We start from the raw sequence: 55,388 nt of genomic DNA on the forward strand, positions 1-55,388 counted from the left end.
CGAGGCGGGCGCGGAGCGTCGTGGTGTCGATCGGTGCTCCGGTGCGGGTGTGGTGCTCGGCGGCGACTTTGCGGGCGTGTTCGACGAGGGCGGCCGGGACGGGTACGGCGGGCCGCTCGGGCGGCGGTGGCTCGATGGCCGGTGGTGTCGGCGGCGGTTCCTCGGGGTCGAGTTCGGGCGCGTGCTCCTGGTCCCCGGTGTCGTCCTTGTCCTCGGGGCCCTTGTGGTCTTCGTCGGTTGTTGCGGGGGTGGTGTGGGCGAGGAGGGTTCCGCCGAGGAAGGCGACGGCGGGCCAGCCCGCGACGAGGATGCGCAGCCAGGCCGGGACGTTGTCGAGGTCGAGGAGGCCGGCGGTGGCGACGTTCGCTCCGAGGGAGGCGGCGAGGGCGATGACGAACCAGCACCACCCGGCCGCTTTCGCCTCACCGGAGCGCAGTCGGCGCCAGGCGGCGACGAGCAGCAGATCGACCGAGACCGGGTAGGCCCACGCCTTCCACCCGTCCTGTCCGGCCGCCGAGGCGATGTCGTGCAGGTGGGCGAAGGACAGCGCGGCGGCGATGAGCGCCTGGACGAGCACCGCGTCGACACGGGCCAGTTGGGCGCGCATGGTGCGGCTCCTTCCGGATGCAGGCATGGCAGGGGTAGGGAGTTGGCGCGAGACGGTCACGCCGACCGGAATGGGAGTGAGGCTCAGTCGGTCACCGGGCGCGGCTGTACCGCCGGGGCCGGGGACTCGACGGGCCGTACAGGCACGTAAGGCTGGAACGGCTTGAGCGCGGGCAGGTCGGGGACCAGGTGGGCCGCCTCCCGGCAGATCCCCGCAGCGTCGCCGAGGGACAGGTACGGGGTGCGGATGCGGGACCAGCCGCCGGAGGTGTCACCGGCCACGGCCAGGCCCGGCAGCTCGGGAGCGATGGCGCAGGCGGCGAAGACCGCTTCGGGGGCGATGTCGCCGAGCGCCATCTTCGCGGAGGCTTCGTCGTTGACGCGGTGGCAGACCCGCCCGGTGAGCTGGGCCCGGAGCATGGTGGCGCCCTTGCCCAGCTCGGCGCCGAAGCGCTGCCCGCAGACCTCCAGGTAGATCCCGGCGGCGCGGCCGAGCTGGGCGAGCCGGATGAGCTGAGTGACCATCTCGTCCCGCCGTTCCTCGTCCTTCTTCGTGGCGACGAGGAAGAGTTCGGCCACCTCGTCGACGAACAGCACGACCGGTACCGGGCGTTCGCTCTCGGGCAGGCCCCAGATGTCGGAGGTGATCTCCTCGTCGGGGGTGTCCGGGGCGATGCCCTGCCGGGCCTTGATCAGGTCGTAGCGGTCCTCCATTTCCTTGACGAGCACGGGCAGCAGCTCGGCTGCCTGCTCGGGGTCGGTGGCGAGGGCGGAGAGCCGGGAGGCGAACGGCGCCAGCTCCACACCCCGCTTGCAGTCGATGCCGACGAGCGCGACGGCTTGCCGGGCGAGGCCGGTGATCAGGTGGCGCAGGTACATGGACTTCCCCGACAGCGTTGCGCCGAGGGTGAGCTGATGGGGAATGGTGCGGTAGTCGCGGACGAACGGGGTCGCGTCCTCCCGCAGTGCCACGGGCACCTTGAGGAACTCGGCGGCGGTCTTGCGGGGCATCCGCACGTTGCGCAGCACGTCGAAGCCGACGAGCCGCAGTTCGACCACGCCCGGCTTGACCGTCGTCACGTACACGGCGTGCACGCCCCACGCGTGCCGCAGCCGCTCGGCCGAGGCCGCGACGTCGGCCGGTTCCTGGCCGGGAGCGAGCCGGAGGCGAAGCCGCAGCCCGGTCGAGCTGGGCCGGATGATGCCCCGGCGCGGCGGTACCGGCCGGACCTCCCGGCGGGTCGTGGCCTTGACGGCGAGGACCCGCAGCCGGGACGGCGCCACGGTCAGCCCGCATGCCTCCATGACCGAGCCGTACGTCCCGAGGAGTCGGGCGGTGGATATCGGCAGGCCGACTGTGGGCCAGTACACACGGGGGTGCTTGGCTCGGGCGTAGGCGGCCCCGCCGCCGAGTGCGGCGACAGGACCACCCACCTCCAGAAGTGTCACCAGGTCGCTCATCAGGCGGTGGCCCCCATGGCGGCCGGGAAGGCGGCCGGGGTCACGGCGGCGGCGCGGAAGGCGATGCCGTGACGCTGCTGCCCGTTGAACACCGACTCCCACGGCCGGGCGACCAGCCCCGGCAGCGAGACCGGCGCCCCCAGCGTCAGCCCTTCGGCCACACCGCCCTCAGGCACGGTGACCTTGATCAGGGACGACTCGCCGTCCTCGATGTAGACGACGCCGATCGTCATCAGCGCCTCACCGCTGACGGCGTCCTTGGCGATCTCGCCCGTCTGCCGGTCCCGGACCTTGGGCTCGGGAGCCTCCGTCAGCAGGATCGTCGCGGCCGAGGTCTCAACACGGATGGTACGCAAGGGATCTTCCCCTATCTACTCGTCTATACATGTAGCGTCCGGCGAACCCGATCTCCGGGCTCACGCGAACGACTCTGCCACACCACTTGCCCACTCGTCTATACGAGTATGCCTGTTGGGGTGTACGAGTCGGAGAAGCGGCCCCCGCGCACCACCGCAAACCACCTCATCACGTCGCCGGAAGCTGGTACGACAGCACGTACGCATCGGCCGCCATGACCGTGTCGCAGACCTCAACGGCCCGCCCCTCGGTGTCGAAGGCAGTGCGGATCAGATGAATGACCGGCACACCGGAGGCCAACCGAAGCGTCTTCACCTCGGCAGGCGAGGGCATCCGGGCCCGGATCTCCTCCTCGAAGTGGTCGAGGCGATGGCCCAGCTCCTCCAGCCGTGCGTAGATGCCGCCAGGGCCGGGGTTAGGTTCGGCGATCGGCGTACCGCGCGCGATGTCGAGCGGCAGATACGAGGTGGCGAACTCGACCGGCCGCCCGTCGAGGAGATACCGGCGCCGACGAGCCAGAACCCGCCGCACGGAGCCAAGCCGTGTGGAGACGTCCTGACTGGCCTTTTCCTCCTTCACCTCAAGGCTGTCGACCTGGGGGTGACTGCCGGCGGCGTTCGCTTCGACGATGAAGGCCGCCTTGCCCTGCTCCCGGTGGCGCCGGGCGAACCGGTCGGAGGCGAGCCGCCGCACGGGCGGCCGGGGCCGGACGAAGACACCCTTGCCGTGCTCGGCGTGCACGAGCCCTTCGCCCTGAAGGACGGAGAAGGAGTTTCGGACCGTCATCCGGGATACCCCGTAGTGGTCAACAAGCTCGGCTTCCGAGGGCAGTTTTTCACCCTCCTTGAACCGCCCACGGTCGATGGCCTCGCGCAACTGGTCGGCGATCTGCCGAAAGACCGCACGATCACTCGTGGGATCGAGATCACCGAGGAAGCCGGAAGGAAGAGAGGGCACGTGTACTCCTTTAGATATCTAGACGAGTGGGCGATTGTTGTTGCTACGGTGGAGAGCCTAGCCAGCCGAGAGGGCCGAGGAACGTGAGCACCGACCGTCCACACTCCGTGAGCGTCGCCGGAGTCATCGTCGACGACCAGGGCCGGGCCCTCTTGATCAAGCGCCGCGACAACGGCCACTGGGAACCGCCGGGCGGAGTCCTCGAACGCGAGGAAACCCTTCCCGAGGCCCTCCAGCGCGAAGTGCTCGAAGAGACCGGAATCAAGATCGCGCTTCCCGCGACCCTGACCGGTGTCTACAAGAACATGACGGGCCTGATCGTCTCGCTGGTCTTCCGTTGCGAGGCTGCCGACGGCACGCCGACCACCGGCGACGAGACCCGCGCACTGCGCTGGGCCACCCGCGAAGAAGTCACCGAGCTTGCCGACGAGGCATACGCGATCCGCGTCCTGGACGCATTGGACGCCGCATCCCCGCCGGCCATCCGCGCCCACGACGGCGTGAAACTCGTCTAGCCCGAACCCGCTGCACATGGCGGCCTACCAGCACGAAGGAACTTGTATGCACGAGTATACGAGCACCGCCCGGGTCTGGGGACTCACTTGCCCAGGATTTCCGGAAGAGGTGAGCCGGGCCCGCCGCTGGACCCGCGACATCCTGCGCGGATCACCCCTGGCTGAGGACGCCGAGCTGATCGTGAGCGAGCTCAGCGCGAACGCGATCCTCCACACGGCCAGCGGCCTGGAGACGGGCAGCTTCCACCTGGCCCTCGCCGTATCCCGGCACGTGATCGCCCTGTCAGTGACGGACGGCGGAAGGACCGCCACGGCCCCGAAGGTCGAGCACCAGGACGACGAGGCCGAACACGGCCGGGGCCTGGGCATGGTCACCGCACTCGCCCACCGAGTCGCCATCCACGGCAGCAGGGTCGGCTACACGGTCACCGCGGAGCTCTTCACCGGCACCCGACCGGGAGACCGCCTGTGCTGAAGGACGAGGCCCACCGCGGCTACTGGTGCGAGTGTTGGACCGAGGACCTCAATGGCGAGGGCGGGATGGAGCTGAGGGGGTCGTTCGATGCCTACTCGGCGCCCCAGGCCGACAGATGGGTAGCCGTCGCGCTCCGCACCATCTCACCGGCATTCGACCCAGACGCATCCACCCAGGCATGGGACTGGCTGTACGACGGCCGCATAGAGACCCGCCGAGCCCTGTTGCGCCACGAGCCTTGCACGGTGTCCGTCACCCACAAAAAGACCCGCATCACCTGGACCATCCGACCGGTGATCTTCCTACCGCTCGCGCACCGCGAAGGCAGGCAACTGCCGTCTTGCGCATACGACTTCAAGCCCCGACCGGAACAGCAGACCGACTGAGTTACAACTTTCTCTACGGGTTCAAGGCGGCTCGCTCCGCTCACCGTGCGCGGCCCGGCCCCCGGCCGGGCCTGCGCTCCTGTCTCCGCCCCGCTCCAGCCCGGCCGGCGCCCGTGCCGCGCACACAGCAATCAGCCGCTTAATGCCAGAGAAGAGGTACATCGTGGCTGGGGCGGTCGGCTCCACGGCTTTACGGAGCCACTTTGGCGCGAGCCTCGAAGATCATGGCCCCAACGTCGTGCTTCACCGGGCAGGTCCACAGACTGCCCGACGCGCCGCAAGCTTACGGGGCCATGATCACTCGCGCCAAAGCAGCGCCACCCCAAAGCCGCTCCACCGACCCTCGGCAACCCGGGAGGGCCTGAGACGGCCGTAGGGAACTTCGAGGCACAGCACCTACCGTCCAGGGCAACGAAAGAGAGGCCCTGGCGATGGCCAAGACCTCTCCCGCTCCGTCCGCGACTCCTACGGGGTCACCGTGGCAGCGCGTCCTGTTGTCGGTGCCCCCACGGCATAGAGGGGACTACCGGAAGGTGAGTCGCTAGACCCGGGTCAGTTCTGGTTCCGGATGTAGCGGATGATCATGATGATGAAGCCGGGAAGCCCGACTCCCACCACAACCCCCGTAGTGATCGCCTCGAACATCGAGGCGTTGTCCATGGTCCGACTGCCGATCCCGGCGAGGATTCCAGCGATCATCCCCAAGAGCACGATGATCACCGCCTCGAACTTGCGGATCTTGGACCCGTCGTCCCCATTTCCACCACCGGAGCCGGAACCAGCACCCGAGACCTGGGGGTTGTTGTGCGTCGCACTCATGTGCAACCTTCACCTTCGCTAGCCGCCTGCGAGGTGAGCTGTCGGGTTCGGACTGGCGAAGTGGTCCGGCCGCGTCCCTCACGGGGATGCGACTTCACCCCAAGCCGTACGCAATCTGGCGCTTCATCAGAGTCAGCCACGCAACGGCGCTTACCTTGGGTCCCCCGCTCCTGCCGATCTTGATGTGAGATGTGTGGTCATCCAGTCGGCGGCAGGGCTCGGCGTCCGGCTGGACCGCCTCACCAGGGACGGTGAGGGCTTAGAGAAGACGTTCACTCGGGATCGCCGGAATTTCAAATCTGATCACCACTTTTGTGAACTTACTCACCACCCGCCAATTCAGGCTTGCGGGACAACTGCCCAGTTCAGACCGGCGTGTTGCGCAGCGCCGCGGGTTGACATGCACCCAACACGAGCTGTTGACGGCCTATCAGTGTGACCTACGCCATTGACAGAAATTGATCTTGATGTGGGGGTCGTCCTGACGGTGCGATCGGCTCGGATGCGAGGGAGCGGCTACGGGCGCTGAAGGCGCCCCTGCGGCGGCGCCTGACGGCGCGTGAGCCCGCCTTGGCGGGATGCTCATCCCGGAGCCACAGATGGTGCCCTAAGGGCGTCCAGGAGACCGTGTGGCTTTAAGAGGCCACCAGGGCGACACGTCCGGCACGTCTCGGCGGGAGGCTCGTCAGAGAGTGGCCGGCTGAGCAGACTCGGGACATGACCCAGAACCCAGGCCTAGCGGTCGCTGCTCTGTGGGTAGCCGGTGCCAGCGCAGTAGGCGCCGTGTGCAACATGGTTATCGCGTGGCTCACCTACAGGCGAGTCCGCCCCGAGGTGGACGTCATCGTGGAACGGCACCTGATGAGTCCGGTGAACCCTAAGCCACGGTATGAGCGCGGGTATCTCATCCGTCTCCGGTTGGCGAACCGTGGCGTGACTCCTATGGGTGTCGAGCGTATTGACTTCATCCCCGTCCACGGCCGTTGGTGGGAACGGAAAACCACGCAAAGGAAGGGCCCTGGGGGAGAGTGGTTCACCGAGCCGAAGGTGATCCCGGCTCTCGGTGGTCTGCCCTATCAGCGGGAGCTTCGGCCCAGCGCGCTGATGCACGACGGGGAGAACCCCAGGCGTCTCGTAATCCGGGCCCGGCTCACCAACGGCAAGCATCGGACGGCACGGATCAAGGATCTGTCCGGCCTGGTGATGGAGCTTGGGCCGGAACCCGAACTGGAGCCTGAGCCGTTCGTCCCTCGGTGGCGCAGGGTGCTGGGCCAGCTCAGATCCAGACGTTGAGTCGTCGCCGGTAGGGGGCCGCCGGTCTGGCCGCCCTCACGCGCGTGTGAAGCAGCTTGGGGAGCTGTCGCGGGGGCTGTGCCCAAGGCACTCGAACAACGCCAACAACCAGAGCACGCAGCGCAACGCGGGAGGCCTCTGCCAGGAACCTCGGAACTCCGAACCAAACCGCAGACACGGTTACTGGATTCGGCTTTCCATTTGCGCGCGACTCGGAGGGTAATTGAGCAAGGCCCTTCGAACTTTCCCTATAGGCAACTCGAAGAAAGGTGAATCACCCACGATCCTGAACCGATGCGGCGGTATCACGCCACCCTTCTTCAAAAGTTCACCGAAATCCACCACCTTGCCATCCCGGTGACGCAAGGGATTGGGGGCCAGCTCAATTAGTCCGAACCTAGAAAGCATCAGGTGCGCCTCATAGACATCGCGTGAAATTCCGTAAAGCCATTCTCTGTCTCTCTCACTCAAGTAGACACCTTGCAGGATGTGCGCTTCAGGGAAGCGGGCTGCAAGATGCCTTAAGATCAAGTACATCCTGATTTCGGCATCAGTGAGCACGTAAACCCAACCATTGGTGAAGAACTGTACAGGAAGGTTGACTACAGTTCGCGCACCTTCGTAGAGCTCGGGGATGATATACCCGCGCTTCTCTGGCTCAGCAAGACCGGACTCGTGCAATAGCATGAGAGGAAGCGCATTACCCGGCTCCCCAACGTTTCTCAAAACGAGATTCTCGTCAGCAAGCCTCTTGATAGCGGACTTCACTTGGCGAATCCGATTCTGATTCGCGGTAACCGGAACCTTCGCCTGCATGTTCTGCTTGGCCGACGAGACAATCAAATCAGTCCACGAAACCTCCCCTCCTGAAATCGGGAGTGGGCAAGCCCCCGCTATTCCTCCTCGCTTCCTACTCTGTGCTTCAAATACCGCAAGAAGGTATACCTGCAGATTTAAGCCGCGCGGCGCAGATATTCGGGCGATGGGGGGTGGAGTCATCGGCGGTCCGGTGAACAGCGGCGCCCGAAAGCGCACCTGGGCAGGCCAGTTGCCGCCGCGCGCATGCAGCCCCCGCACCACACGCGTCGCGTGCTCGATCCGTTCTGACACGGCTTCAAGGGCCTGCACACGACGAGCCCGGCGCTCAGCATTCCTCGGCACGTCAAACCCTCTCCGACCCTTTAGCCCGCGAAGCACCTGGTGCCCGACCTGCGGAGACTTCGGAGACCGCGACAAACTACATGCGGGCCAAAGGGTTTCGATCACGGAGCCGATCCCCTCTGACCCTTTGGCCCGAAAGGCAACCTGCCCCTCACCTGCGAAGTCCTCATTCACCGCGACAAACTACATGCGGGCCAAGGGGTTTGGGGGCGGTACCCGCAATTTGGCGCCGGATGCAGCAAAGTGGCAGCACCGAACGACGAGCGGCCCCCCGGCGCAACGAGGGGCCGCTCTCAACACCCAAGTCCGCTAACGCATGTCACGAAGAAGGTGTCTCCATGAATGTACGCCTCGGGGGTAACACTTCCCAGGCCCCCGGCCGTCCGCCCTGGATCGTCCCGGCTGGACTCCTGGCGATCGGTGTCGTCCTCGGTGTCTGGGTGGTCCCTGATCTGGCGACTCCGCTCAGCACGGGAGCGGCCGTGCTCGGTGGCATCGTCACCGCGTACACGGCTGGACGAAATAAGGAGCCGCGCAGCAGTCACTCGGGCGGTCTGAACGAATCAGAGCCACACCACAGAGGTTCCGAGGCGCGGGCTGGCGGACGCGATCACACCCGTCAGTGAGTGTCTAACTGCGTGACAACGCCAACGCACACCAGCAGACAGCCACGCACACATACGGACCATCGCAGCAGGTGAGGGGCGCACCAGTCCAAGGTCGAGAACACACCCAAGTTGCTTCGGGACGAAGAGGTCGCTCCGTTAGGGTGCGCCGCCTGATCAACGAGGCCCCGACCTGTCCTGCATGCAGCCAACCCATGAAGTCTGGTGGCCTGGTGCTCACCGAACGGGAGGACGATGGCCGGCGGACCTGCCGGTCGCTGTGGCGGTGTGCCGATCGGCATATCTGGTGGAGCTGGGCAGACCGGCCGGACGAACCAATGGAGGTCTGCCCGCTCCCGGGGCTGTTCCGCTGACATCCAACGTTGACATCAACGAGCACGGACTGCGGCCGACAACCAGCGGCCATGTACGGCGCCAGTGCGCGAGGCGAGTCCCCACCGCACCGGGCCCGGATCGAACTTCTAAAGCGGGTGTCGCAGGTTCGAAGCCTGCCGGGGGCACAGCAAAATGGCCAGCTCAGGAGGGTTTCCTCCCAGGCTGACCCTCCGTCGTGTTCGGGGGCCTGCCACCGCGTGCCACTACGTCCACTCAGCAGCTCGTAGGGGCGGAAGGGATGCCCGCTATTTCGTGGAAAGGGACGCGTAGTCGTCCGGCACCTCGCTGATCTGCAGGTCCGAGAAGAGCAGGGTGAGGCGGTGCGCGTTGGTCTCGATGCGAACCTCATGGAAGTCGATCCCCAAGGCTTGCGCCCAACGACGGGTCGCTTCCGACTCCGGGAGGACCTTCGCACCTGGGTACAGGGAGTGCCACTTCACGCCCCAGACGTATCCGTCAAGGTCGACGCCCGTCTCATGATCGATGAGGCGATCGTCCAAAGAGACACGCCAGGTCTCTGGCAGGACGGACGATTCGCACCGGGCCTCAATGCAGTACCGGAAGAGGTACCGCAGATACGCTGGCTCGACGTCTGTGCGGGGAAACGTCACAGCCACGTCACGCCCCTTCACACCGTCCACACCGGTCGGGACGATGGATCTTTCATCTCAACATTCCTGGGGGGAGCCATGGGGTTCATCAACAACGCCAAGGCGTTCGGTGCCGAGTTCGTCGAGTCCATCAAAAACGCCAAGGTGCACGGTGCCACTGACGAAGCGCGTACGGCCTACGCCGAAGGACGCGCCGTCCTTGTTTACAAGATCATCGAGGCGAGCGGGGGCAGCATCGATTACACCGGACCGATGACCGGCGTAGGCGAGCAGATCGAAGCCATCGAAGCCGAAGGGTGGGTGTTGGCCAACATGGCGACAGCTGAGAGCAAGACCCTCAGCGGCGATGAACGCGCCGGCCTCATCTGCGTGTTCCGCCGCCGCTGACGCCTCATCAACCGGCCCGGCCTGCGCCAGGCCCCGCCGCGCCGATCCCCCGTCACGGCGGGATCTTCCCGACCTCTCCAACGAAGGAGCTGGCATGAGTGACGTATACGTGCCTGAGCGAGGAGACCGCTACCACCTCTACGAGAACTGCGCGGACATCAGCTCCGGGCAACTGGGGAACACCACCCAGGGAGTCGGGACGCACAGCGTCACGCCGATGCCTCTCGACCAGGCGGAAGCGCTGAGAAAGACCCTCTGCCGAACCTGCCGCAAGACCGCACTGCTCCCGTAGTTGCAATCTCGTTGATCACACCGCGCCATGGGGCACCGGCCCCGGAGGCGACCCCGGCGGACAAGCGTGCACTCATGGGTCATCGACGCAACCGCCATCGATCGGTCCCTGAAGCTGGCACCGGCCGAGCAGGGCGCCGGGGGCCTGGCCTCGTGGACGTGCCAGATGCGTGCCAGATCTCGCGGAGAACCACGGGGAACAGCGGGGAACAAGTCGGCAACCACCCGGACCGCCGTTCTAGGCCCACCGCAGGTCAGAAGAGTTACCGCCTCCAGAAGACCCAAGCTTCCCAAGCTGAGAGCGTCACCCGCAGGTGCCGTTCTTGCTTCGGCAGCCCCCTCGTGGAGTCAATACAGTGCCTCTCATGGACTGGACTGCACCTCTGAGTGCCATAGCCGGTGCACTGGCCGGCATCGTCGCAACGTTCGTCGTGGACCGAGACCGCTGGAAACGCGCCCAACAGGCCGACGCGCAGACCGTTTTGCGTGAGACCTTCGTGACCTACCTCGCCCACTTGGCCCGTGCGACCGAAGGCATGCGTTTTGCCGCCGAGGCAACCTACGACATGCCGGAAGAGCGCAGGCGTGCGGTCCGCGCGGCCTTCTCCGAGTCTGGTCTGTTCGAGCAGCGCTTCGGCCTGACGATGCTCGCTCCGCCGCGTGTAGTGGAGTTGGGTGTCGACGCGTTCCGCACCGTCCGTACGCTACGTGACCTCCTCGCAGAGGGTGCGCAAGTCACTGACGGGGCCTTCCAGACCGCACAGCACACGTACTACAAGGCCGCCCAGGCCGCAGCAGCGGCCATGCGCCAAGAACTTGGCATCCCCGAACTCCCGTTCGTCCCCCTGGCATCCAGCCACGATGAACACAGGCAGACACAGGCCTGAGCACCAGAGTCTGCGTGCCCTCATAGCCTGCCGGGGCCGTCTCAGTTTCCGTCTCATTCAGCCCCGTTCACGGCCGTTCAGACGAGACCAGGCGTCGGGGGCAAGCCCACGAGCGGGCCGCCTATGAACGCAGGTGAACGCCCCTGCACACAGCCCACCGTCCCACCACCACAGTTGGAAAGCGTGTTGGGGGCAACCCCTCACGAGTTCGAATCTCGTATCCTCCGCAGCCGCTGACCAGCGGATATGAGGGCCCCGACCAGATCATGGTCGGGGCCCTTGTCGTGCCGTGGTCTCAGTTTTGGTCTCAGTTGCCATGATCGGATCGACGCGGACCTGGGCGAACGGCCTGCATCCGCCAGTGGCCCTGAGGTGTCCCGGTGCTGGGCACCGACCGTGAATTTCATCCACCTGCCGCCACAACGGCGCGTACCCCCACTCCGCGCGTGGACCGCTGGAGGAGAACAACCATGACTGCCGTAGTCCCCGAGACGCCAACGACGACGCCACCCCCTGACGGACAATGCGTCTCCACCACGTCCACAGCCCTCGTCTCCGAGCCCGCCCCAATCTCCTGGCAGCAACTCCGAGCCATGTCCGATTCGTACTGCGGCGTCACGACCCTGTTGGTCGAGGCCGGAATCGGCTTGCACAAACTCATGAAGCGCGATGGCGGCTCAGAGCTCAGCCGCGCTTACACGCTTCTCCAGAAGTTCGTGATCCCTCCCGTGGACGAGCGCGCATCGGATGAGGCCGAGGAGGAAGCGATCGCATGACCACCACCGACATCGACCTCGACGCGCTTCCTCCGGACACCGTCGTCGCCAAGAACGGCCAAATCACGCCGATTGGGAGACTGGTCATCGCGAAGCAGGCCAAGGAACTGGCCGACATCTGCCGCCAGGCTGCCGACCCGCAGGCCGCACTCCAGGTGGTCTTGGAACTCATCCCCAAGCACCTGGCGGAGATCGCCAGCCAGCGCACCAACGTCGCCCCCAGCCCGCTGCGCACCGCCCTCACCAGCCTTGTCGGGTCCCAGTGTCTGGAGCGACGCCCCGGCCGCGAGCCGCTGACCGGTGATCGGGTGGACGGCCAGCCAGATACCGACGACACCTGGCCCGACCGCCTGCTGTGCACCCAGCAGCATGGCCACAGCGGCAACCACCGTGACGCGCTTGGGCGGAGTTGGCAACAAGCGGAGGTCTCGGCATGACGATTCTGACCCGTGAGCGCCTCTGTCCCGTGTCGCTCCACTTGCGCCAGGGGGATGCCCAGCAGGCGCATGCCCCATTTGACCCGGATCGGGGTCAGACCCCCACCACGGCATCGGGAGCAAGCCCCGACTCTTCCAGCGTTGTCAGTTCTCATCGACATTTTCGAGCTGTTGATCGCTAAGCGCTGCCCAAAGCCGTCGACAAACGTTGCTCGCTCACGCTTACGAAGCCAACCAGGCCGGGCCTACTGGTTTCCTCCCCGCCGAAGCCTCCGCCAGAACCACCCAAGCGGCCTTGGTGCCCCAGTCCGTCACGTGGTAACCCCACTGGCCTCGGGCCAATTCATTCACGATGACCAACCCCCGCCCACGCTCGTCAAGCGGCCCGGTCGCCGCCTCCACCGAGGCGACTTCCGCCTGGGACAAGGCAGTCGCGTAGAGGCCCATGGGAAGCAGAGGATCGCCGTCGTGGATCTCGCAGATGTATCTTCCCGCAGCAGATCGAAGGTGTACCTCGTACGGGCCGCGCGCGTGCTCGTGCGCGTTCGCCACGAGCTCGGAGACGGCCAGGACTCCGTCGCTGACGACGTCTCCTGACAGGCCCAGATCCTTGAGGACACGTCGCAGAACCGCGCGGGCTTCGCCGGTCGGGTTGATGGTGTGGTCGGTCCAGCGGTACACGAGGCCGAGAGCGGCGGACGGCGCGCTGATCATCGGGCGGCGGACCTCCTGTGGGTGACGTCGGTGGCCGTCTCCCGGAGCTGCGACGTGGTCGCGGAAGCGCGTCAGGCACGCCACTGAGAGGCGTACGGCCGCAGGAAGCACCCCGGCTTCGGGCGCGCGACCCCGGGAGGATCGTGGCTCAGGCACCAGCCATGAGACCGGTCGCGAGTCACGCACTCAACGACGGCCGCCGGTGCCCCTGATGCTCATGGGCGTTTATGAGCGCGAGGGCCAGCGAGCGAAAAGGCACTCGAGCGAGACCGCCGACACCCGACCCGCCGTCGGCCTGCGCTTCCGCCCGTCTGGTCACTGGGAGTATGGGCGGGTGAGTGCTGACGTGTTGGGACGCTGGGTACCGGATCGACCCGAGGATGTGGCCGCGGTCTTCGCCAATGCGGACTTCCCGTGGTGGATCGCCGGTGGCTACGCGATCGAACTCGCGGTCGGCCGCGAGCTGCGCGCACACGGCGATCTCGACGTCCTCGTCCTCCGGCGTGACCAGGCCCTCGTACATGAACTGCTGGCCGACTGGGACCTGCACGTGGCGGATCCGCCCGGCCAGGGGGAGTTGCGACCGTGGCGTCCTGGAGAGGTCCTTCGGCCGCCGCTCCACGACATCTGGTGCCGCCGCACGTCCAAGGCACCCTGGTCGGTGCAGCTCATGCTGGACGAGGCCGAGGGCACCCAGTGGGTCTCGCGGCGAACCACGGAGATCCGGCTCCCGATCGACCAGCTCGGACGGACGAGCGAGGCGGGCATCCCGTATCTCGCGCCCGAGGTGCAGCTCTTCTACAAGGCAAAGGCGACCCGGGACAAGGACGAGACCGACTTCGAAGCGGTACTGCCGCAGCTCGACGCTCCGGCACGCGCCTGGCTGGCGGACGCGATCAAGGTGATCGTGCCCGGCCACCCCTGGATTCACCGGCTCCTGCCGGTCAGCCGAACGTGAGCAGCGGAACGTCGTAGAGGTCGGGGTTCCGGGGCCGGGTCATGGTGGGCGACGTGACCTCCAGGATCAGCAGCTCGCTGAGGAACTGGACTTTGGCGCTGAGGAGATGGCTCGTCCTGCCGTCGGCCGACTGGGCCTTCAGGCCGGCGGAGACGTGGATGTGCGGAAGTATCCCGCCGGTGGCCGGGTCGTGGGCGATCGTGCCCGCGCCGAACACCTCGACGTTGGTCACGTACGTCTTCGCCCAGACCGGTGCGTCCGGGTCGGCGAGCTTCTCGCAGGCACCCACGATCTCGGCCTCCTCGAAGGCTCCGATGAACGAGGGGATGTAGCCCTGCCGTACGCCGTTGTTCCGGCAGAAGGTGGACAGCGCCTCGAAGAAGTCCTCCCCGTGGTCGAAGGTGACGCCGAAGGTACGGCCGACGGTCAGCTCGTGAGCGCGCATGTGCGGGTGTCTCCTGACGGGGTGGGATCAGCGGGCGGAGGCGGGGGTGAAGGTCTCGCGGACCGTCGCTCCGTCGGCGCCCTGGGCAAGCAGGGCCTGCAACAGGAGCCGCGCCTGGTACGGGCTGAGGTCTCCGGCGCCGATGAGTCCTCGTCCGAGGAGGTCCTTCTCGGAGCCTGGGAAGCCGTACGTGTCGGACAGGACGGGTCCGTTGCCGATGCGGGAGGCAAGGACCACGGGGATGCGGGACGCAAGCTTGGTGAGTCCTTCGACGAGGCGCTCCGGGACGTGGCCGACGCCGAAGGCCGCAACCACGAGTCGTTTTGGTCTCATTCACCCCCGTCCGGCCCCGTCCAAACGAGGCCACCTCGGACGCTCCGCCGCAGGTCAGGACACGTACGATCTCCGCCGACCCCCCAGACGAACATTTGGAAAGCGTGTTGGGGGCAATCCCTCACGAGTTCGAATCTCGTATCCTCCGCCAGTGCCTCACCGGGCACGATGTCGAAGGGCCCCACCGTTCGCGGTGGGGCCCTTCGACGTGCTCCGTCTCACTCATTCCCGGCACTCAAGGCATTCTCCTCGCCTGGCGCAGCGCACCGACTTCCTCCGGCTCGCCCCCGACCGCGCCGCCCGGCAGGCCGTACGCCGCCTTCAGCAACTCGGCTTCCAGGTCACCCTGAGCCCTGCCGGGGCCGCATGAACCGAGCCGCACATCATCCGCCGCCATTCGACATCACGTTGTTTTCGGGTCGGCCGCCGACGAGGACCTCAGTCCGCCGATGGTGATGAGGACGGGGTCGCGGGAAGAGGGCTGATGCCGGGTTCGAAGTGGGCCCGGAGGTAGATACGGGTTCGCTTGGGTGAGAACTCGTGTGCGTACAGACGGATGCAGCGCTCGTCGGACGTGTCATAGGCGTCGGACGTGCCGTGCGGGTTGTCAGGGGTGCCGGAGGCGCCGGGATCCTCGGTGGCCTTGGCAGCGTCGGGGCAGACGTAGCCGTAGCGCATGCCGTCCTTGAACGTCTCCGGTTCCGGGAGCCCGAGGTGCGCGAAGTCATGAGGAGTGACGTGGGCCTGCGCGGAGGACGGCTCCAGCCACTTGCCCTCCGGGGGATGCTCCTCCAGGTAGGTCTCCGCCTCGGACCCCGTCAGCGTGAAGGTGAGAAGGCCCGTGTCGAAGCGGGAGGTGACCTCGTACGCGGCCTGGGGAGACCGGGCCGCGACCGGGACGTCAAGGCCCATCTGCTCGCTCATCCACTCCGGCGTGATCCCCTCGGCCCACCTCGTGTCCGCCGCCTGTTCCGCCACGCGGTCGCCGGGGCCGTCGCCGCCCTGGTCAGCGAGGAGCCACCCCGCCGCGGTCACGGCGCCCGAGAGGGCCGGCACGCCGACGGCCACGCCTGCAATGAGCCACCAGCGGCGGCCGCCACGACCGCCCTTTCCGCCTTCCTCGGGTGCCCGGTACGCGTAGACGTCGTTCATCGGCCGTCCGCTCTCCCCGCCGCCCTGCTGGTCGTTCGGTCCTGCTGTTGCTCTCGGCCGGGGTTCAAGCGTCCGTCCCTGCTGTCGTCGGGACCCGGTAGCGGGTCGTCGTTGGGCTCCGAGGAGCCGAGATCGTAGTGCTTGACGCTGCTGCTGCCCGACATGTCGAACTCCTGGGCCAGGCCCACCCTGTGCAACTTGGCCATCTGTCCGTCGGGGATGTCCAGCGGACCGACGTTGACGCCCTTGCCTTCGTCCCAGTTGTAGCGGTCCCAGACGTTCGCCTGGTAGTCGACGCTGATCTTGGGGTTGCAGGCATCGCCGATCTGCTGCGCCTCACGGCACGAGGAAGACAAGCCGCCCGGCCACGCCACCGTTCGTGGCACGCGCTGGTGACGGAGGCAGGGACGGGCGGCGGTCTGCTGGGCTCACCTGGGCGCGGAGTGCAGTTCGCGTACCAACTGCGGGGTGAGCAGCTCGCCGACGCGGTCGGCGAGGACGGCCATTTCGTAGCCGACGAGGCCCACGTCGCACCCTTCGGCGGCGAGGACGCCGAGACAGCTGCCGTCGCGGATTCGACCGACCATGAGAAAGCCCCCAAGCATTTCGATCATGACGAGCTTCATGCCGTGGAAGCCGTGTGCCGTCGCCGCGTTCTGGGCGAGGCTGGTGATGCCGGAGACGACGGCGGCCAAGTGATCGGCGCGATCTCGGCCGAGGCTGTCCGAGGCGGCCATGAGCAGGCCGTCGGAGGAAACGGCGACGGCATCGGTGACGCCGTCGGCGGTGCGCACGAACTCCGAGACGAGCCAGCCGAAACTCTGGACGGCGGTGGTCACGATGACGCTCCTTGGGGGTTTCTGGCTTCGGCGCGGGCGACACCTGCTCGGAAGCCGTTGAGCAGGGAGGAGACAGCGGGCCTGGCGGGTGGGGGTGGGGTGGAGGGGTCCTCCACGGGGGCGAGCAGGCGCCCGGGGAGGACAAGGAGGGCGGACAGGCCGCCGCCCGGAGTGTCGAAGAGGTGGACTTGAGCGCCTTCACCGAGGCGGTGGGCGAGTCGGCCGACGACGAGGTGGCCGAGGAACCGGGTGGGTGCGGCAACGAGGGCCTCCTCGCCGGAGCCGGAGAGGAGGGCGCCCGCACGCGCTTTGTCGGCTTCGGACATGCCGATGCCGTGGTCGACGACACCGTAGGAGTATGTGTCGTCCTCGGTGTCGTACCAGCCGTGCACCTCGACCGGTTCGGTGGGCGGCGAGAAATTCAGTCCGTTCTCGATGAGTTCGGCGAGGAGGTGGGCGACATCTGCGACGGCGTGCCCACGCACCCGCACCGGCTCCACGGCCGCGATCAGAACTCGACGGTACTGCTCCACCTCGGCGACCGCGGACTGGACGACCTCCAGACCGTCGGCGGACGCTGCCGTGGGCCTTGGCGGATTCTGCCCGGCCAGGATTAGCAGGCTTTCGGCGTTGCGCCGCATACGGGTGGCGAGGTGGTCGAGTTCGAAGAGCTCGGCGAGGGCGTCCGGGTCGAGTTCCTGCCGTTCCAGGCGGGTGATGAGGCTGAGTTGGCGACGTACGAGGCTCTGGTTCCGGCGGCCGAGATTGGCGAGCGATTCCGTGGTGTTGCGACGCAGGCCGGCCTGCTGGGCGGCCAGCTGGAGGGCCGTGTGTTCCACCTGCTGCAGGGATGCCGCGACCTCGGCGATCTCGGCCGCACCGCCCAGCAGCCGTGCATCGGCGGTGTCGTGCGCGTCCTCCGGCGTCAGGAGCTGAGCAGAGTCCTGCGGGGACTGCTGGATACGGGCGACGGCTGCGGGCAGTCGGCGGCGCGCCACGTCGTGAGCGGTCTCGGCGAGTCCCCGGAGCGGGCGCGTGAGCGACCGGGAGGCGACAGCGGCAAGGCCCGCGACCAGGGCGGCGACGAGGGTGCCCGTGACGAGATAGGCGGCGAGGGCCAGTTCGGCGTCGTGGCTGAGCCGGTCGGCCCGGTCCCGTACGTCGTCACCGACCGACTGCTGGACGGCGTACAGATCGTCGACGAGTACGGTCATCGCATCCCACCAGGTGCGGGCGTCGGCGCGCAGCGGGGAGCCGTCGGCGGCGCCTTCCGCCTGTTTCTCGTAGGCGGTGGCGCGTTCGGCGTCCTCGGTCGCGAAGGCGTTATCCAGTGCCGCGCGCTGAGGTGCGGTGGCGACCTGCCGGAAGCGGGTGAGGGCGGCGACGCGGGTGGCTCGCACCTCGGTGAAGTCGATGTACTCACGGCCGTGGAAGGCGCCTTGGGCGAACACACCGTTGAGGAGCCCGCGTTCGAGGGCGACGGACTCCTTGGCGGCGGCCAGCTCGCGCAACGCGGAGAGCCGGTCGCGCAGTTGGCGGTCGGCGCCGGTCGCGGTCTCCGCCACCGGATCGACGGCGTTCAGGGCGTTGACGGCGCTGGTGTAGAAGGTGAGGGTCGCGGCCTGGCCGGCGGTGCCTCTGTCGGCGGCGGCTCGGATGTCGGCGAGACGCCGCAAGTGCCGCTGGACGACGTCCTCGACGGCGCTTTCGGTGCGCATTCCGCGCAGAGCCGTGTCAACGCGCTTGCGCGTGGCGGAAAGCGGTGGGCGGAACTCCTTCTCACCACCCAGCAGGCCGTTGGTAAGGCCGCGTGCGCGCTGCAGCTGGTGCACCAGGGCCTGGATGCGCAGGCTGAGGCCGACCTCGGCACGGGTCGTCCGGGCATCGCCGAGGGCCTCGGCGCGGCCGTCCACGGCGAGACCGGCCACCGCCAGCAGCAGGCAGATCGGGACCGTGATGACCACCGCCACCCGGCCCCTGATGCTGCGCCAGCCAGGCACCGGCCGTCGCCCGGGATTCGTTCGGCCCCCGTGGCGGCGCACTGAACCGCCCTTGCCTAATCTGCCCTCGCCGATCGCGGCAACCTTGCCGCGCAGCGGCCGTACGGGCATCCACACCCTCATGTCACGAAGCTAGTCCGCCCGCCTTAGCGGCCGGTTTCCTGACTGTTAGACCGCGTGGGACATTCCGTTGCGCCGCTCTCACACCGCAGAGCAGGAGATTGTGACCGCGGAATGGTCAAGCACAGGGGTGTGGTGTGGAGGCGGGAGCGCGACGAGCGTGGCTCCTGTACGGGGCATCCCCGGCATGCGTGCGACGGCACTGGCCGGCCGGCGATGTCGTTGCCTGAACGAGGCGAGGTGTCCTCCCCGCGCCCGGCCACAGCCCCCTGACCGCGGAAAAAATCCGCGTCAGGCCGTCGAGGCGACTCACTGGTCGTGCGGAGGCGGCCGAGAAGTGCCTGCCGCAGCTGCCGTGCCGTCCCAGCGAAGGAACATCGGGCGGCGCGGCACCCGGACCACCGCAACCCGTGCCTCGAGTATCCCCCGACGCCGGCATGGACGTCCTGGCCGACCGGCTGCCTCAAGGCACCGACGACGGCACCGGAACCCGACCCGGCGGCAGCGGGGTGCCTTTCGCGACGGAGACCGAGGGAGATCGTCGCCGGATACGCGAAGCGCCTTTCGTGCAGCGATGTCCGCCAGGTCGCCCATGCCATCGACACCGGTGCGATCGCGGTCGAGTACATCGCCAGCTCAGGCAACCGGACCCTCCCTCTCTCCGGCATTCATGGCGGGATGCCCGCGTAGGACTCGGCGGCCGGGCCGGACGGTTGTCGACGTTGGATGACGACTGGTCGCGGACGTGGTGAACGAACGCGCCGTCCCCGGCCGCGGCCCGCAGCTGGGCGAGAGCCAGGGCGCGAGGCCTACTCCCCCCAGTGAACGCGGCCCAGTTCCTGATCGGAGCCCAGCGCGCTCGCTCCGTTCATGCGCGAGGACGCGGAGCAGTACGGCTGGGACCAAGCGGCAGTCGCCGGGCTCATCGCCACGTGCCCGATCACCGAGCTTGAGTTCTTCCACAGCACCCGGTCGGCCTCAGACAGGGCGTGCGCCATCGAGGGCATTCGGCTGATGTTCCCGTGGACGACCGCGCCTACGACCACACCTGGCAGTCAGCACGCTCCTGCACAGCGCTGCCACAGGCCAGCCGCAGGCAGCCGACGGTTCCTCCGTCGGAAGGCTCTCCGAGCGGATTACAAGTGAGGGGCGCAGCCTGAGGGCATGAGTGGAAACAAGCCCACAGGTCCGCCGCCAGGACCACAGCGGGGCCAATCACTGTCTTCGCCAGCGACCCCCTCACGGCGCGGGAAGATCTTCAGCCATGCCGCAGCGGCGCTTGGCGGGCTACTGGTCGGTGTGCTCACCAGCGTGGTGGGATCGAGAGACGACACCGCGGACCCCCCCTCTGTTACCCAGACCGTCACTGCCACGCCTCAAACGGGCCAGACGGCCCAGATTTCCACGGAATTGCCGGCTGCCACCCCCAGCACTCCGAAGAAGAACGCCACACCTACTGCGGAGATCCCCGGTGACGGCGTCTTCCTAGTAGGCAAGGACATACAGCCGGGCACATATCGCAGCGACGGCAAGGACAACGCTCTCTGCTACTGGGCTCGGCTGAGCGACACGACCGGCGAGCCAGGGGACACCATCGCGAGCGGAAACGCTGAAGGGCAGGCCATCGTCAAGATCGACACGAGCGACAAGGCGTTTCAGACCTCCGACTGCATGCCCTGGCAGAAGATCGGTTAGCACGCTCGGTCCTGCTGAATAGCCCCCGAGAGTGTGGGGGCAACTCCTCACGAGTTCGAGTCTCGTGTCTTCCGTCGGCTCAGCGGGGCCGGACCACGAGAGCGGCCCGGGCCTCTGGGCTTCGTCCATCTCAGTGGAGCACGCGGGCGGCGGCCTGCCTGTTCGGTGCCGTTGTCCGCGCGGACGCTTCCGGGGAAACTTCTGTGGTGGACCGACTGCGGCTGTTCACCGCCGTTCCCCCGCTCGGCCCTGGCGGGGTGGAAGGCTTCGGCACCCGGCCGGTCACCGACCGGGAGACGCCATCTGACCGCCCACCCCCTTCCACTCGCCGGCCCCCGGAACGAAGGTGCGGCCGTACGCGACGAAGGCATCCGGAAGAGACATGACCAGGACCGCATCGACCGGCGCCACCGGCTCCCTGCCCGAAGCCGCCCAGGCACAGCGCCGCATCCTGCGTGTTCTGGTCGCGTCCCAGGTGCTGTCCGGCGCCGGTCTCGCCGCCGGTGTCACCGTGGGTGCCCTGCTCGCCCAGGACATGCTGGGCACCACCAGCCTGGCCGGCCTGCCGAGTGCCCTGTTCACCGCGGGCTCCGCTCTGACCGCCGTCGCCGTGGGCCGTATCTCCCAGAACCGCGGCCGCCGGCCCGGCCTGGCCACCGGCTACCTCACCGGAGCCATCGGCAGCCTCGGCGTCATCACCGCCGCCGTCCTCGGCAATCCCGTCCTGCTGTTCATCGCCCTGTTCGTCTACGGCGCCGGAACCGCCACCAACCTCCAGGCACGCTACGCCGGAGCCGACCTCGCCCAGCCCGACCACCGTGCCCGGGCCGTGTCCACGGTCCTGGTCGCTACCACCCTCGGCGGCGTCGCCGGACCGAACCTCGCCGCTCCCACCGGAACCTTCGCCGAGCACCTCGGCATCCCCGGACTGGCCGGCCCCTTCCTGCTGTCCGGCGCCGCCTACGCCCTCGCCGCGCTCGTACTGGCCCTCTGGCTGCGCCCCGACCCGCTGCTCACCGCACGCGCCCTCGCCGCCGCTGGGCAGAGGAGCGCCGCCGCCGACGGGACCGCCTCCGTCGACTCCGTACGAGGGAGCCGCAAAGGCGTGGTCCTGGGCGCGCTGGTCATGATCCTCGCCCAACTCGTCATGGTCGCGATCATGACGATGACGCCGGTGCACCTGCACGACCACGGGCACGGCACCGCCGCCTCCGGCCTCGTCATCGCCATCCACATCGGCGCCATGTACCTGCCCTCTCCACTGACGGGCTGGCTGGTCGACCGGTACGGCGGGATGTGGATCGCCGCCCTCTCCGGCCTCACCCTGCTCGCGTCCGGCGTCCTCGCCGCCACCGCGCCCGGCGACTCCGTCGCGCTCCTCGCGCTGGCCCTGGCCCTGCTGGGCCTCGGCTGGAACTGCGGCCTCGTGTCGGGCACGGCGATCATCACCGACAGCGTGCCGCTCGCCACCCGCGCCAAGACCCAGGGCATGGTCGACGTCTCCATCGCCATCGCCGGCGCGACCGGCGGCATCAGCTCGGGCATGGTCGTCGCTGCCGCCGGCTACCCCGTCCTCGCCCTCACCGGCGGCGTCCTCGCCCTCGCCGTCCTGCCCGCCGTCGCCGCCACCGCGTACCGCCGCTGACCCACCCGTCCCCACGACCTGGCCGCGCTGCGGAGGCACCGGACGGCGGGATCGCCGACGGGCCCGTGTCGCCCGTGTCGCTCGCGGTGTTCTCCGCGCCGGCGCAATCCGTTCCGGTCTTCGGGTGACACGGGCCCCGTGCGCTGATCGGCTCATGACGTCAGGCGTCAGGCCTCAGGCGTCAGGGTGTCGGGCGTCGGGCGTGGGCCGTCATGGGCGTGGGGCGTCAGGCGTGGGGCGGGCATCCGGCGTCGTGCGTGAGGGGTCAGGCGTCGACCGCGGCTGGGTCCCGACCCGGGTCACGCGTCGCCCGGCCAGTCCCAGGTGTCCTGGGCAGGCGGCAGGACTCTGGTCGTGAGGCGGCGGTAGGCCGCTCGGGCCTGGAGGACCCGGGCCAGGGCGGTGCCGGTGAGGGCCGCCGTGAGGAGGCAGACCAGCCAGAACGTGTCGCGCGGGTTGGCCCAGGTGAGGACGCCGGCCGGGGGTATGGCGAAGCCGTTGAGGAAGAGCCAGCACAGGGCGGCCGTGCCGGGGGCGGCGGTGAAGCGGGCGTAGAGGCCGAGCAGGGCGGACAGCAGGGAGAGCGCGGCCAGGGCCAGGCCCGGCCGGTCCGTGCCGACCAGGGCGTTGAGGACGGCCACCAGCGCCATCGCGCCGGCGAACGCCGCCGCCCACACCAGGGGTGTGGAGACGGGCTGGGGTACGGGGCGGGGGCCGGTGCCCAGGGACACCCACTGGATCATGCCTGCGCTTCCTTTCGGTCCTTCCCCGCTGCCCTGGCGGGGCCGCGGCCGGAGCGGAGGGTGGAGGTCGGTGGCCTCGGTCCGCATGACCGCCGGCAGGAGTACTGGGCAGGTCACCGGCGTGGATGCCGGAGAGGGGCCGAACATGGATTGTCCCATCGGGGGCTCGGTCCCGCCTCGGCCAGGCCGTTGTCGGGTCTCGTTAGGGTGGCACCGACGGATCTCCGAAGAAACATCAGAACAGGACAGGGGGCCAGCCGTGGGTGCTCCGCGCCTCAGCACTACGCCGTTGCCGGGGATCGGTGTGCGGTACGACCTCAACACCCGGGAGCACCGGCGGCTTTCCGTCGTGGCGCACCGGGACGGGTCGCGGACGTTCAGCGCGTACCGGGAGGACGATCCGGACGCCTGTGCGTTGTCGGTACGGCTGACGGGGAGCGAGGCGGGCGCGCTGGTGGACGCGCTGGCGCCGGACCACCACAGCCCGAACCTGCTGTCCACCACCGAGCTGGGCCTGGTCGCCGAGCGGATCGAGCTGGCCTCGACGTCGCACTGGAACGGGCGGGTCCTCGGGGACACCCGGATGCGGACCGAGACGGGCGCGTCGATCGTGGCCGTCCTGCGGCGGGCGGAGGCGATTCCGTCACCGGCCCCGGACTTCCGGCTGGCCGGCGGTGACACCCTCATCGTGATCGGCACCCGCGAGGGTGTGGAGGCGGCCGCCGCGATACTCGGCCGGGAGTGAGCGGCCCATGCATCTCCTCGGACCGCTCTCCGCACAGTTCTCCGCTCCCCTCGCCGCTCAGGCTCCTCCGCACCTCACCGCGCCCGTGCAGTCGGCCGCCGAGTCCTCCGGGCACTCCTCCGCCGTCTTCCTCATCGAGTTCGGTGCGATCATCCTCGGCCTCGGGTTGCTGGGGCGGTTCGCCGCCCGGTTCCGGCTGTCGCCGATCCCCCTGTATCTGCTGGTCGGGCTCGCCTTCGGGGAGGGCGGGCTGCTGCCGCTCGGCACCAGCGAGGAGTTCGTGGCGATCGGCGCCGAGATCGGCGTGATCCTGCTGCTGCTCATGCTCGGCCTGGAGTACACCGCCAGCGATCTCGTCTCCAACCTCAAGACCCAGTACCCGGCCGGGCTCGTGGACGCCGCGCTCAACGCGCTGCCCGGCGCGGCCATGGCGCTGCTGCTGGGCTGGGGGCCGGTCGCCGCCGTCGTGCTCGCCGGCGTCACCTGGATCTCCTCCTCCGGGGTCATCGCCAAGGTCCTCGGCGACCTCGGCCGGCTCGGCAACCGCGAGACGCCGGTCGTGCTGAGCATCCTGGTCCTCGAAGACCTCTCGATGGCCGTGTATCTGCCGATCGTCACCGCCCTGCTGGCCGGGGTGGGGCTCGCGGCGGGCAGCGCGACCCTCGCCATCGCCCTCGGGACGGCCGGGCTCGTACTGGTGGTCGCGGTGCGGTACGGACGCCACGTCTCCCGTTTCGTCTCGAGCGACGACCCCGAGAAGCTGCTGCTGGTCGTGCTGGGGCTGACGCTCGTCATCGCGGGGCTCGCGCAGCAGCTCCAGGTGTCGGCGGCGGTCGGCGCGTTCCTCGTCGGCATCGCGCTGTCCGGTGAGGTCGCCGAGGGGGCGCACAGTCTGCTGGCGCCCCTGCGGGACCTGTTCGCCGCCGTGTTCTTCGTCTTCTTCGGCCTCCACACCGATCCGGCGAGCATCCCTCCGGTGCTGCTGCCCGCGCTCGTGCTGGCCGTCGTCACCGCGCTGACGAAGATCGCCACCGGCTACTGGGCGGCCCGCAGGGCCGGGATCTCCGTGAAGGGCCGCTGGCGGGCGGGCGGCACGCTGGTCGCGCGCGGCGAGTTCTCCATCGTCATCGCCGGGCTCGCCGTCACCGCCGGCATCGAGCCCTCCCTCGGGCCGCTGGCCACCGCGTACGTCCTCATCCTGGTCATCGCGGGCCCGCTCACCGCCCGTTGGACCGAGCCGGTCGCCCTGTGGGTGACGGGGCGGCTGCGGGCGCCGTCGGCCGGGCGGCCGGCCACCCCCACGTCCACGTCCACGTCCACGTCCACGTCCACGTCCACGGACGGCGGTTCGCCGTCGGCCCCCTCACCGGTGGCCGAAACGCACGAGGCCCTGGAAGCGGAGGAGCGGGACACGGCCGAGCGGTCCTGAGACGGCCGGTCCTGAGACGGCCGGTCCGAAGACGGCCGGTCCGAAGACGGCCGGTCCGAAGACGGCCGGTCCGAAGACGGCCGGTCCGAAGACGGCCGGTCCGAAGACGGGCGGTCCGAAGACGGGCGGTCCGGAAGGCGTGCCCTCGCCGGCGCCGCTCGCCGCCTCAGGAGCCTGACGCCGCGAGGGCGGGACGGCGGGCCCGCCATCGGCGCGGTTTCGAGAGGGAGGCAGCTCGGCGGCGGCGTGCGGAGGGCTTCCTACTGGGCCGTGCCCGACAGGAGCCAGCGGTGGACGGGGACTTCGAGGAGTACGCGTGAGCTGCCCTGGCGGTACGGGGCGGTGACGTCCTCGGCGTACTTCGCGATGAAGGCGGCGGGGACGTCCGGCGGGAACGGGCTGCGGTGCACCACGGCGTCCCCTTCGGCCACCACGGGCCACCGGCCGTCCTCCAGCGCCGGCGACACGCGCGCGTACCGCTCGATGTTGCGGACCTTGACGGAGTCGTCGTCCGCGCCGATCCACCAGCCGCCCCGGTGGAACACGAACCAGACCGGCGTCACAAGAGGGGACCCGTCCGGCCGTACGGTGCACAGCCAGACGTTCCGCTCCCGGTCCAGCCGCTCCCGGACGGCCGCGTCCGGCGGTGCGGCGGTGCGGCGGTGCGGCGGTGCGGCGGGGTCGCCCTTCCCCGGCGCCTCACTCATCCCCGGCCTCGCCGAAGCTGGCGAAGTACGCGGCGGCCATGTCCTCGTCGGCGTGGCCCTGGGCGGCGGCACGGGCCAGGCGTTCGGCACCGGCGGCGGCCACGTCGAGGCGGACGCCGTGCCGCTGTCCGGCCTCGACGATCAGCCGGGCGTCCTTGGCGGCGGTGGCCACGGCGAAGGACGCCGGGGAGAGCCTGTCCTCCAGGATGAGGGCGGACTTGGCGCGGAGATAGCCCATGTCGAGGGGACCCCCCTCGATGATCTCGAAGAAGGCGGCGGGGTCCACGCCGAGGGCCCTGGACAGGGCGAGGGTCTCGCCGGCCGCGTTGGTCGCGGCGAGCACCCAGCTGTTGGCCACGAGCTTGAGCCGGGTGGCGGTGCCCGTCGCCCCGTCCTCACCGGTCCACACCGTACGGGCGCCCACGGCGTCGAAGACGGGCGTCACCGCCTCCCGTCCGGCCGCCGGACCGGCCGCGAGGACCGTCAGCTGCCCTGCCTCGGCGGGCTGCCGGGTGCCGAGGACGGGGGCGTCGTAGAAGACCAGGCCGTGTTCGCCGGCCAGGGCGGCCAGTCCGGCGACGGCTTCGGGACCGGCGGTGGTGGACTGGACCCAGGCGGCGCCCGCGCGCAGACCCGGTGCCGCCTCGCGCATCACGTCCAGCACGGTGGCCCCGTCGTACAGCATCGTGAGGACGACATCGGCGCCCCGTACGGCCTCGGCGGGGGTGTCGACGACGTGGACGCCGTCGGCCGTCAGCGGCTCGGCCTTCGCACGGGTGCGGTTCCAGGCGCGTACGGCGTGCCCGGCCCGGGCCAGGTTGCGGGCCATCGCCGCCCCCATGATGCCGGTGCCCAGGACGCCGACGGTCGGCTTGTCGCTCATGACGTGATCTCCCATCACCTTCCTGCCTTCGGAGATTACTTCTCCGACCGGCCCGGTCGGCGTCACCCCGCGCGGCGCGGCCGGCCGGGCAGCGACGGCCGCGCGGAGAAGGGTGCCGTGGGCGGCACGCCGGTCGCACACCCGTTTGAAAGGGCCGGCCTGGCAGGCCCGCCTGAAGGGCCCGTGTGGCAGGCCCGTCTGAAGGGCCCGTGTGGCAGGCCCGTCTGAAGGGCCCGTGTAGAAGGACCCGCGTGGAAGAGCCCGCCTGAAAGAACCCGCCCCGCGGGTAGGACGTGTACGACAGTCGTACGGAGCGGTGAAGGGCGAGCGATGGACAGCGACAGCACGGGAGCCGTCGAGGGGCTCGATGTACGGCCCGCGTCGGGGCACATCGGCGCCGAGATCCACGGGGTGGACCTCTCCGGGCCCCTGGACGACCGCACGGTCGACGGCATCCGCTCGGCGCTGCTGCGCTGGAAGGTCGTGTTCTTCCGGGGGCAGCGGCTGGACCACGCCGGGCAGATCGCGTTCGCGCGGCGCTTCGGGGAGCCGATCCGGCTCCGCTCGCGCGGCTCGGTGTCGCCCGCGGAGTACCCCGAGGTCGAGACGACCGCCGACCGCCAGGAGCTGGGCCGCAAGCACGGCATGGACCAGGCCGAATGGCTGGAGCGGCGCCGCCACTCGACGCTGCGCGGCTGGCACGGCGACCACACCGCCCGCGTCGACCCGCCCGCCCTCACCCTCCTCCGCGCCGAACAGGTGCCCCCGTACGGCGGTGACACCACCTGGGCCAATCTCGCCACCGCGTACGCCGGGCTCTCCGAACCCGTACGCCGGTTCGCCGACGGGTTGCGCGCCGAGCACCGCCTCGGCGTCGGCTATCTCGCCCGCTCCGGCCCCGACCCGTATCTGCGCCACCTCCAGGACCACCAGGTCGCCTCGGTCCACCCGGTCGTCCGCGTGCATCCCGAGACCGGCGAACGCGTCCTCTTCGTCAACCCTTACTACGTGGAGAACATCGTCGACGTGACCCGGGCGGAGAGCCGGCTCCTCCTGGAGATGTTCGTGGAGCAGATCACGCGCCCCGAGTACACCGTCCGCTTCCGCTGGGAGCCGGGCTCCGTGGCGCTCTGGGACAACCGGGCCACCGTCCACCTGGCCCCCAACGACACCGCGCACCTGGGCTTTCCGCGCATCATGCACCGGGTGATGGTGGCCGGGGAGCCCCCCGTCGGCGCGGACGGCACCCCGTCGAAGTCGCTCGTGGGCGCGCCGCTGCACGACCCGCGCGACGAGTAGTCGTCCCCCGCCCGATTCCGGGTAACCGGCACCCCATGGGCGAGCTGCTGATCGGTACCTGTTCCTGGACGGACCGCGCGTTACTGGCCGGCGGCTGGTATCCGCGCGGCCGGCGCGACGCCGAGTCCCGACTGCGGTACTACGCCGAGCGGTTCCCGGTCGTCGAGGTCGACTCCGGCTACTACGCGCTGCCCAGCCGCCGCAACGCCGTCCTCTGGGCCGAGCGGACGCCGCCCGGATTCCGGTTCGACGTCAAGGCGTTCTCGCTCCTGACCGGCCATCCGACCCGTCCGACGGCGCTCCCCGAGGACCTGCGCGGCCGGACGTCCCATCTGCCCGGTCTGCTCGACCGGATCTGGGAGCGCTTCACCCACGCCGTGGAGCCGCTGCGGACGGCGGACCGGCTGGGCGCCGTGCTGTTCCAGTTCCCGCCGTGGCTGGCGCCGGGGCCACGGGCGGAGAAGACGCTGACGGAGTGCGCGGAACGCACGGCGGGCTGGCCGGTCTCGGTCGAGTTCCGGCACCCGGCGTGGTGGCGCCCCGGCCAGGCGGACGAGACCGCGGCCCTGCTGTCCCGCCTCGGCCTGGTCGCCGTCGGCGTCGACATGGCCCAGGGGCTCGGCACCTCGCTGCCGCCCCTGGCGCCGGTCACCTCGCCCGAGCTGGCCGTCGTACGGTTCCACGGCCGGAGCCCCGCGTGGGGCACCGGCAGCAAGGAGGACCGTTTCCGCCACGACTACTCGGAGGCCGAACTCACCGAGTGGCTCCCGCGGTTGCGCACGGCCGCCGACCGGGTCGAAGAACTGCACGTGCTGTTCAACAACTGCTGCGCCGACGCGGCCGTACGGGCGGCGGAGACGATGCGCCGCCTGCTGGCCGTGTGACAGCCTCAAGGGTGTCCCGTAATTCCCGGGACAACCCTCAGCCGACCCGGACCTTCTTCTCCACCGTCACCTGGTCGATGTCCGTCGTACGGACCGTCAACTTCATCGTCCATGTGCCCGGTAGGGGTATCTGGAGGGTGTCGGTGGCCCAGTAGCCGCCCCGGTTGGTCAGCCTGGCGTCGATCGGGCCGACCTTCTGCGCCTCCAGGGTGAAGGTGAGGCGCAGTTCGGGGACCGTCGCGATGCCGTCGTCGGGGCCGAACACCACGGCCTGCACGGAGTTCTTGCCGACCTTGCCCGGGCCGAGGTCGATCTGGACCTTGCCGTGCCCGTTCGGGGTGCCCACGTCGAACGGTACGACGGTCGAGGAGGCCGTGATCTCCCCCGGCGCCGCTGCCGCGCCTCCGGCCCCCTGCGCGCTCTCCGCCGCCGCCCGGCCGGGCAGGGTGCCCGTCAGCACGGTCGTGATCACCAGCACCACCACCGCCACGGTGAACTCGGCGAGCACACTGCGGCGCAGGGCGAGACGATGCCGGTCGGAAGGGGTGCCGCGGGTGGCGGGGGTGCCTGGGGTGGAGTCGTCGGGGGAGACGGCAGGGGGCGCGCCGTCGGGGGAACCGGTGGCTGCGGGTGCGGCGTCCTCGGGGTCCGTGGTGCCGGGGGCGGCGGGTCCGTGATCGGCGGAGTCGTCGCCGGAGACCGGGGATACGGCGGTGCCGGTGCCAGAACCGGTGTCAGAGCCGGTGCCGGTGCCAGAACCGGTGTCAGAGCCGGTGCCGGAACCAGAACCGGTGTCAGAGCCGGTGCCGGAACCAGAACCGGCATCGGGGCCGGGGTCGGAACCAGAGCCGGGGTCGACGCCGGAGACCGCGGGCGTCTCGGCCGCTGCCCCGCCGTCCACCCGGGCCACCGCCCCCACCGGCTGCGGCACACGAGCCTCCGCCACGGCCGACGCCCTACCCACCGTCTCCGTGCTCTCGGCGCTCTCGGCGCTCTCGGCGCTCTCGGCGCTCTCGGCGCTCACCGCGTCCTCGGCCGCCATCGCCCCGAACCGGCCCGTCCACCGCCGGGAGAACCCGGCCGCGGCCAGCAGCAGTGCGACCGCCACCAGCTTGGCGATCAGGACCTCGCCGTACGCCGTCGTGGTGAAGGCGGACCAGGAGCCGAGTCCGCGCCAGGACTGGTAGACGCCGGTGACGGCCAGGACGACCACCGATGCGAAGGCCAGGCGGGAGAACCGAGTGACCACGGCGGCCGACAGCGCCTCCGGGGCCCGGTACAGCACGGTCAGCAGGGCCGTCAGGCCGCCCAGCCACACGGCCATGGCGAGCAGGTGGAGCACGGAGGAGGTCATCGCCACCGGCACCTGGATACCGGCGGAGGCGTGCTCGGCGGCGGCCCAGGTCCCGGCGAGCCCGACCGAGAGCAGGGCCCCCGCACCGGCCGCACCCCGCCCCCAGCGCTCCTGAGGGCGGACCCGCAGGAGGAGGACGAGGGTCACGGCGAGCAGCGCGAGCCTCGCCAGCAGTGCGAGGCCCGGCCTGGTCCCGACCGTGCCGCCGAGGACGGACGGGTCGAGCGCGGCCCCGATGCCGCTGCCCCGCTCGTACGGCCCCCGCAGCAGCAACAGGACCACCGAGGCCAGCGACAGGGCCAGCCAGCCGGACAGGAGCAGCTTGCGGAGCGTGTCGTCGGCCCGTCCGAGGACGGCGGTCACGAAGACGGTGACACCGATGAGCAGGGCCAGGGCGCCGTAGGCGAAGTAGCGGGTGATGTCGTAGAAGGAGGCTGTGAGGGGGTCCTCGGCGAGGTCGGCGGGAAGGCTCGCGGAGGTGGCGGAGGGTTCGCCGACCGAGAAGATCAGGGCGCCGGAGATGGGGTGGCTGTCGGCGGAGATCACCCGCCAGGCGACGGTGTACGTGCCGTCGGCCAGTCCGGCGGGCAGGGTGACGCGGGCCGTGTCGGACCGGTCCCCGGACCGCCCCGGCTTGCCCGTGTCGACCGCGCGGTTCTCCGGGTCGATGACGCGGATGGAGTCCTGGAGGAGGCTCACCGGTTCCGTGAAGGTGAGGGTGACGTCCTCGGGGGCGGAGTCGAGGACGCTGCCGTCGGCGGGATCGGTGCCCTTGAGCGCGGCGTGCGCGGACGCGGTCCCCGCCCCGCCGAGGAGGAACAGGACCAGCACGGTGCCCAGCAGCACCAGACGCCGAACACCCGGGCGGCCCCTCCCGCCCGCTCCGCCCTGTCGACTCTCGTCCCTGTCACTGCGTCGGCCCACGTCGCGCTCCGGATCCACTGTCGCCGGCTCTCGGATTCCTCCGCGTAGGTACGGGCGCCGAGAAGCGTGTGTTCACCACTCACCCCGGGCGCCCGCCCTCACGCCCTCCCCAGCTCGGCGATCAGTGCCGCCTGCCCGGGGTACAGCCGCGCCAACTCCCCGGCGTCGCCGTGCTCGTAGCCCTCGTAGGTGAACCCCGGCGCCATCGTGCAGCCGAACAGCGTCCACGCCCCGCCGACCGCCACCCGCGCACCCATCCAGCTCCCCGCGGGCACGACGTACTGCACGTGCTGCCCGCCGAGCACGTCCGGTCCGAGGACGACGACGTCCGAGGAGCCGTCGGGACGCAGGAGCAGCAGCTGGAGGGGATCGCCGAGGTGGAAGTGCCAGATCTCGTCGGTCGGCAGCCGGTGCAGCGCCGAGCAGTCCCCCGGCTCGGCGGTGAGCAGGGCGACGATCGCCGTCCCCTCCGGCCGCCCGTCGGCCCGCTCGGGCCCCGCCCACGTCTGGCGGAAGCGCCCGCCCTCCCGGGGGATGGGCTCCAACGCGTAGTGCGCGATCAGGTCTTCAGGAGTCACCCGCCCACGCTACGTCCGCGGCCTGCCGCCCGAACACCTTCTCCCGGCGCAGGAACGCCAGCTGCGCCCGCTTCTCCGGCAGATACACGTCGGGCAGATCGATCTCCGGCAGCACGACCACCGGCCCGCGTTCGAACCCCTGGCGCAGGAACCGCGCGATCGCCTTCTCGTTCCGCACGTCCGGGTCGACGACCACCCGCCGCCGGTCCAGCCCGACCAGCACATACGACGTGAAGGCCGCCAGCACCGAGGCCGACCACCCCGGCCGGGCCCCGCCCCGCCCGGCGGGCGCCAGCAGCACGTGCACGCCGATGTCGCCGGGCTCGACCTCGTAGCACTCGCCGACCCGGTCGGCCTCCGGCTCGTACGTCTGGAGCAGTCCGACGGGCTCGCCGTCGCGCAGGGCGAGGAAGGCGTGGTGGGTGTCGAGGGTGCCGAGATGGGCGTAGATCTCCCTGACCTGCTCCTCGGTGAGTCCGTTCATGCCCCAGAACTCGGCCCGGGGCTCGCTCACCCAGCCGTGGACGACGCCGGCGTCGGCCTCCGGGTCCAGCGGCAGGACACGCACGGCCCCGAAGCCCTCGATCACCTGCTCGTGGACGGCCGCGCGGCCGCCGTACCCGTCAACGCTCATCGTCGCTCTCCTCGTTCCCTTCGCTGCCCCGGCTGTACGGGCTGCCGGCTGTACCGGCTGCCGGCTCTGCTCCTTGCCGGCTGCACGCGCTGTACTCGCTGTCCTCGGTGAGCCGGTCCCAGTCGGTCACGACCGGTACGAGCTGCCCCCGCAGCCAGAGGGGAAGCTGGTCGCGGTGGTGGGCGGAGCCGGGCACGCCGGACGCCCCGAACGGCACCACCCAGAGGCTGTCCTCGCGCCGGGCCAGATCCCAGACGTAACGGGCGGCGGGGCCGCGCGCGCTGAGGTCGGTGATGCCGGGGACGGCGGAGGTGCACAGCACGCAGTCGTGGTCACCGCCGAGCCCCGGCTCCACGTACGCGGCGGACGGGTCGGCGGGTTCGAGCGCCCGCCACGGCGCGAGCCGGTGGCTGTCGCCCCAGGGCCCGAACGTGTCGGCGGCCACCTCCTCCACCGCCTCCCGCACCAGGCCCGCGCGGTCGATCCCGTACAACTCCTCGGCCCGCAGCAGATGTTCGAGCGCAAAGCCGATCCGGACGGTGAGCGAGAGCCACGGCCGGAAGATCTCCGGATACGCCTGCGGCTGGGCCAGCGCCGCGAAGGCGGGCTGGGCGGCGAGCCGCCGTACGAGCGCGCCGCGCACCGCCGCGTACGCCGCGGCCTCGACGCTGTCGGCCCCCATCCGCCGGTCCCAGCCGAGCAGCCGGGCCCGCAGGCCGGCGGCGGCCGGGGTCAGGCCGTCGCGGGCGTCCGGACCGTCGGGGCCGTCCGGACCGTCAGTGCTGTGCGGACCGTCCGGGCCGTCGGTGCCGTCCGGGAGAGCGGCCAAGTACTCCAGCAGGGGCGCGGCGGAGGCGAGATGGGTGTCCATGTGGATCGCCGGCATGTCCGGCGCCGACCAGACCGGCTTCCCGGCCAGCAGCTCCCGGATGCGGTCGGCCCGGTGCGGGGGCGCGAACTCCACACCGAGCGGGGTCGCCGGGCCCCGCTGGTTCGCCATGACGGCGACGCCGTCCTCGAAAGAGCCGTACGGCGTCTCGTGCCAGCCCTCCCAGCCGTGTCCCGGCTCCCACGCGGGAACGATTCCCCGGCGGTTTTCCTCGCTGCGGACCGGCACCCGCCCGGCCACCCGGTGCAGCACCCCGCCCTTGGTGTCCGCGGCCTGCACCACGTTCACCGGCTCGGCCCACAGGTCAAGTGCCCGGTCCACGTCGGCGACCTCGCGCGCCCGGAGAAGGGGCAGCAGCGCGCTCATCCCGAGGTCCTCGGTGACGCGGGGCGGGCAGCGGAGGCTGACGGGGCCCACGGGGTCACTACCGGTGCCGCCGTCGGGCCCCTCCTCGCAGCCGCCGATGACAACCGGCCCCCGGGCGGTCTCGATGACCTCCACCTCCACGGGTTCCCCGCCGGCGACCTCTACGGCCTCGACGTGCCGGTGCGCGGGCCGCCACCGCCCGTCCGGGTCGAGCGCCTCCACGTCCCCGGCCCCGGTGCGGCGCAGCCGCTCCCGGTAGAGATCCTGGTAGTCGGCCATGGCGTTGGTGATCGCCCAGGCCACGTGCCCGGTGTGGCCGAAGTGGGCGATGCCCGGCAGGCCCGGGACGGCGAGCCCCACGACGTCGAAGTCGGGGCAGGAGAGGCGGATCTGCTGGTAGACCCCGGGTTCCTCGATGAACCGGTGCGGGTCACCGGCGATGACGGCCCGCCCCGTGGCCGTACGGGACCCGTCGACCAGCCAGCCGTTGCTGCCGGCGGTGGCGGGCCCGTCGGTGGCGAAGAGCCCCACCGCGTCGGCGCCCAGGTGCCGGACGACCTCCTCGCGCCAGAGCTTCGCGGGGAACCCGGCGAACAGGATGTGCGTGGCCAGCCAGACGCCGAGCGGGTGCCATGCCTCCCAGCGCCCGGGGACGAGCCCGGCCCGCCCGAACTCGGGTGTGCGGCGGGCCCCTTCGGCGAGCCCTTCGTTGACCCCGTCGACATACGCGCGGACCCAGTCGGCGGTCTCGGGGTCCCGTCTCTCCAGCCGGGCGAAGCAGCGTCTCGCGGTGTCGTCGAGCCTGGCCCGTCTCGCGAACACGTCCCAGCCGAGCGCGTCCGCACCGAGGAAGGACGCCGAGGTGCCCTGGGACCGGTGGCGTTCGACCTCCAGCTGCCACGCCCGGTCGTGCGCGGTGACCCGGCCCTGCGCGCGGGCGAGCGCACGGGCGTCCGCCGCGCGGAGGTGGGGGATGCCCCAGGCGTCCCGGTAAGTCTCGGTGCTCATGTCTGTCCCTGTGATGCAACTGTGGTTTAGGTTAGCCTCACCTAATCAAGATGGGGGAAGCGTACGTGAAGGGTGCGGGCGTCATGGGGCAGGGTCACGGCTGGGAGGGCGCGGTCCTCAAACTGCTGCGGGCGAAGGACTTCGTCCTCACGGTCACCGGCGCCGAACAGGTCACCGACGACTACCGGCGGATCCACCTCGCCGACGGCGGCATGCTCGCCGCGACCGGCGTCCACCCCACCATGTGGGTACGCCTCTGGTTCGCGCCCACCGGGGGGACGGGGGCCGCCGCCCGCCCTCACCAGCGCGCGTACACGCTCGTCGACCCCGACCCGGCCGCAGGCACCTTCAGCCTGGAGTTCGCCCTCCACGAGGGCCGGGCCAGCGACTGGGCGCGCTCGGCCGCACCGGGCGACACGATCGAGGCCACCGTCCACGGCACGGGCTTCACCGACCCCGATCCGACCCCGTCCCACGTCCTCGCCATCGGCGACCCGGCGTCGCTCCCGGCCATCAACTCCCTGCTGGGCGCGCTGCCCTCGACCCCGACGACGATCTGGTTCGAGACGCCGGCCGGGACCGGGCCCGACGACATGGGCGGCCTCCCGCTCCGCCGTGACCCCGCCCACCACGACCTCCGCCCGGTCCCCCGCCGGGACGCCGGCGCGCACCTCGTCACCCGGGTGCGGTCGGACGCCCCCGCCCTGCTGAGGGACACCCCGGACCCGTACGTCTGGATCGCCTGCGACACCGCCACGACCCGCTCCCTCACCACGTACTTCCGCAAGGAACTGGGCCTGCCCAAGCAGCGGATACAGGCGCTGGGGTACTGGCGACCGTAGAAGGGCCGGCGGGGATGGCGCACCGGCACAGCCGGGCCGCCGGAAGGCGTGCCGCCAGGGGCGATGCCCGCGGCACGGCCGGGCCGCCTCGGCGGCGCTCAGGGGACGGGGACGTGCCGGGCTGCGGCGGGTCGGGGTCCGCGCCATCATCGGGGCATGAACGTCACCCTTCACCTCGCCCAGGATCCCGAGGCGGACGAACTCCTCGGACGCAGTCCGCTCGCCGCGCTGGTCGGCATGCTGCTGGACCAGCAGGTGCCGATGGAGTGGGCGTTCAAAGGGCCCTCGACCATCGCCGGGCGGCTCGGCGCGGACGACCTCGACGCCCACGAGATCGCCACGATGCCCCCGGAGCAGTTCGCGGGGGTCCTCTCCACCAAGCCGGCGGTCCACCGCTACCCCGGCTCCATGGCCAAGCGGATCCAGCAGCTGTGCCAGTACCTCGTGGAGCACTACGACGGTGACGCGAGCGGGGTATGGAGGGACGCCGGAACGGGCGGGGAACTCCTGGCCCGCCTGGAGGCCCTGCCCGGCTTCGGCCGCCAGAAGGCACAGATCTTCCTCGCGCTCCTGGGCAAGCAGCTGGGCGTCCGGCCGGAAGGATGGCGGGAGGCGGCGGGGGCCTACGGCGAGCCGGACACGTTCCGTTCCGTGGCCGACATCAAGGGACCCGAGTCCCTGGCGAAGGTCCGGGCGCACAAGCAGGAGATGAAGGCGGCCGCCAAGGCGAAGAAGGAGACGGGTGCCGGGTAGCGCCGTCGATACGCCGTAGGGCTCGGGCGGGTGGGATCGTGCGGCCGGTGCGCGTCGTCCGCCGTCGCAGGCGCGGTACCCCGCGCCCCTGAAGGACACGCAAAGCACTTCGCCCTTCCGGCCCGGTACGCCGAGTGGGCGGTTCTCCGGTCCGCTCGATGCGGCGGGGGCGCTCCGCGGGCAGACAGTCTCCGTGAGCACGACCCCGCACGCCCCCGTCGCCGTACGGACGTGGCTGCGTGTGCTCGTCCTGGCCTTCGCCCTGGTCCTCCCGGCCGCCCATGGCACCGCTCACGCGAGTTCCGCGCTGCCCGTGTCGAGCGAGACGGTCCTCGTCGAGTACGACCTCGTGGAGACCGCCCCCCGGCCGCCGTCCCGGCCCGGCCGGCGTCCCGCCACCGCGGCCCGTCCCGGGGCCCCGGCGGTGTGCGCCCCGCTTCCCGCCAGGACAGAACTCCCCCTGCTCGCGGCGGCCCCGTCCGGGCACCCGCCCCTTCCCCACGTGCTGCGCTCCGTGGTCCTGCGCTGCTGACCGAGCCCTCCCCGCAGCTCACCCACTCGGAGAAACCGGCAGCAAACCGGCAAGAACCCAGCACAGGACAGGACCCACAGCCATGCCCAGCGACCCGTACACGGTCCTGCGCGCCCTCCTCCGCGCGGAGGCCGTGCGCAGTGCGCCCAAGGCACGCCCCGAGAACCCCCCGGAACGCGGCCGTGACCCCGAGGGCGGGGAACGGCACCGCCCGAAGGCCCTCGAAAGCGACTGAACCCACCCCCGCCCGAGTGCCCTGGAGCCATGGGTTCCAGGGCACTCGGCTCACCGAGGACAAAGGGTTCGCACACCACCCGACCGCAGGGAATGCGCTGTTTGACCGATTCACGGAACCTTTTCCCGGGTCGCACTCCGTCGCCATGGCTGCGCCCGGAACGTCTTGACCGGTAGGCTTTCCGTGTGATCTTCAAGCGCATCGGAAACGGCCGGCCGTACCCCGACCACGGCCGGGAAAGCACCCGGCAGTGGGCGGACGTCGCGCCGCGCCCGGTCCGCCTCGATCAGCTCGTCACGACCAAGGGGCAGCTGGACCTGGAGACCCTCCTCGCCGAGGACTCCACGTTCTACGGCGACCTCTTCGCGCACGTGGTGAAGTGGCAGGGGGACCTTTACCTGGAGGACGGCCTCCACCGCGCGGTACGCGCGGCCCTCCAGCAGCGCCAGGTCCTGCACGCCCGCGTCCTCGAACTGGACTGACCACCACCGCCCCGGACCCACCGGCCCCGGGCCACCGCGTTCCCGATCGCGCCCCAGGGCGCCCGATCGCGTTCCCGGTCGCGGCCGCCTTCCCGTCCGCCGCAGCGGACCGCGCCGGAGCGAGTGTGCTCCAGCCGCGGTACTCCCAGCCGTCCGACCCGGCGCCCATGCCGCCGCCGGCGCGCCAGTTGACCCTTTCGGGTTGGACTGCCGCACAGTCAATGATCATCTAGTAGGCATTGCCGCCCAACGGCACTACGCTGCGCCCATGAGCATGCTGACTCCTCCCGGCATGGGCGGCCAGTACCGGATCACGGGGGACAAGTACCCGCGGCTGCGCCGACCGAAGAGGCGCCGCAGGCTCGTGCTCGCGGTCGTCGCGTCCGCGACCGCGCTGGGCCTGGCCGGCTGGGGAACACTGCAGCTCATCGATGTCTTCACCGGCGAGGACCAGGCCGCCGCGGCCGGCCCCAAGGCGGACTGCTCGGCCCGGGTGAGCCCTTCACCGGCAGCGGGCGAGGCCGCCGGCCAGACCTCCGGCAAACCGGAGTCGTACCCGGCACCCGGCAAGATCACCGTCAACGTCCTCAACGCGACGCCCCGCTCGGGCCTCGCCAAGGACACCGCCGAGGAACTGAAGAAGCGCGGCTTCCGCATCGGGAACGTGGGCAACGCGACCGAGGAGTACGACAAGAAGGTCAAGGGAGCAGCCGTGCTCCTCGGCGCGAAGGCGGCCGAGGAAACGGCGCTTGCGGTCCTGAACACCCAGCTCACCGGGGCCCGGCTGAAGACCGACGGACGCGGGAAGGCCACCGAGGTCGACCTCGTCATCGGCACCGGCTTCAAGGCCCTCAGCAAGCGGAAGGACGCCGACGCGGCCCTGGCCGATCTGACCAGGCCCGAGCCGGCGCCCCAGCCGGCGAAGACGAAGACCTGCTGAGCCCCGGCCGGGGCCCGGGCGGTCCCTACTCGGCCGCCCCGTACAGCCGGTCGCCCGCGTCCCCGAGGCCCGGCACGATGTAGCCGTGCTCGTTCAGGCGCTGGTCGACCGCGGCGGTCACCACGGTCACCGGGGTGCCCGCGAGTTCCCGCTCCATGACCTCCACGCCCTCGGGCGCGGCGAGGAGCACCACGGCGGTCACGTCGTGGGCACCCCGGGCGATCAGCTCGCGGATGGCGGCGACCAGGGTGCCGCCGGTGGCGAGCATCGGGTCGAGGACGTACACCTGACGCCCGGAGAGGTCCTCGGGCATGCGCGTGGCGTACGTGGAGGCCTCCAGCGTCTCCTCGTTGCGGATCATGCCCAGGAACCCCACCTCGGCGGTCGGCAGCAGCCGGACCATGCCGTCGAGCATGCCGAGGCCGGCGCGCAGGATCGGCACCACCAGGGGGCGCGGGTGGGAGAGCTTGACGCCCGTGGTCGGGGCGACCGGCGTCTCGATGTCGACCTGCTCGGTGCGCACGTCACGGGTGGCCTCGTAGGCGAGCAGGGTGACCAGCTCGTCGGCGAGACGGCGGAAGGTAGGGGAGTCGGTGCGCTGGTCGCGCAGCGTGGTGAGTTTGTGGGCGACCAGGGGGTGGTCGACGACGTGGAGACGCATGACCACAACAGTAACGGGGGCAACAGCACCGGGCTCCCCGTCCCCGGCCGGTGAACAGTCCACCCGCCGCACAGCAACCCCGACCCGCGCGGTTCACCCGTTTGATGGCATCAAACCAGCCGCCGGAGGGAAAGTGGGAGGGACATGGCGGGGGTGGTGAGCCGATGCCGGACGGTGGTGAGCCCATGGCGGGAGTGGACGACGAGTCCCTGCGTCCGCGAAGGACGGGCGGGACCCGGTCACGGGGGACGAACCCGGAAGGACCACGAGCGACGGACGGAGATCCGCCGCGCCCGGTGGCCGACGAACGACGGCGGCGGGCGGACCTGCGGGCGCCGGCGGAGGCCGACGCGGACGCCGACGCCGACGCCGACGAGCAGGGTGACGCGGCGCGGAGGCGGCGCCGCGCCCAGTTCCTGCGCGAGCTGACGGAGGCGCGGGAACTGCGCGACCGGGTGCAGCCGCGCCGGGCCAAGGCGGCTCGGCTCAGGCACGCGATGCGTATGCGCACCTTCCGCTGGTAGCACCACGGTCCGGCATCCGGCCGGACGGCCCCCTTGCACCCCCTCCCGGGGGGCTCACGGGGCATGCGCGGGGCACTCACGGGGTGGCCGTGCGGATGCGGCGGGGAAGTCCGCGTACGATCCGCAGGTGGCGGCAACAGGTGCGCAGGTGAACGCCTTGCCCGGCCGGCGATCAAAACTGCCGGACACAGGGAGCCGAAGACGTCCCCTGGGCGCTCAGTTTCTGCCACGATTCCGAGTGGGTGGGGCTCGGAGCACAGCCTCCCCGCCCATCGACCTCCGCCGGGGGGACCCCCAACCGGCACACCTATGACCAGTGGGAGAGTCACGGTGTACTTCGCCGCACTGCTCGCGCGCACCGAAGACGGGTGGGAAGCGAGCGACACAGAGCTCGACGATGTGGAAACCCTGTCGGATCTGGCCGACCTGGCCCGTGAAGCCTCGCCCGACGACGACACGGTGCTGGTGCTCATCGAACAGGAGGACGCCTGGTTCGGCGTCGTCCGCATCGATGGCGAGGACGACCCTCGTATCTATGTCTCGGACGCCGCCGCCGCTGCCCGCAGCAGCTACGGCGAGATCCTGCTCACCGCCGAACTGCTCGGAAGGGAGCCCGGAGACGACGGTCCCGACCTGGACTCCCTCGACCTCGACGGTACGGAGGACGGTGAGCCCGACGGCGATGACGACGACACGGCCGCCGAGTCCGTGCCGCACAGCCCGGTCGGCGACACCGAGATCCTCGACGACCTGGGCGTGAGCGAGAAGGAGCTGCGCGCCCTCGACGCCGACGACGCGCTCAACTCGATCGCCGAGGCCCTGGGCGCCTCCGAGGTCCTGGAGACGGTCCGCTAGAGGCCGTGTTCCGAAAGCCCCGTCGCCCGCCCGTCGCCCGCCCGTCGCCCGCCCGTCGTCCGCCCGAAGGGCGGGCGCCGCGGCGCCCGGCGCGTGCGATCGCGAGGCACCGGAGCGCCCTCATGGCGGAGCCGTTCGGGCGTTTCGGCAACGCGGCATGGGGTCCCCCGCGCAAGCGAAGGGGTGCCCCGCGGCCGCCGGGCGGCTCCCGGGCCGACCGGTCCGTTAGGTTCCCCGGGTGACCGAAGCAACCGACGCAGCGGCACCGGGCTCCGATCCGGTACGCGACCGCTGGCGGGCCGCGATGCGGCTCGCCCTGGACGAGGCCGGGCTGGCCGCCGAGGGCGGAGACGTCCCGGTCGGTGCCGTCGTACTGGCGCCGGACGGTACGACCGTACTGGCCACCGGACACAACGAACGCGAGGCGACCGGCGATCCGACCGCCCACGCCGAGGTGCTGGCCGTACGCCGGGCCGCCGTGGCACTCGGCGAGTGGCGGCTGACCGGCTGCACGCTGGTCGTCACCCTCGAACCCTGCACGATGTGCGCGGGCGCCGTCGTGCAGTCCCGGGTCGACCGGGTCGTCTACGGCGCCCGCGACGAGAAGGCCGGCGCGGCCGGCTCCCTCTGGGACGTCGTACGCGACCGCCGCCTCAACCACCGCCCCGAGGTCATCGAGGGCGTCCTCGCCGACGACTGCGCCCGGCTCCTCACGGACTTCTTCCGCCTCCGCTGACCCGCCCCCGGCGGGGCACCCGGGGCTCCCCGAATACCGATTTCAAAGCACGCCCCACCTTGCTGTAAGGTCTCCCTCGGTAGCGTGTCCGAGCGGCCGAAGGAGCTCGCCTCGAAAGCGAGTGTGGCGCAAGTCACCGAGGGTTCAAATCCCTCCGCTACCGCTGAAGAAGGGCCCCGCCGTCAGGTGGGGCCCTTCCTGCGTTCCGGGGAACTCCCGCGAACGCATGATCGGGTTACACTCGCCGCCGGTGGTCAGGGACACATGAGGCGGGGGAGGCCGCTGTGGCGGTGCAGGCAAAGAAGGTCGTGCTGTTCGTACTCGTGGTCTTCGTGGCGTACGTGATCATCACCGACCCTGAGAACGCCGCCGGCTACGTCCAGATAGGGTTCGAGGGCATCTCGGCCGCCGCCCAGGCCATCGGCGACTTCTTCACGTGGATCGCCAACGGGGCCGAATAGGGCCCAGAGCCGCACCCACGCCTCGTACGACCCTCCCGGAGCCCTCATGATCCGCCACCTGGTCCTGTTCAAGCTCAACGAGGGCGTCGAGCGCGACGACCCTCGTGTCGTAGCGGGCGAGAAGGCCTTCAGGGCGCTCGACGGCAAGATCGCGGAGCTGCGCCACTGGGAGCTGGGCTGGAACATCAGCGACCGGCCCATCGCATACGACTTCGCGATCAACTCGGCGTTCGACGACGCGGACTCCCTGCGCCGGTACGTCGAGCACCCGGACCACCAGGCCGGCGTCGCCCTGTGGCGGGAGTTCGCCACATGGGTGATCGCCGACTACGAGTACTGACCTCCCCGTCGCGGCCGGGCGCCGGACACCGGCCGTCGGTATCGGCCGTCGGTATCGGCCGTCGGTATCGGCCGTCGGTATCGGCACCCGCCCCCGCACCGGCACCGGCCGCTCGTTCTCGCTCGCACGTCTGTACGGCCCGCCCCGCGCCCGCTCGAACGGTGCGGGGCTTCGCCGTGCCGCGTTCCCCCGATTGACGTCACGGTCTCACCTCTCCCTCAACACGGCGATATGCGGTGCTTGATCACAGTGCACATGTCTTGTGATGCTATGACCGCTTTTGACGGTTGAGTTGATGAGTTGATCGACGAAGAGGTGGCGTTGACTGTGTCGGCCAGTACTGCGCCACCCCAGGAAGAGGCCCAGGCTCCCGTTCAGGAGAAACGTCGCGGCGCCGACACCCGCGCCCTCACCCAGGTGCTCTTCGGCCAGCTCAAGCACCTGGAACCCGGCACCCCGGAGCACAACCGCGTACGCGGAGCGCTCATCGAGGCGAACCTCCCGCTCGTGCGGTACGCGGCCTCCCGATTCCGCTCCCGCAACGAGCCCATGGAGGACGTCGTCCAGGTCGGCACCATCGGCCTGATCAACGCCATCGACCGCTTCGACCCCGACCGGGGCGTGCAGTTCCCGACCTTCGCGATGCCGACCGTCGTCGGCGAGATCAAGCGCTACTTCCGCGACAACGTCCGCACGGTCCACGTCCCCCGTCGGCTGCACGAGCTCTGGGTCCAGGTGAACGGCGCCACCGAGGACCTCACGACCGCGTTCGGCCGCACCCCCACGACCGCCGAGATCGCCGAGCGACTCCGGATCACCGAGGAGGAGGTCCTGACCTGCATCGAGGCCGGCCGCTCATACCACGCGACCTCACTGGAGGCCGCCCAGGAGGGCGACGGGATGCCCGGCCTCCTCGACCGGCTCGGCTACGAGGACCCCGAACTCGACGGCGTCGAACACCGCGATCTCGTACGGCACCTCCTCGTACAGCTCCCCGAACGCGAACAGCGCATCCTGCTGCTCCGCTACTACAGCAACCTGACGCAGTCACAGATCAGCGCGGAACTGGGCGTCTCCCAGATGCACGTCTCCCGGCTGCTGGCCCGGAGCTTCGCGAGGCTGCGCTCAGCGAACCGCATCGAGTCATAGGCCGCGCCGCGCCATGGGCCGCGCCGAGTCACAGACCGGGCCGAGTGGCGGGGCGCTGCGGCTCCCGGGCCGCGTCGCGGCCGGTTTCCGGGCCGCCCACGCCGGGGGGCGAACCATGTGACCTTCGGTAACCATCGACTCCACTTTCACCCCCGAGGGACTGTGGGGCACGCGGGGCGCACGAAGGCAGGCGGGGCGCACAGATCGGGCCACGAGCACACGTGCCCAGGCCATCTGGCCTAACCGAATGCGCTGTCGAGGCATCACCGTCGAGAGCGAATCACTCATCACATCTCTTACCGACAGTTATTCTCCGATATGCCATCAGACCGCCCTCTACTAGGGCCAATTACCCCGCTCCATGTCGACATGTCACTACATCGCGTTGCCGACGTGTGACATTCTTCCCCCAGCGCGTTTGCCGTGGCCTCGCCGCCGGTATTCAGGTGGAGGCTGCGTTCCCTACGACGGAGCGTCCGCCGCGACCGTCCGCGACCCAAAGGGGGTGGCATGTCCGCAGACCAGGGCAGCTCGAAGGTGCTCACGCTCGCCAAGAGCGAGACCGCGCCCGACGCTATCCAGGCCCCTCAGGACCTTCAGGACCTCAAGGACCTTCCCGGCACCGAGGCTCCGCCGGCGCCTGAGTTCCCGGCCTTGCCGGCCTCGGCGAACATCGACACCCGCACCCTGTCCCGCTCCCTGTTCCTGCGGCTCGCCGCCCTCGACGAGAACAGCCCCGAGCGCGCCTACGTCCGGGACACCCTCATCGAGCTCAACCTCCCCCTGGTGCGCTACGCCGCCGCCCGCTTCCGGTCGCGCAACGAGCCCATGGAGGACATCGTCCAGGTCGGAACCATCGGCCTGATCAAGGCGATCGACCGCTTCGACTGCGAACGGGGCGTGGAGTTCCCGACGTTCGCGATGCCGACGGTCGTGGGAGAGATCAAGCGGTTCTTCCGCGACACCTCGTGGTCGGTCCGGGTCCCGCGCCGCCTCCAGGAGCTGCGCCTGGCCCTCACCAAGGCCAGCGACGAGCTGTCCCAGAAGCTCGACCGCTCCCCGACGGTCACCGAACTCGCCGCCGTGCTGGGCGTGTCGGAGGAGGACGTCGTCGACGGCCTCGCGGTCGGCAACGCGTACACGGCGTCGTCACTCGACTCACCCGCCCCCGAGGACGACGGCGGCGAGGGCTCGCTGGCGGACCGCCTCGGCTACGAGGACAGTGCGCTCGAAGGCGTCGAGTACCGCGAGTCGCTCAAGCCGCTGCTCGCCAAACTCCCGCCCCGTGAGCGCCGGATCATCATGCTCCGCTTCTTCGCGAACATGACCCAGTCGCAGATCGGCGAAGAGGTCGGCATCTCCCAGATGCACGTCTCCCGCCTTCTCACCCGCACCCTGGCCCAGCTGCGCGAGGGCCTCATCTCCGACTGAGTCCCCGTCAAGGCGTAGGGACCACCGCCCAGTCGTGGAGACGACCGCCGGGACGCCTGTTCGTTCAGGACGTGCCGGCGGTCGTCGTGCGTGCGTATGCGAGAGAGGCGCGTGGAGCCGAGCGGGCGCGTGAAGCCGAGCGGGCGCGTGAAGCCGAGCGGGCGCGTGCGGGTGGTGTTCGGTTGCTCGCGCAGTACCCGCGCCCTTACAAGCCGGGTGGCGCCCCGCGCCCTCAGCCCAGCGCCAGCCACACCACCGCGGCGACCACCGCCACCGCGGCGACGATCCCGACGATCAGACCGACGCGGGGGCCGGAGGACGCCACCTCCGCACGGCCACCCCGCGGGGTCTCGTCAACGAACGCGCGGAACATCTGAGTGTTCCCCGCGGGGTCGTAGTTGCCCTGGGGGCCCTGGTTGTCAGCCATGGCCCGAGACCTTAGCGAATCCGCGAGGAGCCACCCAAGCGGGGTGGGGGAGAGCGGCCCCGGCCGCACCGCTCTCCTTTGCCAAGACTTGGGCCGCACACACCCCGATTCGTTTGCCTGCAGCAACCATCCAGTTCTATGGTTGCCCTAAGCAACAAACACGGGAGGGGCTCCCATGGCCGAGCGAGCGCAGTACGAGGAGCTGACCCGCCAGCTCAGCGCCATCGGGGTCGTGAAGCGGGAGATCGCACGGATGCTGCCGTACGACTGCCCCGGCGGATCGGCGGGAGTCCTCACGCTGCTCGACCGGAACGGCGAGATGCGGATGAGCAGGCTCGCCGAGCTGCTCTCGGTGGACATGTCGGTGACCAGCCGCCATGTCGCGCACGTCGCCGAGCGGGGCTGGATCGAACGCCTTCCCGACCCGGCGGACAGACGCTCGCGCATCCTGCGCCTGACCCCCGAGGGGCGGGCCCTGGTCGCCGAACTCCACCGGCGTACGAGCCGGGTGATGGCCCATCGGCTGAGCGACTGGTCCGACGAAGAGGTCGGGGAGCTGGTCCGGCTGCTCGGCCGGCTGCGCCGCAGCTTCGACGCGGCCGCCGGCACCTGTCCCCCCGCCACCTGAAAGACACCCGCCGCAACCCGTACACCCGCGAAGACCACGTAAGAGAAGGAAGCCCATGGCAACGACCACACCAGCCGGTGTGCGGGCCCACGCCAAGCACGGCCACGGCCCCGCCAAGGGGGCCTCGCACGGCGACGGCGCTCCGATGACGCACCGGCAGATCATGGAAGCGCTGACCGGACTGCTGCTCGGCATGTTCGTGGCGATCCTGTCGTCGACGATCGTCTCGAACGCCCTGCCCGACATCATCAAGGACCTGGGCGGCGGACAGAGCGCGTACACCTGGGTCGTGACCGCGTCGCTGCTGGCGATGACCGCGTCCACCCCGCTGTGGGGCAAGCTCGCCGACCTGTTCTCCAAGAAGCTGCTGATCCAGCTGGCGCTCGTCATCTTCGTGCTCGGGTCGGCCGCGGCCGGTCTCTCGCAGAACGCCGGGATGCTCATCGGGTTCCGCGCGGTCCAGGGCATCGGCATGGGCGGCCTGTCGTCGCTGGCGCAGATCATCCTCGCCGCGATGATCTCCCCTCGGGAGCGCGGCCGGTACAACGGCTACCTCGGCGCCACCTTCGCGACCGCCATGGTCGGCGGCCCGCTGGTCGGCGGTGTCATCACCGACACCGACTGGCTCGGCTGGCGCTGGTGCTTCTACGTCGGCGTGCCCTTCGCGGTGATCGCCCTCATCGTGCTCCAGCGGACCCTGCACCTGCCCGTCGTCCGGCGCAGGGTCAAGGTCGACTGGGCGGGCGCGTTCCTGATCACCGCCGCGGTCTGCCTGCTGCTGGTCTGGGTGACCTTCGCCGGCGACAAGTACGACTGGGTGTCCTGGCAGACGTACGCGATGGTCGGCGGCACGCTGGCGCTGCTCGCGCTCTTCGTCGTCGTCGAGGCGAAGGCGAGCGAGCCGATCATCCCGCTGCGGCTGTTCGGCAACCGGACGATCGCCCTGGCCTCGCTGGCCTCGCTCTTCGTCGGTGTCGCGATGTTCGCCGGCACCATCTTCTTCAGCCAGTACTTCCAGCTGGCCCGTGACAAGTCGCCGACCATGTCCGGTGTCCTGACCATCCCGATGATCGCCGGTCTGTTCGTCTCGTCGACCGTCTCCGGCCAGGTCATCACCCGCACCGGCCGCTGGAAGGCGTGGCTGCTCGCCGGCGGTGTGCTGGTGACCGCGGGTCTCGGTCTGCTGGGCACGCTCCGGTACGACACCCCGTACTGGCACGTGGCGGTCTTCATGGCGCTGCTCGGCCTCGGCGTCGGCATGATGATGCAGAACCTGGTGCTGTGCACGCAGAACCAGGTGGCCCCGGCCGATCTGGGCGCCGCCAGCTCCGTCGTCACCTTCTTCCGCTCCCTCGGCGGCGCGATCGGCGTCTCGGCGCTGGGCGCGGTGCTGAGCCACCGGATCACGCACTACGCGGAGGAGGGCCTCGCCAAGCTCGGGGTGTCCGGCTCCTCCATGGGCCACGGCGAGATCCCCGACCTGGACGCGCTGCCCGCGCCGGTCCGCACGGTCATCGAGAGCTCCTACGGCCACGGCATCGGCGACGTCTTCCTCTACGCCGCCCCCTTCGCCGTCCTGGCGCTCCTCTTCTCCGTCTTCATCAAGGAGGTGCCGCTGCGGACCCACGGGGCGCTCGCCCAGGCGGCGGCCGAGCTGGAGACGGAGGGTACGGCGTCGACGCCGAAGCCCGCCCTGGCTGCGGCCAAGGCTGCGGCGCCTTCCGCCACGGCGCCCTCCGCCACGGCGCAGTCGGCTCCCGTGACGGCCGCCTCGGCTCCGGCTGCCGCCCCGGCGTCGGGGGTCGGCGGGGTGCCCGTACGGGGACATGTGCGCGGGGCCGAGGAGGCGCCCGTACCGGGGGCCGCGGTCACGCTGATCTCGCTCGGGGGCCGGCAGCTCGGCCGTTCGGTCGCGGGTGCCGACGGGGTCTACGCGGTGGACGCGCCCGGCGCCGGGTCGTATGTGCTGATCGCCGCCGCCGACGGGTTCCGGCCGCAGGCGTCCACGATCGTCGTCGACGGCGAGCCGGTCTCGTACGACGTCCTGCTGAGCGGCACGAGCGGCCTGAACGGGGTCGTGCGATCCGCCGGCGCCGCGCTCCCTGTCGGGGACGCGATGGTCGTGGTGGCCGATGTGCGCGGGGAGGTGCTGGCCACCGGAACCACCGGTGAGCAGGGCGAGTTCGACTTCGGAGACCTGGTGCCGGGTCCGGTGACGGTCGCGGTGAACGCCACCGGGTTCCGCCCGCGCGCCCTGCCCGTGGAGATCGGCGGCACCGGCGTCACCCGCGTCGAGATCGACCTGGAGGCCGGGGCCCGGCTCCGGGGGGTCGTACGGGCGCCGGGCGGACCGCTGGCCGACGCCCGCGTGACGCTCGTCGACGCGGCGGGCAATGTCGTCGCCACCGCCACCACCGGCTCGGACGGCGCGTACGCCTTCGCCGACCTGGACGGCGGCGACTACACGGTCATCGCCACCGGGTACCCGCCCGTGGCCACGGCCCTGACCGTCTCCGGCACGGGAGTCGACGGCCACGACATCGAACTCGCCCACCCCGGCGAGTAGTTCACCCCGGTCGGTGGGGCGGCCTCCGCCCCGCCGACCGGTCGTATCCGAGGAGTGACGCGCACATGGGACTGACCGCGAGGATCCGTACGAGGGACGGCTGGGCCGTGTCGCACGCGGTCGTCACGGTGACCGACACCGCCGGTACGCAGATACTGCGGGCCGAGGCCGACACGGAAGGGGTGGTGCGGGAGCCCACGGCGCTCGCGCCCGGCGCGTACACGGTGATCGTCACGGCCGTCGGCTACGGGCCGATGGCGTCGAGCGCCCTGGTCACCGCGAGCGGTCGGGCGGAGGTCGGCACGGTCACGCTGGCCCGGCTCGGCGGCACCGAACTCCCGCCGCCCGGCCCCTGGACCATCGACCCCGCCCACTCGTCCGTCGCCGCGGTCGCCCGGCACCTGGGCATCTCCAGCGTCCGGGGGCGGTTCACCGACTTCGCCGGGTCGATCGAGATCGCCCCGGCCCCGGACGAGGGCACCAAGTCCCGGGTGGCGGCGGTGATCCGGGCGGCCTCCGTCGACACGGGCAACGGCATGCGGGACGGCCATCTGCGGTCCCCGGACTTCCTGGACGTCGAACGCCACCCGGAGATCACCTATGTGTCGACGGGCCTCACCCCCGTCGCCCCCGACCGCTGGACGGTCCACGGCGAGCTGACCCTGCACGGCGTTGTCCGCCCGGTCGACCTCGATCTCGCGTACCTGGGCACGGGCCCCGACCCCTGGGGCGGCATCCGCGCCGCGTTCCGGGCCACGACGGAACTGCGCCGCGAGGACTTCGCGATGAACTACAACCAGGTCCTCCAGGCGGGCGTCACGGCCATCGGCACGACACTGAGGGTGGAACTGGACATCCAGGCGGTCCAGGGGGAGGGGCTGCCCAAGGTCGGGTGACGGGGGCAAGTGACGAGGGGCGGGTGACCCTCAGCGGGGCGAAGCCCCTGCGCGGCGCGGGCGACTGCGCGACCGGCCGCGACACACCCGCATGCGCACGACCGGCCGCGACACACCCGCATGCGCACCCACCCCGCACCCACCCCCGCGCCCGCCGACGGCCCGGGCGTCCCGCTCCCTCAGACGCCCGGCCCTACCCTGTCCGCATGGCACGGAACATCGCGACCAACACCAAGGTCTCCCTCGAAGAGCTCCTCGACTTCGTACGCCCCCGGCACCGGGCGCTCCTGCTGACCCGACGGGCCGACGGCGGCCCGCAGGCCTCGCCGCTGACCTGCGGTGTCGACGACTCGGGCCGCATCGTGATCTCCACCTACCCCGAGCGCGCCAAGACCCGCAACGCCCGGCGGGACGAGCGGGTCAGCGTCGTCGTCCTGAGCGACGACTGGGACGGCCCCTGGGTCCAGGTCGACGGAACCGCCGAGGTCATCGACTCCCCGGAGTCGGTGGAGCCGCTGGTGGAGTACTTCCGCAACATCGCCGGCGAGCACCCGGACTGGGACGAGTACCGCGAGGCGATGGTCAAGCAGGGCAAGTCGATCATCCGGATCACTCCGGAGCGCTGGGGCCCGGTCGCCACGGGCGGCTTCCCGGCCCGGCTGGTGCAGGAGGACTGAGGAGCGGGGCGCCGGAGACCGGGGCGCCGGGGAAGGGGGCGCCGGAGACCGGGGCGCCGGGGAAGGGGGCGCCGGGGAAGGGGGCGCCGGGGACCGGGGAAGCATGCCCCGGTCAGGCGCGTCCGGCCATCGTCTCGGTCCCGGCGACGAGGGTGTCCAGCGCGTAGGCGAGGTCCAGGGCGGCGGCCCGGGGTTTCGTCCTCGCCCCGGGCCACCGCCCGCTCACACCGCCGCTGTCGTCACTTCGCCTGCGTCAGGTCGTAGAACGTCGTGCCGTCGACCGTCACCGCCTCGAAGTTCTCCTGGACCCAGGTGCTGATCTGCGAGGAGGTGCCGTCGCTCCCGCCGCGCATGCCGCCACCGGTGCCGCCGGAGATGAAGTAGTGGATCTCTCCTTCCGCCACGTACTTCTTGAACTCCGCGAGGGTCGGGGAGGGGTCCGTGCCGTTGAAGCCGCCGATGGCCATGACGGGTTCGCCGGTGGAGAGCTGGTAGCTCGCCGCGTTCTGGGCGCCGATCGCGGCCGCCGCCCAGGTGTAGTCCCCGGCGTTCTTCTCCAGCAGTTCCCTGACCTCGTCGCTGACGCTCGCGCCGTTGAGCAGACCGCCCATGCCGCCGCCACCGCCCATCCGGCCGTCGTCGCCGTTCTGCGTCTGCCCGTTGCCCTGGCCCTGCGGCTGGGTCTGCGTGGGGCCGTTGCCGTTCTGCTGCCCCTGCCGGCCGTTCGGACCGCCGCCGAAGCCTCCGGCCGGGGGCCGGCCCGTCTGACCGTTCCCGTTCTGGCCGTTGCCCTGCTGGTTGTTCTGGCCCTGCTGGCCCGGCATGCCGCCGCCACCGGGGCCGCCCATGCCGCCACCTCCTCCGGGACCGCCGCCCCGGCCGCCCTGGACGGACGGTCCGGCGGTGACGATCGAGCCGGTGTGGCCCTCGCCCAGCGTGGTGAGGGTGTACGCCGTCGGGCCCGCGAGCGCGGTGACGAAGCTCAGGCCCACGACCGCGAGGGCCAGTTGCCGCCCGAGCCTGGCGACGAAGACCAGGCCGAGTGCCGCGGCCAGACCGCCGGCCAGTACGACCCACTTCAGCCAGGGCAGGTAGTCGGTGGAGCGGTTGAGCAGGACGTACCCCCAGACCGCGGTGGCCGTCATGGCGGCGGCCAGGGTGAGGGACGCCCAGAACTTGGCGCGCTGGTCCCACAGCAGAGCCGCGCCCATACCGATCAGCGGCGCGATGTAGGGCGCGAGGGCCACGGTGTAGTACTCGTGGAAGATGCCCTGCATGAAGCTGAAGACCACCATGGTGATCAGCAGCGAGCCGCCCCAGAGGAGGAACGCGGCGCGGGTGGCGTCGGTGCGGCGCAGCTTGCGCGTGGCCCAGACGGCGGCGCCGAGCAGGATCAGCGCGGCGGGGATCAGCCAGGAGATCTGGCCGCCGATGTTGGAGCCGAACATCCGGTCCCAGCCGGTCTCGCCCCAGTTGCCGCCGCCGTTGCCGCCGCCCCCGCCGACGCTGCCGGTCTCCTCGCCGTTGATGCGGCCGAGGCCGTTGTAGCCGAAGGTCAGCTCCAGGAAGGAGTTGGTCTGCGAGCCGCCGATGTACGGGCGGGACGAGGCAGGCCACAGCTCGACGATCGCGACCCACCAGCCGCCGGAGACGACCATCGCGAGCCCGGCGAGCAGCACCTGTCCGACGCGCTTCTTCCAGGTGCCGGGGGCGAACGCGACGTACACGAGCGCGAGCACCGGCAGGATCAGGAAGGCCTGGAGGGTCTTCACCAGGAAGGCGAGGCCGATGGCGGCACCCGCCCAGACCAGCCACTTCGTCTGCGCCTTCTCCATCGCGCGGAGGGTGCAGTACACCGCGGTGGCCATCAGCAGCGCGAGGGCCGCGTCCGGGTTGTTGAAGCGGAACATCAGCGCGGCGACGGGCGTCAGCGCGAACACCGCCATGGTGAGGAAGCCGGCCGTGGCGCCGAAGCGACGGCGTACGGCCGCCCACAGCACCCCGGCGGTGGCGACGGCCATGAGGACCTGCGGGAAGAGGATCGCGAAGGAGTTCAGGCCGAGGAGCCGTACCGACAGGGCCATCGGCCACAGGGAGGCCGGGGGCTTGTCGACGGTGATGGCGTTGGCCGAGTCCAGCGAGCCGAAGAAGAGGGCCTTCCAGGACTGGCTGCCCGCCTGCACGGCCGCCGAGTAGAAGGAGTTGGCGTACCCGGAGGCCGTGAGGTTCCAGGTGTAGAGGCCGCCGATCAGCAGCAGGGCGAGGAGGAAGCCGGGGCGCACCCAGCGGTTGTCCTCCGGGCGCCCGCGCCACAGCCGCCGGCCGAGGGGCTGCCGCGGCTCGCCGGAGCCGGGAGCCGTGGGCGTGCCGGGTGCTTCGGGAACGGCCCCTTCCTGGACGGCTGTTCTGGTCGTGGGCGGGCCCCAGCCGGGGTCGGCGTGGCTCGCGCCCCCCTGGTGCGGCGACGTGTCGAAGTGTGTGGTCATCGTGTGTTCCTCGAGTCCTGGTCGTGCGGGCGCACCGGCCGCATCGGCATGGTCGCGTCCCCCCGGGTGCGGTCCGCGGCGTCACCGGCGCGGAACTGGGTCGTGGGGTACGGGGTGTTCCCGTACGGGGCTGTCGGCGCCGTCGCGTGCTCGGCGCGCTGGGCGGTGCGGGTCGCCGTCGGGCGCGGGCCCGCCGGCTGGAACCGGTCCTGGTGGCCGTAGGGGCCGGGCTGCCCCGGTCGTACCGTCGCCGTGGTCGCGTGCACGGCGGTGGTCGTGGCCGCGGCCGGGTCGCCGGGCCGGTGCGCGGCGACGACGGTCGAGGCGGGAGAGGTGCCGCTGTCCCGCCGGTCGGGGAAGACCCAGGCCCGGAAGAGCAGGAACCGCAGCACGGTCGCCGCGAGGTTGGCGGCGACGAGGACCGCCAGCTCCGTGGAGCGCGCGGGGTCGGTGGTCGCCGCGTCGAGTGCGACGAGGGAGCCGCTGGTGAGGGCGAGGCCGATGCCGAACACCACCAGGCCCTGCGCCTGGTGCCTGACGGCACCGCCCCGGCCGCGGACGCCGAACGTCAGGCGCCGGTTGGCCGCCGTGTTGGCGATCGCCGAGACGAGCAGGGCGAGGGCGTTGGCGGTCTGCGATCCCGCGAGCGTACGGAAGCCGCTGTAGAGCAGCAGGTAGAAGAGGGTGGACAGCCCGCCGACGACGCAGAAACCGAGGAGCTGGCGGGCGAGGCCGCGCGGCACGTCCTCGATCTCGCGGTCGCGGGGGTCGTCCCCGAAGGGGCGGGCGAGCCGGTCCAGCGCGATCGTCCCGGTGGCGAGGGCCTTGCCCACCCGCCACACGCCCTTGAGGTCGTCGGTGGCCGTCCTCACGATGTGGACGGTCGAGTCCGGGTCGTCGACCCAGTCGACCGGCACCTCATGGATCCTGAGTCCGGCGCGCTCCGCGAGCACCAGCAGCTCGGTGTCGAAGAACCACCCGGTGTCCTCGACGAGCGGCAGCAGCACCTGCGCCACGTCCCGCCGTATCGCCTTGAACCCGCACTGCGCGTCCGAGAAGCGGGCCTGGAGCGAGCCCCGCAGGATCAGGTTGTACGCCCGGCTGATGAACTCCCGCTTGGGGCCGCGCACCACCCGCGAGGAACGGGCGAGCCGGGAGCCGATCGCGAGGTCCGAGTGACCGGAGATCAGCGGGGCCACCAGCGGCAGCAGGGCGTTCAGGTCGGTCGACAGGTCCACGTCCATATAGGCGAGGACCGGGGCCTCGGAGGTGGACCAGACGGCGCGCAGGGCCCGCCCGCGCCCCTTCTGCTCCAGCCGGAACGACCTGACCTCCGGGAGCTCCGCCGCCAGCCGCGCGGCCACCTGGGGCGTGGTGTCCGTGGACGCGTTGTCCGCGATCGTGACGCGGAACGCGTACGGGAAGGTCCGCGCGAGGTGCTCGTGCAGTCTGCGGACGCACGGCTGGAGGTCCTTCTCCTCGTTGTAGACGGGGATCACTACGTCCAGGACAGGCGTACCGGCGTCTCCGGCCGGGAGGTGCTCCCGCGCCGGCAGGATGCCGGGAGAAGAGTCGGTTCGCATGACACGTACATTCGCGAACCGCTCTGTTATGCCCGTGTGCTGACGCTGTGCCGTGCCTGTGAGTCCGGTTGCCGGTCCGTCGCGTCGACGAGGTCCTGGTCGGCGCCGTGGTCCAGGTCGTCGAGCTGCCAGTCGGCGGCGGCGTCGAGCAGGGGCCCGGCCGCGCCGAGGACGGGCAGGTGCACGGTGAACACGGTCCTGCCGGGCACGCTGTCGACGGTCACGGCACCGCCGTGCGCGTCGGCCACGGCCTGCACGATGGCGAGCCCGAGCCCGGTCGAGCCGGACGCCCTGGAACGGGAGGAGTCCCCGCGCGCGAACCGTTCGAAGACATGCGGCAGCAGCTCCTCGGGGATGCCCTGCCCGTCGTCCTCGACGTCCACGCACATCCACGGCCCGCGCCGCTGCACGCGCGCGGTGACCGTGGTCCCGGGCGGTGTGTGCGTACGGGCGTTCGCCAGCAGGTTGACGAGGACCTGTTGGAGCCGTGCCGCGTCCGCCGACACCAGGGCCGGCGCGTCCGGCAGGTCGAGCCGCCAGTTGTGGCTCCGCCCGGCCGCCCGCGCGTCGCTGACGGTGTCGACGACCAGCGGGATCAGATCGGTCCGCTCGAACTGCAACGGCCGTCCGGCGTCGAGCCGCGCGAGCAGCAGCAGATCCTCGACGAGCAGCGTCATCCGCCCGGACTCGGACTCGATGCGGCCGAGCGCGTGCCGGGTGTCGGGCCCGATCTCCTCCCGGCCGCGCCGGGTGAGTTCGGCATAGCCGCGGATGGACGCGAGCGGTGTCCGCAACTCGTGACTGGCGTCCGCCACGAACTGCCGTACGCGCGTCTCGCTCTCCTGTCGCGAGTGCAGCGCGCCGTGGATGTGGTCGAGCATCCGGTTGAGCGCGGCCCCCACCTGCCCTACCTCGGTGTGCGGGTCGGTCTCGGACTCGGGCACGCGTTCGTTGAGGGTGACCTCACCGGTGTGCAGGGGCAGTTCGGAGACACGGGTCGCGGTGGCCGCCACCTTGCGCAGGGGCCGCAGGGCCACACCGACCAGCGCGGACCCGGCGATACCCGCGGCGACGAGCCCGGCGCCGGTGACACTGAGTTCGACGATGATGAGGGTGTTGAGGGTGCTGGTGACCTCGGTGGTCGGCAGGCCCACGTAATAGGCGCCGTTGTCACCGCTGCGGTACTCCACGCGGTACTCGCCGAGGCCCGTGATGGTCACGGTGTGCGCCTGCTTGTCCTTGGGGACGGCGCTCAACTCGGCGAGCTGCGCCTGGTTCAGCCGGACCGCCGTGGCGTACGTGACGCCGTTGTCGGACGTCGTGCCCTTGCTGTACCTGCCATCGACGGCGGTGCCGCCCTCGACCTCCGCCGCGATGGTGCCGATCATCTGCTGCGGCCCCTTGGTGACGAAGTCGTCCA

General features: G+C 70.8%; 58 protein-coding genes, 1 tRNA gene, 2 pseudogenes and 1 riboswitch (2 of these 62 only partly in view). Of the genes and pseudogenes, 35 read left to right on the plus strand and 26 right to left on the minus strand.

Going from position 1 to position 55,388, the window contains the following annotated elements; all coding sequences use genetic code 11:
• The 4 genes from AC067N_RS14740 to AC067N_RS14755 all read right to left on the minus strand — a co-directional run.
• Positions 1–607, minus strand: the 5' portion of a protein-coding gene (locus AC067N_RS14740) for a DUF2637 domain-containing protein (protein WP_478679263.1). Its footprint begins 47 nt before the window's first position; only the first 607 of its 654 coding nucleotides appear in the window; the start codon lies at positions 605–607; its stop codon lies beyond the left edge, outside the window.
• Positions 608–690: 83 nt separating this feature from the next.
• Positions 691–2,067, minus strand: coding sequence for an FtsK/SpoIIIE domain-containing protein (locus AC067N_RS14745; RefSeq protein WP_478679264.1), 1,377 nt, complete (start codon positions 2,065–2,067; stop codon positions 691–693).
• Complete coding sequence (locus AC067N_RS14750; RefSeq protein ID WP_099963516.1) at positions 2,067–2,423, minus strand: SCO3933 family regulatory protein; 357 nt, start codon at positions 2,421–2,423, stop codon at positions 2,067–2,069. Before AC067N_RS14750 ends, AC067N_RS14745 begins: the two co-directional genes overlap by 1 nt.
• Positions 2,424–2,592: 169 nt before the next feature.
• Positions 2,593–3,381 carry a GntR family transcriptional regulator gene (locus tag AC067N_RS14755; RefSeq protein ID WP_055536745.1) on the minus strand — a complete coding sequence of 263 codons (789 nt, stop codon included), beginning with the start codon at positions 3,379–3,381 and terminating at the stop codon, positions 2,593–2,595.
• 107 nt (positions 3,382–3,488) lie between these two features.
• On the opposite strand from AC067N_RS14755, the gene AC067N_RS14760 reads away from it, so the two are divergent.
• Genes AC067N_RS14760 through AC067N_RS14770 form a run of 3 tightly spaced genes read left to right on the plus strand, consistent with a single transcriptional unit; the run spans position 3,489 to position 4,757 of the window.
• Positions 3,489–3,896 carry an NUDIX hydrolase gene (locus tag AC067N_RS14760; protein ID WP_478679265.1) on the plus strand — a complete coding sequence of 136 codons (408 nt, stop codon included), beginning with the start codon at positions 3,489–3,491 and terminating at the stop codon, positions 3,894–3,896.
• Between the two features lie 46 nt (positions 3,897–3,942).
• Positions 3,943–4,371, plus strand: coding sequence for an ATP-binding protein (locus AC067N_RS14765; protein ID WP_478679266.1), 429 nt, complete (start codon positions 3,943–3,945; stop codon positions 4,369–4,371).
• Positions 4,365–4,757, plus strand: a complete 393-nt coding sequence (locus AC067N_RS14770) for a hypothetical protein (RefSeq protein WP_478679267.1) — start codon at positions 4,365–4,367, stop codon at positions 4,755–4,757. Before AC067N_RS14765 ends, AC067N_RS14770 begins: the two co-directional genes overlap by 7 nt.
• 552 nt (positions 4,758–5,309) lie before the next feature.
• Here the strand turns inward: AC067N_RS14770 and AC067N_RS14775 are convergent.
• A complete protein-coding gene (locus AC067N_RS14775) occupies positions 5,310–5,576 on the minus strand; it encodes a hypothetical protein (protein ID WP_478679268.1) in 267 nt (88 codons plus the stop codon).
• Positions 5,577–5,584: 8 nt separating this feature from the next.
• Positions 5,585–5,771, minus strand: a riboswitch (cyclic di-AMP (ydaO/yuaA leader).
• Between the two features lie 522 nt (positions 5,772–6,293).
• Between AC067N_RS14775 and AC067N_RS14780 the strand changes: the two genes are divergently transcribed.
• The gene (locus tag AC067N_RS14780) at positions 6,294–6,869 is read left to right on the plus strand and encodes a hypothetical protein (protein WP_478679269.1); all 576 of its coding nucleotides are present in this window, start codon (positions 6,294–6,296) and stop codon (positions 6,867–6,869) included.
• A gap of 180 nt (positions 6,870–7,049) precedes the next feature.
• Here AC067N_RS14780 and AC067N_RS14785 read toward each other — a convergent pair whose 3' ends face one another.
• Together AC067N_RS14785 and AC067N_RS14790 are read right to left on the minus strand one after the other, a co-directional pair.
• Positions 7,050–7,997 (minus strand): hypothetical protein, encoded by a 948-nt coding sequence (locus tag AC067N_RS14785; protein WP_478679270.1) that lies wholly within the window; start codon positions 7,995–7,997, stop codon positions 7,050–7,052.
• Between the two features lie 1,279 nt (positions 7,998–9,276).
• A pseudogene (locus AC067N_RS14790) lies at positions 9,277–9,645 on the minus strand (YxiG-like protein); the annotation flags it as partial.
• 75 nt (positions 9,646–9,720) lie between these two features.
• Here AC067N_RS14790 and AC067N_RS14795 point away from each other — a divergent pair.
• The 5 genes from AC067N_RS14795 (at position 9,721) to AC067N_RS14815 (ending at position 12,420) form a co-directional block, all read left to right on the plus strand.
• Positions 9,721–10,029 carry a hypothetical protein gene (locus AC067N_RS14795; protein WP_355791730.1) on the plus strand — a complete coding sequence of 103 codons (309 nt, stop codon included), beginning with the start codon at positions 9,721–9,723 and terminating at the stop codon, positions 10,027–10,029.
• A 94-nt stretch (positions 10,030–10,123) separates the two neighbouring features.
• Complete coding sequence (locus AC067N_RS14800) at positions 10,124–10,321, plus strand: hypothetical protein (protein WP_355791729.1); 198 nt, start codon at positions 10,124–10,126, stop codon at positions 10,319–10,321.
• Between the two features lie 364 nt (positions 10,322–10,685).
• Positions 10,686–11,207 (plus strand): hypothetical protein, encoded by a 522-nt coding sequence (locus AC067N_RS14805; RefSeq protein WP_275457433.1) that lies wholly within the window; start codon positions 10,686–10,688, stop codon positions 11,205–11,207.
• 593 nt (positions 11,208–11,800) lie between these two features.
• Complete coding sequence (locus AC067N_RS14810; RefSeq protein WP_478679271.1) at positions 11,801–11,983, plus strand: hypothetical protein; 183 nt, start codon at positions 11,801–11,803, stop codon at positions 11,981–11,983.
• Positions 11,980–12,420 carry a hypothetical protein gene (locus tag AC067N_RS14815; protein WP_478679272.1) on the plus strand — a complete coding sequence of 147 codons (441 nt, stop codon included), beginning with the start codon at positions 11,980–11,982 and terminating at the stop codon, positions 12,418–12,420. Before AC067N_RS14810 ends, AC067N_RS14815 begins: the two co-directional genes overlap by 4 nt.
• A gap of 222 nt (positions 12,421–12,642) precedes the next feature.
• Here the strand turns inward: AC067N_RS14815 and AC067N_RS14820 are convergent, their stop codons facing one another.
• A complete protein-coding gene (locus AC067N_RS14820) occupies positions 12,643–13,134 on the minus strand; it encodes an ATP-binding protein (protein WP_478679273.1) in 492 nt (163 codons plus the stop codon).
• A gap of 334 nt (positions 13,135–13,468) precedes the next feature.
• Here AC067N_RS14820 and AC067N_RS14825 point away from each other — a divergent pair, with 334 nt between their 5' ends.
• Positions 13,469–14,092 carry a nucleotidyltransferase domain-containing protein gene (locus AC067N_RS14825; RefSeq protein ID WP_478679274.1) on the plus strand — a complete coding sequence of 208 codons (624 nt, stop codon included), beginning with the start codon at positions 13,469–13,471 and terminating at the stop codon, positions 14,090–14,092.
• Here the strand turns inward: AC067N_RS14825 and AC067N_RS14830 are convergent.
• The 6 genes from AC067N_RS14830 to AC067N_RS14855 all read right to left on the minus strand — a co-directional run bounded on the left by AC067N_RS14830 (position 14,079) and on the right by AC067N_RS14855 (position 18,831).
• Complete coding sequence (locus AC067N_RS14830) at positions 14,079–14,537, minus strand: PPC domain-containing DNA-binding protein (protein WP_478679275.1); 459 nt, start codon at positions 14,535–14,537, stop codon at positions 14,079–14,081. The two genes, AC067N_RS14825 and AC067N_RS14830, sit on opposite strands and share 14 nt — an antisense overlap.
• 27 nt (positions 14,538–14,564) lie before the next feature.
• Positions 14,565–14,852: a hypothetical protein gene (locus AC067N_RS14835; RefSeq protein ID WP_478679276.1), complete on the minus strand. Its 288-nt coding sequence runs from the start codon at positions 14,850–14,852 to the stop codon at positions 14,565–14,567.
• A 456-nt stretch (positions 14,853–15,308) separates the two neighbouring features.
• Complete coding sequence (locus AC067N_RS14840; RefSeq protein ID WP_478679277.1) at positions 15,309–16,022, minus strand: hypothetical protein; 714 nt, start codon at positions 16,020–16,022, stop codon at positions 15,309–15,311.
• Positions 16,019–16,378 (minus strand): hypothetical protein, encoded by a 360-nt coding sequence (locus tag AC067N_RS14845; protein ID WP_478679278.1) that lies wholly within the window; start codon positions 16,376–16,378, stop codon positions 16,019–16,021. Before AC067N_RS14845 ends, AC067N_RS14840 begins: the two co-directional genes overlap by 4 nt.
• Positions 16,379–16,450: 72 nt before the next feature.
• Positions 16,451–16,861 (minus strand): roadblock/LC7 domain-containing protein, encoded by a 411-nt coding sequence (locus AC067N_RS14850; protein ID WP_478679279.1) that lies wholly within the window; start codon positions 16,859–16,861, stop codon positions 16,451–16,453.
• Complete coding sequence (locus AC067N_RS14855; protein WP_478679280.1) at positions 16,858–18,831, minus strand: sensor histidine kinase; 1,974 nt, start codon at positions 18,829–18,831, stop codon at positions 16,858–16,860. Before AC067N_RS14855 ends, AC067N_RS14850 begins: the two co-directional genes overlap by 4 nt.
• 971 nt (positions 18,832–19,802) lie before the next feature.
• Here AC067N_RS14855 and AC067N_RS14860 point away from each other — a divergent pair.
• The 3 genes and pseudogenes from AC067N_RS14860 to AC067N_RS14870 form a co-directional block, all read left to right on the plus strand.
• A pseudogene (locus tag AC067N_RS14860) lies at positions 19,803–20,054 on the plus strand (PIN domain-containing protein); the annotation flags it as partial.
• Between the two features lie 226 nt (positions 20,055–20,280).
• Positions 20,281–20,676, plus strand: a complete 396-nt coding sequence (locus AC067N_RS14865) for a hypothetical protein (protein WP_478679281.1) — start codon at positions 20,281–20,283, stop codon at positions 20,674–20,676.
• A gap of 382 nt (positions 20,677–21,058) precedes the next feature.
• Positions 21,059–22,321: an MFS transporter gene (locus tag AC067N_RS14870; RefSeq protein WP_478679282.1), complete on the plus strand. Its 1,263-nt coding sequence runs from the start codon at positions 21,059–21,061 to the stop codon at positions 22,319–22,321.
• A 299-nt stretch (positions 22,322–22,620) separates the two neighbouring features.
• On the opposite strand, the gene AC067N_RS14875 is transcribed toward AC067N_RS14870, so the two are convergent.
• Complete coding sequence (locus AC067N_RS14875) at positions 22,621–23,064, minus strand: hypothetical protein (protein ID WP_478679283.1); 444 nt, start codon at positions 23,062–23,064, stop codon at positions 22,621–22,623.
• Between the two features lie 259 nt (positions 23,065–23,323).
• Between AC067N_RS14875 and AC067N_RS14880 the strand changes: the two genes are divergently transcribed.
• A complete protein-coding gene (locus AC067N_RS14880) occupies positions 23,324–23,809 on the plus strand; it encodes a cation:proton antiporter regulatory subunit (RefSeq protein WP_478679284.1) in 486 nt (161 codons plus the stop codon).
• A 7-nt stretch (positions 23,810–23,816) separates the two neighbouring features.
• The gene (locus AC067N_RS14885; protein WP_478679285.1) at positions 23,817–25,238 is read left to right on the plus strand and encodes a cation:proton antiporter; all 1,422 of its coding nucleotides are present in this window, start codon (positions 23,817–23,819) and stop codon (positions 25,236–25,238) included.
• A gap of 260 nt (positions 25,239–25,498) precedes the next feature.
• Here AC067N_RS14885 and AC067N_RS14890 read toward each other — a convergent pair whose 3' ends face one another.
• Both AC067N_RS14890 and AC067N_RS14895 read right to left on the minus strand, forming a co-directional pair.
• The gene (locus tag AC067N_RS14890; RefSeq protein ID WP_478679286.1) at positions 25,499–25,945 is read right to left on the minus strand and encodes a pyridoxamine 5'-phosphate oxidase family protein; all 447 of its coding nucleotides are present in this window, start codon (positions 25,943–25,945) and stop codon (positions 25,499–25,501) included.
• Positions 25,938–26,828 (minus strand): NAD(P)-dependent oxidoreductase, encoded by an 891-nt coding sequence (locus tag AC067N_RS14895; protein WP_478679287.1) that lies wholly within the window; start codon positions 26,826–26,828, stop codon positions 25,938–25,940. The genes AC067N_RS14890 and AC067N_RS14895 overlap by 8 nt, the downstream gene beginning before the upstream one ends.
• 330 nt (positions 26,829–27,158) lie before the next feature.
• On the opposite strand from AC067N_RS14895, the gene AC067N_RS14900 reads away from it, so the two are divergent.
• Complete coding sequence (locus AC067N_RS14900) at positions 27,159–28,127, plus strand: TauD/TfdA dioxygenase family protein (RefSeq protein ID WP_478679288.1); 969 nt, start codon at positions 27,159–27,161, stop codon at positions 28,125–28,127.
• Between the two features lie 35 nt (positions 28,128–28,162).
• Entirely contained in the window at positions 28,163–29,011 is an 849-nt protein-coding gene (locus tag AC067N_RS14905) for a DUF72 domain-containing protein (protein WP_478679289.1), read from the plus strand.
• 37 nt (positions 29,012–29,048) lie between these two features.
• Here AC067N_RS14905 and AC067N_RS14910 read toward each other — a convergent pair whose 3' ends face one another.
• The 4 genes from AC067N_RS14910 to AC067N_RS14925 all read right to left on the minus strand — a co-directional run bounded on the left by AC067N_RS14910 (position 29,049) and on the right by AC067N_RS14925 (position 34,764).
• Complete coding sequence (locus AC067N_RS14910; protein ID WP_478679290.1) at positions 29,049–31,211, minus strand: copper resistance CopC/CopD family protein; 2,163 nt, start codon at positions 31,209–31,211, stop codon at positions 29,049–29,051.
• Positions 31,212–31,387: 176 nt separating this feature from the next.
• Positions 31,388–31,867, minus strand: coding sequence for a cupin domain-containing protein (locus AC067N_RS14915; protein ID WP_478679291.1), 480 nt, complete (start codon positions 31,865–31,867; stop codon positions 31,388–31,390).
• Entirely contained in the window at positions 31,857–32,501 is a 645-nt protein-coding gene (locus AC067N_RS14920; protein WP_478679292.1) for a GNAT family N-acetyltransferase, read from the minus strand. The genes AC067N_RS14915 and AC067N_RS14920 overlap by 11 nt, the downstream gene beginning before the upstream one ends.
• Positions 32,491–34,764 (minus strand): penicillin acylase family protein, encoded by a 2,274-nt coding sequence (locus tag AC067N_RS14925; RefSeq protein ID WP_478679293.1) that lies wholly within the window; start codon positions 34,762–34,764, stop codon positions 32,491–32,493. Before AC067N_RS14925 ends, AC067N_RS14920 begins: the two co-directional genes overlap by 11 nt.
• 83 nt (positions 34,765–34,847) lie before the next feature.
• On the opposite strand from AC067N_RS14925, the gene AC067N_RS14930 reads away from it, so the two are divergent.
• The 6 genes from AC067N_RS14930 (at position 34,848) to AC067N_RS14955 (ending at position 38,548) form a co-directional block, all read left to right on the plus strand.
• Positions 34,848–35,606, plus strand: a complete 759-nt coding sequence (locus AC067N_RS14930) for a siderophore-interacting protein (RefSeq protein ID WP_478679515.1) — start codon at positions 34,848–34,850, stop codon at positions 35,604–35,606.
• 156 nt (positions 35,607–35,762) lie between these two features.
• Positions 35,763–36,359, plus strand: coding sequence for an HhH-GPD-type base excision DNA repair protein (locus AC067N_RS14935; protein WP_478679294.1), 597 nt, complete (start codon positions 35,763–35,765; stop codon positions 36,357–36,359).
• 193 nt (positions 36,360–36,552) lie between these two features.
• Positions 36,553–36,891 carry a hypothetical protein gene (locus tag AC067N_RS14940; protein WP_478679295.1) on the plus strand — a complete coding sequence of 113 codons (339 nt, stop codon included), beginning with the start codon at positions 36,553–36,555 and terminating at the stop codon, positions 36,889–36,891.
• 82 nt (positions 36,892–36,973) lie between these two features.
• On the plus strand, positions 36,974–37,126 hold the full coding sequence (locus AC067N_RS14945; RefSeq protein ID WP_478679296.1) for a hypothetical protein: 153 nt from the start codon (positions 36,974–36,976) through the stop codon (positions 37,124–37,126).
• 185 nt (positions 37,127–37,311) lie between these two features.
• The gene (locus tag AC067N_RS14950; RefSeq protein WP_003999914.1) at positions 37,312–37,608 is read left to right on the plus strand and encodes a type II toxin-antitoxin system VapB family antitoxin; all 297 of its coding nucleotides are present in this window, start codon (positions 37,312–37,314) and stop codon (positions 37,606–37,608) included.
• A 292-nt stretch (positions 37,609–37,900) separates the two neighbouring features.
• The gene (locus AC067N_RS14955; protein ID WP_478679516.1) at positions 37,901–38,548 is read left to right on the plus strand and encodes a LytR C-terminal domain-containing protein; all 648 of its coding nucleotides are present in this window, start codon (positions 37,901–37,903) and stop codon (positions 38,546–38,548) included.
• Between the two features lie 25 nt (positions 38,549–38,573).
• Here the strand turns inward: AC067N_RS14955 and upp are convergent, their stop codons facing one another.
• Positions 38,574–39,209, minus strand: a complete 636-nt coding sequence (gene upp / locus AC067N_RS14960) for a uracil phosphoribosyltransferase (RefSeq protein ID WP_478679297.1) — start codon at positions 39,207–39,209, stop codon at positions 38,574–38,576.
• Between the two features lie 326 nt (positions 39,210–39,535).
• On the opposite strand from upp, the gene AC067N_RS14965 reads away from it, so the two are divergent.
• The 8 genes from AC067N_RS14965 (at position 39,536) to AC067N_RS15000 (ending at position 44,705) form a co-directional block, all read left to right on the plus strand.
• Positions 39,536–39,733, plus strand: coding sequence for a hypothetical protein (locus AC067N_RS14965; RefSeq protein ID WP_478679517.1), 198 nt, complete (start codon positions 39,536–39,538; stop codon positions 39,731–39,733).
• Positions 39,734–40,063: 330 nt separating this feature from the next.
• Positions 40,064–40,588, plus strand: coding sequence for a tRNA adenosine deaminase-associated protein (locus tag AC067N_RS14970; RefSeq protein WP_478679518.1), 525 nt, complete (start codon positions 40,064–40,066; stop codon positions 40,586–40,588).
• A 304-nt stretch (positions 40,589–40,892) separates the two neighbouring features.
• A complete protein-coding gene (tadA, locus tag AC067N_RS14975) occupies positions 40,893–41,324 on the plus strand; it encodes a tRNA adenosine(34) deaminase TadA (protein ID WP_478679519.1) in 432 nt (143 codons plus the stop codon).
• Between the two features lie 78 nt (positions 41,325–41,402).
• A tRNA-Ser gene (locus AC067N_RS14980) sits at positions 41,403–41,487 on the plus strand.
• Between the two features lie 121 nt (positions 41,488–41,608).
• Complete coding sequence (locus AC067N_RS14985; protein ID WP_478679298.1) at positions 41,609–41,785, plus strand: hypothetical protein; 177 nt, start codon at positions 41,609–41,611, stop codon at positions 41,783–41,785.
• 46 nt (positions 41,786–41,831) lie between these two features.
• Positions 41,832–42,125 (plus strand): Dabb family protein, encoded by a 294-nt coding sequence (locus AC067N_RS14990; protein ID WP_478679299.1) that lies wholly within the window; start codon positions 41,832–41,834, stop codon positions 42,123–42,125.
• Between the two features lie 315 nt (positions 42,126–42,440).
• Entirely contained in the window at positions 42,441–43,274 is an 834-nt protein-coding gene (locus AC067N_RS14995; RefSeq protein ID WP_478679520.1) for an RNA polymerase sigma factor SigF, read from the plus strand.
• A gap of 510 nt (positions 43,275–43,784) precedes the next feature.
• Complete coding sequence (locus tag AC067N_RS15000) at positions 43,785–44,705, plus strand: RNA polymerase sigma factor SigF (protein WP_478679300.1); 921 nt, start codon at positions 43,785–43,787, stop codon at positions 44,703–44,705.
• Between the two features lie 232 nt (positions 44,706–44,937).
• Here the strand turns inward: AC067N_RS15000 and AC067N_RS15005 are convergent, their stop codons facing one another.
• On the minus strand, positions 44,938–45,132 hold the full coding sequence (locus AC067N_RS15005) for a hypothetical protein (protein ID WP_359690994.1): 195 nt from the start codon (positions 45,130–45,132) through the stop codon (positions 44,938–44,940).
• 175 nt (positions 45,133–45,307) lie between these two features.
• Between AC067N_RS15005 and AC067N_RS15010 the strand changes: the two genes are divergently transcribed.
• From AC067N_RS15010 to AC067N_RS15025, 4 genes are all read left to right on the plus strand, one after another.
• Positions 45,308–45,760 carry a MarR family winged helix-turn-helix transcriptional regulator gene (locus AC067N_RS15010; RefSeq protein ID WP_478679301.1) on the plus strand — a complete coding sequence of 151 codons (453 nt, stop codon included), beginning with the start codon at positions 45,308–45,310 and terminating at the stop codon, positions 45,758–45,760.
• A gap of 145 nt (positions 45,761–45,905) precedes the next feature.
• A complete protein-coding gene (locus AC067N_RS15015) occupies positions 45,906–48,326 on the plus strand; it encodes an MFS transporter (RefSeq protein ID WP_478679521.1) in 2,421 nt (806 codons plus the stop codon).
• 65 nt (positions 48,327–48,391) lie between these two features.
• Entirely contained in the window at positions 48,392–49,222 is an 831-nt protein-coding gene (locus tag AC067N_RS15020; protein WP_478679302.1) for a YceI family protein, read from the plus strand.
• A gap of 206 nt (positions 49,223–49,428) precedes the next feature.
• The gene (locus AC067N_RS15025) at positions 49,429–49,899 is read left to right on the plus strand and encodes a PPOX class F420-dependent oxidoreductase (protein ID WP_478679303.1); all 471 of its coding nucleotides are present in this window, start codon (positions 49,429–49,431) and stop codon (positions 49,897–49,899) included.
• Between the two features lie 239 nt (positions 49,900–50,138).
• Here the strand turns inward: AC067N_RS15025 and AC067N_RS15030 are convergent, their stop codons facing one another.
• The 3 genes in view from AC067N_RS15030 to AC067N_RS15040 are tightly spaced (at most 26 nt apart) and all read right to left on the minus strand, a layout consistent with a single transcriptional unit that may run on beyond the window.
• Entirely contained in the window at positions 50,139–52,385 is a 2,247-nt protein-coding gene (locus tag AC067N_RS15030; protein ID WP_478679304.1) for an ArnT family glycosyltransferase, read from the minus strand.
• Positions 52,382–53,968: a bifunctional glycosyltransferase family 2/GtrA family protein gene (locus AC067N_RS15035; RefSeq protein ID WP_478679305.1), complete on the minus strand. Its 1,587-nt coding sequence runs from the start codon at positions 53,966–53,968 to the stop codon at positions 52,382–52,384. Before AC067N_RS15035 ends, AC067N_RS15030 begins: the two co-directional genes overlap by 4 nt.
• Positions 53,969–53,994: 26 nt before the next feature.
• Positions 53,995–55,388, minus strand: the 3' portion of a protein-coding gene (locus AC067N_RS15040; protein ID WP_478679306.1) for a sensor histidine kinase. It continues 325 nt past the right edge of the window; the window shows 1,394 of its 1,719 coding nt (coding positions 326–1,719); its start codon lies beyond the right edge, outside the window; it ends in the stop codon at positions 53,995–53,997.

It is taken from the genome of Streptomyces sp. NPDC042364, from assembly GCF_056437585.1.

Bases quoted from the DNA above. Each gene is read 5' to 3' on its own strand.
- AC067N_RS14870 (WP_478679282.1), top strand. From the start codon at position 21,059: ATGACCAGGACCGCATCGACCGGCGCCACCGGCTCCCTGCCCGAAGCC.
- AC067N_RS14820 (WP_478679273.1), bottom strand. From the start codon at position 13,134: ATGATCAGCGCGCCGTCCGCCGCTCTCGGCCTCGTGTACCGCTGGACC.
- AC067N_RS15015 (WP_478679521.1), top strand. From the start codon at position 45,906: ATGACGCACCGGCAGATCATGGAAGCGCTGACCGGACTGCTGCTCGGC.
- AC067N_RS15010 (WP_478679301.1), top strand. From the start codon at position 45,308: ATGGCCGAGCGAGCGCAGTACGAGGAGCTGACCCGCCAGCTCAGCGCC.
- tadA (WP_478679519.1), top strand. From the start codon at position 40,893: ATGCGGCTCGCCCTGGACGAGGCCGGGCTGGCCGCCGAGGGCGGAGAC.
- AC067N_RS14905 (WP_478679289.1), top strand. From the start codon at position 28,163: ATGGGCGAGCTGCTGATCGGTACCTGTTCCTGGACGGACCGCGCGTTA.
- AC067N_RS15005 (WP_359690994.1), bottom strand. From the start codon at position 45,132: ATGGCTGACAACCAGGGCCCCCAGGGCAACTACGACCCCGCGGGGAAC.
- AC067N_RS14810 (WP_478679271.1), top strand. From the start codon at position 11,801: ATGTCCGATTCGTACTGCGGCGTCACGACCCTGTTGGTCGAGGCCGGA.
- AC067N_RS15030 (WP_478679304.1), bottom strand. From the start codon at position 52,385: ATGACCACACACTTCGACACGTCGCCGCACCAGGGGGGCGCGAGCCAC.
- AC067N_RS14800 (WP_355791729.1), top strand. From the start codon at position 10,124: ATGAGTGACGTATACGTGCCTGAGCGAGGAGACCGCTACCACCTCTAC.
- AC067N_RS14945 (WP_478679296.1), top strand. From the start codon at position 36,974: ATGCCCAGCGACCCGTACACGGTCCTGCGCGCCCTCCTCCGCGCGGAG.
- AC067N_RS14875 (WP_478679283.1), bottom strand. From the start codon at position 23,064: ATGATCCAGTGGGTGTCCCTGGGCACCGGCCCCCGCCCCGTACCCCAG.
- AC067N_RS14900 (WP_478679288.1), top strand. From the start codon at position 27,159: ATGGACAGCGACAGCACGGGAGCCGTCGAGGGGCTCGATGTACGGCCC.
- AC067N_RS14895 (WP_478679287.1), bottom strand. From the start codon at position 26,828: ATGAGCGACAAGCCGACCGTCGGCGTCCTGGGCACCGGCATCATGGGG.
- AC067N_RS14935 (WP_478679294.1), top strand. From the start codon at position 35,763: ATGAACGTCACCCTTCACCTCGCCCAGGATCCCGAGGCGGACGAACTC.
- AC067N_RS14765 (WP_478679266.1), top strand. From the start codon at position 3,943: ATGCACGAGTATACGAGCACCGCCCGGGTCTGGGGACTCACTTGCCCA.
- AC067N_RS14745 (WP_478679264.1), bottom strand. From the start codon at position 2,067: ATGAGCGACCTGGTGACACTTCTGGAGGTGGGTGGTCCTGTCGCCGCA.
- AC067N_RS14890 (WP_478679286.1), bottom strand. From the start codon at position 25,945: ATGAGTGAGGCGCCGGGGAAGGGCGACCCCGCCGCACCGCCGCACCGC.
- AC067N_RS15025 (WP_478679303.1), top strand. From the start codon at position 49,429: ATGGCACGGAACATCGCGACCAACACCAAGGTCTCCCTCGAAGAGCTC.
- AC067N_RS14795 (WP_355791730.1), top strand. From the start codon at position 9,721: ATGGGGTTCATCAACAACGCCAAGGCGTTCGGTGCCGAGTTCGTCGAG.
- AC067N_RS14925 (WP_478679293.1), bottom strand. From the start codon at position 34,764: ATGAGCACCGAGACTTACCGGGACGCCTGGGGCATCCCCCACCTCCGC.
- AC067N_RS14955 (WP_478679516.1), top strand. From the start codon at position 37,901: ATGGGCGGCCAGTACCGGATCACGGGGGACAAGTACCCGCGGCTGCGC.
- AC067N_RS15020 (WP_478679302.1), top strand. From the start codon at position 48,392: ATGGGACTGACCGCGAGGATCCGTACGAGGGACGGCTGGGCCGTGTCG.
- AC067N_RS15000 (WP_478679300.1), top strand. From the start codon at position 43,785: ATGTCCGCAGACCAGGGCAGCTCGAAGGTGCTCACGCTCGCCAAGAGC.
- AC067N_RS14830 (WP_478679275.1), bottom strand. From the start codon at position 14,537: ATGCGCGCTCACGAGCTGACCGTCGGCCGTACCTTCGGCGTCACCTTC.
- AC067N_RS14990 (WP_478679299.1), top strand. From the start codon at position 41,832: ATGATCCGCCACCTGGTCCTGTTCAAGCTCAACGAGGGCGTCGAGCGC.
- upp (WP_478679297.1), bottom strand. From the start codon at position 39,209: ATGCGTCTCCACGTCGTCGACCACCCCCTGGTCGCCCACAAACTCACC.
- AC067N_RS15035 (WP_478679305.1), bottom strand. From the start codon at position 53,968: ATGCGAACCGACTCTTCTCCCGGCATCCTGCCGGCGCGGGAGCACCTC.
- AC067N_RS14920 (WP_478679292.1), bottom strand. From the start codon at position 32,501: ATGAGCGTTGACGGGTACGGCGGCCGCGCGGCCGTCCACGAGCAGGTG.
- AC067N_RS14840 (WP_478679277.1), bottom strand. From the start codon at position 16,022: ATGAACGACGTCTACGCGTACCGGGCACCCGAGGAAGGCGGAAAGGGC.
- AC067N_RS14930 (WP_478679515.1), top strand. From the start codon at position 34,848: ATGGGGCAGGGTCACGGCTGGGAGGGCGCGGTCCTCAAACTGCTGCGG.
- AC067N_RS14775 (WP_478679268.1), bottom strand. From the start codon at position 5,576: ATGAGTGCGACGCACAACAACCCCCAGGTCTCGGGTGCTGGTTCCGGC.
- AC067N_RS14885 (WP_478679285.1), top strand. From the start codon at position 23,817: ATGCATCTCCTCGGACCGCTCTCCGCACAGTTCTCCGCTCCCCTCGCC.
- AC067N_RS14805 (WP_275457433.1), top strand. From the start codon at position 10,686: ATGGACTGGACTGCACCTCTGAGTGCCATAGCCGGTGCACTGGCCGGC.
- AC067N_RS14815 (WP_478679272.1), top strand. From the start codon at position 11,980: ATGACCACCACCGACATCGACCTCGACGCGCTTCCTCCGGACACCGTC.
- AC067N_RS14780 (WP_478679269.1), top strand. From the start codon at position 6,294: ATGACCCAGAACCCAGGCCTAGCGGTCGCTGCTCTGTGGGTAGCCGGT.